Below are 56,680 nucleotides of genomic sequence, written 5' to 3' on the forward strand. Positions count from 1 at the left end.
ACATGACGAACAGCGGGGTGCCGTATTCCGCGGCGAGATCGGCCACGGAGATGCCGTCGACGCGCAGGACGCCGTCGTCGCCGCGCTCCACGTCCTCGGCCCACAGCTTCGCGTCCAGCCGGGCCTGGTCCTGCGGGACGGAGAGCCAGTGGGGCGCGAGCGGGGACGCTTCGTCCGGCACGGTCATGCCCACCATCACATCCGCTCCGGCGCGGAGACGCCGAGGAGGTCGAGGCCGTTGGCCAGGACCTGCTGCGTGGCGTTGTTCAGCCACAGGCGGGAGCGGTGCACGTCCTCGACGGGCGCGTCGCCGAGCGGGGCGACGCGGCAGGCGTCGTACCAGCGGTGGTAGGTCCCGGCGATCACCTCGAGGTGGCGGGCCACGCGGTGCGGCTCGCGGAAGGTCGCGGCCTGCGCCACGACGCCGGGGAACTGGCCGAGGGCGGCCAGCAGCTCGCCCTCCGTGGGGTGGTTCAGCGACGCGGCGTCGAACGAGCTGGTGTCCACTCCCGCCGAGACGGCGTTGCGGGCGACGGCGTGGGTCCGGGCGTGCGCGTACTGCACGTAGAACACGGGGTTCTCGTTGGTGTTCTTCTTCAGCAGCTCCGGGTCGATGGACATGGCCGAATCGGCCGGCGAGCGCCCCAGGGAGTACCGCAGCGCGTCCGTGCCCAGCCACTCGAGCAGATCACGCAGCTCGATGATGTTGCCGGCGCGCTTGGAGAGCCTGGCTCCGTTGACGGACACCATCTGACCGATCAGGACCTGGATGTTCTGTTCCATGTCGTCGCCCGCACAGGCGGCGATGGCCTTCAGGCGGCCGATATAGCCGTGGTGGTCCGCCCCGAGGAGGTAGATCTTCTCCGGGAAGCCGCGGTCCTTCTTGGAGAGGTAGTAAGCGGCGTCGGACGCGAAATAGGTGGGTTCACCGTTCGCCCTGATGAGGACACGGTCCTTGTCGTCGCCGAAGTCGGTCGTCCGGAGCCAGACAGCGCCGTCCTCGTCGAAGACGTGCCCCTGCTCCCGCAGGCGGTCGACCGCCTGCTCCACGGCACCGCCGTCGTGCAGCGCCGACTCGGAGAAGAACACGTCGAAGTGGACGCCGAAGTCCGTCAGCGTCTCCTTGATATCCGCCATCTGCGCCTCGTAGGCAAGCGCCCTGACGATCGGGAGGGAGGTGTCGTCGGCAAGGTCCGCCACCTCGGGGCGGGCGGCGAGCACCGTTCGACCGAGCTCGGCGATGTACTCGCCGGGGTAGCCGCCCTCGGGCGTCGGGCGGCCCTTGATGGTCGCGAGGACCGAGGCCGCGAAGTTGTTCATCTGCGTGCCGGCGTCGTTGATGTAGTACTCGGTCGTGACCTCCGCGCCGCTCGCCCGGAGGACGCGGGCGATGGAGTCGCCGAGGGCGGCCCAGCGGGTGTGGGCCAGGTGCAACGGACCCGTCGGATTCGCGGACACGAACTCCATGTTGACGGTGTGTCCCGCGAGCGCCTCGTTGGTGCCGTACGCAGGGCCCGCCTCGACGATCGTGCGGGCGAGCTCACCGGCCGCTCCGGCGTCGAGCGTGATGTTGAGGAAGCCCGGGCCGGCGATGTCCACGCTCTTCACGCCCTCGATGCCGGCGAGGCGTTCGCTGAGGATCTGGGCGAAGTCGCGCGGATTCATCCCCGCCTTCTTGCCGAGCTGCAGGGCGATGTTCGTGGCCCAGTCGCCGTGCTCACGGTTCTTCGGTCGCTCGACCCGCACCTCCGAGGGGAGCTCGATCGTGAAGTCACCGGCCTCGACGGCGGCCTTCAGGCATGCGGAAATAGCGGCAGAGAGTTCTTCGGGAGTCACCCGTCCAGCATAGCGGCGCGGCCCCGACCGCTCGGATTTTCGTGACGCGGGTCAAGTGTCCGCGGAACCCTGCGCGGAAACCGTCCGCAGCGGCCGCGGAAACGAATGGACCTGTAGAGCGTTGGGCTGACCACAGATGTTAGTTTCAGGTTCAATGATCTCGACGGTTCGGATGTCCGCCCCGTCTCGTCGCGGCACCCCGACAGGAGCACCCCAGTGACCGGAACAGACCCAATCCGAAGCACCGCACGCGCGGCAGCCGACACACCCGGCTTTCCCCGCCACAAGAGGGTCCTCACGGCACTCGCTGCCGTGTCGATCCTCGGTGCCGCAGGCTGTGCCGGCGCCGATGCCGAGGAACCCGCCTCGCCGCCGGCATCCGAGCAGCCGGCGGCCGGCACCTCGGCCGAGGCGCCCGCGGCCGGCGGATCCGTCGGCGAGGCCTACAAGGACGGCACCTACACCGGGACGGGCAGCTACCAGTCCCCGGCCGGGCAGGAGGAGGTGGGCGTGACGCTCACCCTCGAGGCCGACGTCGTCACCGCCGTCGAGGTGGAGCCGATGCCCGACAACCCCACCACCACCGAGTACCAGGGCCGCTTCGCGGGCGGGATCTCGGATGCGGTCGTCGGGAAGAAGCTGGACGAACTCTCCGTGGACAAGGTGGCCGGCTCGTCCCTGACGAGCGGCGGGTTCAACGACGCCCTGGGCAAGATCAAGAGCGAAGCGCAGCTCTAGGCGGGCCGGCGTGGCGGACTCCTTCAGCTTCGAGGCGATCGGCGTCGGCTGGCGCGTGGATACCGGCGCGCCGGTGGAGCCCCACCAGCGGGCACGGCTGCTGCACCTCGCCGAGGAGTACGACGCGACCTACTCGCGGTTCCGGGCCGACTCGGGGGTGACGGCGCTCGCCGCTGCCGGCGGCTCGCTGCCCCTCCCGCCCCACGGCGCGGAGCTCGGGCGCCTGCTGCGCTCGCTGTACGAGGTCACGGGCGGTGGCGTCTCACCGCTCGTCGGTGATCCGCTCGCTGCGCTGGGCTACGACGCCGGCTACTCCCTGATTCCCGCGAGGGCGCCTGCCCCGGCCCGGGCCTGGGACGACATCCTGACCTGGACGGACGACGGCGTGACGCTGCGCGAACCGGCGATCCTGGACATCGGCGCCGCCGGCAAGGGTCAGCTCGTGGACCTCATGCTGGAGTATCTGCTCACGGAGGGTCACCGGGACGTGATCGTCGATGGCAGCGGGGACATGCGCCGGGCCGCCGAGGGCACCATCACCGTCGCCCTCGAGCACCCCTACGACCCGTCCTCGGCGATCGGGGCCGTGCGCCTGGCCACCGGTGCATTGTGCGCGTCCGCCTCGAACCGCCGAGCGTGGGGCGACGGCCTGCACCACGTCCTCGACGCGCGGACCGGCCGGAGCGTGGACACCGTCGTCGCGACCTGGGCCCTCGCAGCGGACGCCATGACCGCCGACGGCCTGTGCACCGCCCTGTTCCTCACCGATCCCGCGGACCTCGCGGGGACCTTCGAGTTCGACTACGTCCTGATGTACTCGGATGGACGCGCCCGCTATTCCGCACCCCTCGCAGGAGCCCTGTTCTCATGACCGCAGCACTCGACGGCCTCCTGGGCCGCATGACCATGTACCGGCTGACGCTGACCCTGCTGCTGATCCTGACGGTCGAAGCGCTGATCCTCTCCGTGGCCGGCCTCCTCGCCTTCACCCCCGCCGAGATCGGCGGAACCCTGGTGGCCGCCGTGGGCGGCACGATCATCGGCACCCGGCTCATGGCGCTGATCCTCCGGTTGCGGCCCCACAGCGAGTCCTCCCTCATCACAGGGCTGATCCTGTTCCTGATCATGTTCCCGTCGGGCACGGGGGCCGGGCTCGGGGGCATCCTCGCGGCGGGGGTAGCCGCCGGCGCCTCGAAGTTCCTCCTGGCCGTCCGGGGACGCCATGTGTTCAATCCTGCGGCGACGGGCGCGGTGGTCGCCTCCCTGCTCGGGGTGGGGGTTGCCGGGTGGTGGGTCGCGAACGCCTACATGCTCCCCGTCGTCGTCGTCGGCGGTGCTCTCCTGCTCTACCGGACGCGGAAGCTGTCCATGGCGGCCGTGTTCCTCGTGGTCGCCGTCGGCATCCTGCTCTACGGCCTGGTGCAGAACGGGATGATGCCCGGAGCGGGCCTCCAGCTGATCCTCACCTCGTATCCCGTCCTGTTCCTGCTCGGCTTCATGATGACCGAACCGCTGACCCTGCCGCCGCTGCGGTGGCAGCAGTGGCTCGTCGCCGCCGTCGTGGGCGTGGTGGTCGCCCTCCAGCCGTCCATCGGTCCGGTCTTCCTCGGTCCGGAATTCGCCCTCGTCCTCGGCAACGCGGTCGCCTTCGCCCTGGGGCAGCGCCGGGGTGTCAGGCTCTCCTTCGCGGGGAGGCGGCAGCTGACCCCGACCAGCACGGAGCTCGTCTTCGACACGGAGCGGCCAGTCCGGTTCCGCGCGGGCCAGTACATGGAGCTGGACCTGCCGCACCGCGGGGCGGACGGCCGCGGCAGCCGCCGGGTCTTCAGCATCACCTCCCCGCCCCAGCGCCGTACCGCCGTGACCTTCGGTCTGCGCACGGCGGAGCCGGGCAGTTCCTTCAAGAACGCCCTCCTCGACCTCCCGGACAACGCACGCATCACGGGAACGCTCGTCGGGGGCGATTTCCACCTCCCCCGCGATCCGGCCGTCCCGCTGCTGCTGGTCGCCGGCGGCATCGGCGTGACGCCGTTCATCAGCCAGCTCCGCGACCTCGCAGAGCGCGGCGAGCGGCGCGACGTCGTCCTCGTCTATGCGGTCCGCAGCGAGCAGGAGATCGCCTTCCGCGACGAGCTCACGGGCCTCGCGACGCGCGTCGTGCTGTTCATGCCGACCTCCGGCGATGCCCCGGCTCTTCCCGGTGGGTGGATCCTCGCGGGGGCCGAGCCGACGGCGGATTCCCTCCTCGCCGTGGTGCCGGACCTTCCGCGGCGGAAGGTCTTCATCTCGGGGTCCCCCTCGTTCATCGGCCGCCTGCGTGCAGAGGTGCGCACGGCGGGCGTCTCGCGCGTGAGGACGGACGCCTTCCTTGGGTATTGAACCGGTGGCCCCCGACCGATCTGTCCGGGGCCTGTTCCGTGCTCGCGATGCGGCATACTCTGGGCCGACCACGAAGTGGCCGGTCGGAGAGAGGATGCGCCATGAAGATAGCCCTGACGAGCCTGTTCGTCGACGACCAGCGGGAGGCGCTCGCCTTCTACACTGACGTGCTCGGTTTCGTGAAGCGCCAGGACATCCCTCTCGGCATGCATTCCTGGCTCACGGTGGTGTCCCCCGAATCGCCCGACGGACCCGAGCTGCTCCTGGAACCGTCCAGTCATCCGGCCGTCAAGCCGTACCGGGACGCCCTCGTCCATGACGGCATCCCCCTGGCCCAGTTCGCGGTCGGGGACGTCGAGGCCGAGTACACCCGGCTGACCGGCAGGGGTGTGGTCTTCACCCAGCCGCCGCTCGACATCGGCGCAGCCGTGGTGGCGATCTTCGATGACACGTGCGGCAACCTCATCCAGCTCATGGAACCGAAGCCGGACGAGTGACCGCTCCCGGCCCCCGTGCCGGTCTTCGCCACCTCCGCGCATGAGGGGTCGCGTTGCGGGGGTGGTCCTGCGTGTCCTCGCCGCCTGCACCCTCCCAGGATGTGGATCCGGGTCCGACTCCTGCTCCGGCTGGGCGGGGCCGTCGACGCCCCCGGTGGTCGACCCCGGCGCACGCGGCCGCGGCAGCGTGCCGTTCGGGAAATCCGGAACCCCAAATTGTTGAACAATCCGATGAACTCGGGCATCCTAGAGGAACCACTCAGGAGAGACGAGGATCACAATAGTGCACATCGACCTCAACAGCGACGTCGGCGAATCGTTCGGCAACTGGACCATGGGGGACGACGCCGCGATCTTCCGCTCCGTCTCCAGCGCCAATGTCGCGTGCGGCTTCCATGCGGGAGAACCGTCCACTATCGCGCAGACCTGCCGTGCTGCAGTGGCCGCGGGTGTGACGATCGGCGCGCACGTCGGCTACCGGGACCTGGCCGGGTTCGGCCGCCGCTTCATCGACTGCTCCCCCACCGAACTGGCCGACGACGTGCTCTACCAGATCGGCGCCCTCGATGCGATCTCCCGGGCGGCCGGCGGGACGATCAAGTACGTCAAACCCCACGGTGCCCTCTACAACACCATCGTCGCCCACGAGGTCCAGGCCCAGGCCGTGGTGGATGCCGTCAAAGCGTTCGGCGGCGACCTCCCGTTGCTGCTGCTCCCCGGCTCCGTGGCCCTGAAGGCCGCGGAGAAGGCAGGCCTCCGCGGGGTGGCCGAAGCCTTCGCGGACCGGGCCTACAACCCGGACGGAACCCTGGTGTCCCGCCGCGAACCCGGCGCCGTCCTCCACGACGAGGACGAGGTCTCCGCCAATATGGTCCGCCTCGCCAACGATGGAGTCATCATCGCCCGCGACGGCACGACCATCTGGACCACGGCCGAGAGCATCTGCCTCCACGGCGACACCACCGGTGCGGTGTCCATGTCCGCCGCTGTCCGCCGCGACCTCGTGGCCGCGGGTGTCGACATCCGGAGTTTCGTGTGACCCCTCCCGAGATTCGCTGGGCCGGGCCGCGCGCCCTCCTGATCCAGCTCGAATCGCTCGAGTCGGTCCTCACCGTGCACGCGCACCTGCAGCAGCACCCGCTCAGTGGGCAGGTCGACGTGCTGGCCGCAGCCCGGACCGTCCTGGCCGTCTTCGATTCCGGCACCAACGCCCGCGCCGCCCGCGCCGCCGTCGCGGGCCTGGACACGGCGCCCGGGCAGGGCACGGCTGCGGCCGGTGATCCGGTGCGGATCGACGTGGTGTACGACGGCGACGACCTCGCCGAGGTGGGTCGCCTCACCGGCCTCGACCCCGACGGCGTCATCGCCGCGCACACCGGCCAGCTGTGGACCGCGGCATTCGGCGGTTTCGCCCCGGGGTTCGCCTACCTGGTCGGGGAGAACGAGTCGCTGACGGTCCCCCGTCGCACCACGCCGCGCACCGCAGTCCCCGCCGGGGCGGTGGCGCTGGCCGGCAACTTCTCGGCCGTCTATCCGCGCCGCTCACCCGGCGGCTGGCAGCTCATCGGGCGGACCGCGTCCCGGCTGTGGGACCTGGACCGGGATCAGCCGGCCCTCCTCAGACCCGGGACCGCTGTGCAGTATGTGGCCGTCCGGGAGTCGGTCACGGTGGGTGACCGCGCCGAAGGCCCGGACGCCGAGGCGTCGGGAAGAATCCCGCACCCCTCGGCGGGGCAGGGCCACGCCCTGGAGATCCTCGCCCCGGGACCGCAGTCGCTCATCCAAGACCTGGGTCGGCCCGGCCTCGGCGACGTGGGCGTCTCCAAAGCCGGTGCCGCCGATACCGCGAGCGCCCGGCAAGCCAACCGGCTGGTCGGGAACGCGCCCGGTGACGCAGTCATCGAGACGATCCTCGGCGGCCTCACCGTCAAAGCCCGGGGTGAACTCACCGTCGCGTTGACCGGCGCGCTCACGCCCGCCGGGATCAGCGGTGACGCCGCCGCACGTCCGGCCCCCATGTGCTCACCGTTCGCCCTGCACGACGGCGAGACCCTCCACCTCGACCTGCCCGACGCCGGGCTGCGCACCTATCTGGCGATCCGCGGCGGAATCGACGTGCCGGAGGTGCTGGGCAGCCGTTCGACCGACGTGATGTCGGGGATCGGTCCGGCCCCCCTCGCCGCGGGAACCGTGCTGCCGATCGGCGCGATCGACCAGGGCCGCACGGTCGGTGCCGCCGAGCCCTCGACGCTTCCCGACGCCGTCCGGTCGGGGCGGCAGGAACCGGTGGTCCTCCGCATCACGGGTGGTCCCCGCCACGACTGGTTCACCGACGAGTCCTGCAGGGCGCTCACAGACCAGGGCTGGACCGTGACAGCCGAATCGAACCGGATCGGGGTCCGCCTCGCTCTCGGTGACCGGGACGACGCATCACCGGAGACCACAGGAGGCACGGCGGGCACACCCACGAAGACGACCGGCAAGCCGCTGGAACGCCTCACCCCCGACGAGCTGCCCAGCGAAGGGGTCGTGGCCGGATCGTTGCAGGTGCCGCCCTCGGGACTGCCCGTGCTCTTCCTCGCCGATCATCCGGTGACCGGTGGGTATCCGGTGATCGGCGTCGTCGTCCCCGAGGACCTGAGCGTCGCCGCCCAGCTGGCGCCCGGAACCCGGTTGCAGTTCCGGACGGTGGATCCCGAAAGCCTGCAGCCGATCGCACGGCCACACCAGCACCCGCTCGCCACCCGAAGCTCCGGAAAGTAGCAGCCATGAAGAAGGTCCTGATCGCCAACCGCGGCGAAATCGCCGTCCGCATCGCCCGCGCGTGCACCGATGCGGAGCTCACCTCGGTCGCCGTGTACTCCGACCCCGACGCCGATGCCCTCCACGTCCGCCGCAGCGACGAAGCCTACGCCCTGGGCGGATCGGCCGGCGCCGACACATACCTCGACATGGACAAGCTGCTTGCCATCGCCGTCCGGGCCGGCGCCGACGCCGTCCACCCCGGCTACGGCTTCCTCTCCGAGAACGCCGACTTCGCGCAGGCCGTGCAGGACGCGGGGCTCACCTGGATCGGCCCCTCGCCCGCCGCGATCCGGAGCCTGGGCAACAAGGTCACGGCCCGCGAGATCGCGGTCAAGGTGGGCGCCCCGCTGGTCCCCGGGTCCGACGGGCCGGTCGCCGACGCCGAAGAAGTCCGGGCGTTCGCAGAACAGTACGGCGTCCCCGTCGCCATCAAGGCCGCTTACGGGGGCGGCGGTCGGGGGCTGAAGATCGCCTACCGGATGGAAGACATCGACGACGCGTTCGACTCCGCGGTCCGCGAGGCCACCGTCGCGTTCGGCCGCGGCGAATGCTTCGTCGAACGGTTCCTGGACAAGCCCCGACACGTCGAGGCGCAGGTCCTCGCGGATACGCACGGGAACGTCGTCGTCGTCGGCACCCGCGACTGCTCCCTGCAGCGCCGCAACCAGAAGCTGGTCGAGGAAGCCCCCGCGCCGTTCCTGACCGACGACCAGCGCACCCGCATCCACGAGTCGGCCCGCGCGATCTGCCGCGAGGCCGGCTACACCAGTGCCGGCACCGTCGAGTACCTGGTGGCGCCCGACGGCGTGATCTCCTTCCTGGAGGTCAACACCCGCCTGCAGGTGGAGCACCCGGTGACCGAGGCGACGTCGGGCATCGACCTGGTCCGTGAACAGTTCCGCATCGCCGCCGGTTTGAGCGTCAGCATCACCGAGGACCCCGCACCGCAGGGGCACGCCATCGAATTCAGGCTCAACGCCGAGGACGCCGGCCGCGGGTTCCTGCCCTCCCCCGGCCCGGTCGAGGTGTTCGAGGCTCCCACCGGTGCCGGTATCCGCGTCGACACCGGGGTGCGCTCCGGCTCCAGCGTCCCCGCCGAGTACGACTCCCTGATGGCAAAACTCATCGTCCACGGCGAGGACCGGCCGCAGGCGCTCCGCCGGGCCCGCGCCGCCCTCGACGAACTGCGGATCGAAGGCCTCCCCACGGTGGTCCCCTTCCACCGCGCGGTGGTCCGGGACCCCGACTTCACCGACCCCGACCGGCTCGGGGTCTACACCACGTGGATCGAATCGGCGTTCGCCGGGCGCCTGGACGCCGCCCTCTCGAGCGGGGCAGCGGGGCGACTGGCCCGGCGGGAGACCCTGACCGTGGAGATCGACGGCAAAGCCGTGCAGCTGGGGCTCCCCGCCGAGGTCTTCGCAGCGCTGATGACCGGCAGAGGCACCGGCGGCGGCGCCGCTGTCGTGCCGTCCGCCGCCACGACAGCGGACGACGACGGCACCGTCACCGCCTCGATGGGCGGCACCCTGGTGAAGTGGCTGGCCGATGATGCCGCCGCCATCCGCGCGGGACAGCCCGTCGCGGTGCTCGAGGCGATGAAGATGGAGACCGAAGTCCTGTCGAAGGTGGCCGGGACGTTCCAGCGGGGCGGGCAGGAGCCGGGTGCCGCCGTCGCACGCGGCGAGGTGCTGGGCGAAGTCCTGGGCGCGGTGGGCTAGCATCGGTTCGAGATGAGGGTTGGGGAAAGACCATGACGATACAGGCAGCGGCGGAGCTCGACAGTGCGACGGCGGGGACGGCCGAGCACGCACACACGACGGCATGGATCGCCACCGTGCTGCGGGGTCGCATCGCCGCCGGGGAGCTCACGCCCGGGTCGAAGCTGTCGGAACAGGCGCTGTCGACGGCGCTCGGCGTCTCCCGCAACACGCTGCGCGAGGCATTCTCCACACTCGCGGGCGAATCGATGGTCACCCGGATCCCCAATCGCGGCGTGTTCGTGGCCTCCCCCGGGGTCGAGGAGGTGCGCGAGATCTACCGTGTGCGCCGGATGATCGAACCCGCCGCGGCACTGTGGGGCGAGGTCACCCCCGAGGTGCTCGACACCATGGAGGCCATCGTCCAGCGTGCCCAGGCGGCGCGCGACGCCGGAGCGGTCGCCGCCATGGCCGACGCCAACCAGGCGCTGCACAGCGCCGTGGTCGGCCTGACCGGAAGCGAATCGCTGCGGACGCTGATGGACCGTGTGCTCGCCGAGATGCGCCTCGTGTTCCATGCCATGGCCTCGGCCCCGGACTTCCACAGCCACTACGTGGACCGCAATGTGCAGCTCGTCGAGCGGCTCCGGGCCGGGCACCGTGAAGAGGCGGCCTCGGGACTGCGCGCCTATCTGGACTCCGCCGAGGCCGAGCTCCTGGGCCGCCTCGCCGACGAGACCGGCTAGGACCGACCTCACCGCCCGGTACGGCTAGGGCACCAGGTAGTCGCTGTCCCGGGCATCGGTGATGAGCATGTGCCCCGGCGCGTGACCGATGGCCAGCGGTGGCCGGGACTGCATCACGGCCGCCTGCGGGGTCACCCCGCAGGCCCAGAAGACCGGCAGGTGCCCCTCGGGAATCCTCACGGCGTCACCGAAGTCCGGCGAGTCCAGGTGGATCCCCAGTTCCTCCGGATTGCCCACGTGCACCGGCGCGCCATGGACGGCCGGATAGCGGGAGGTGATGCGGACGGCGTCGGCCACCTGGGCGGCCGGGACCGGGCGCATCGACACCACCAGCGGACCGGACATGGCACCGGCGGGAGCGGCCTCCCGATTCGTCCGGTACATCGGCACGTTCACCCCCTGGTCGAGGTGTGCGATCCTGACGCCGCCGTCCTGCAGCGCGGACTCGAAGGTGAAGGAACACCCGAACAGGAACGTCACCAGGTCATCGCGCCAGTGGGCCCTGACGTCGGTGGGCTCGTCCACCAGCACGCCGTCGTGGTAGACCGTGTACTTCGGGACGTCCGTCCGGATGTCGCCGCCGGCCAGCAACGGCCCGGAGGTCTCACCCGGCTCCAGCACTCCGAGGATCGGGCACGGCTTGGGATTGCGCTGGGCGAAGAGCAACAGATCGAAGGCCTGCTCCCGCGGGATCGACAGCACGTTCACCTGCGCGTAGCCGCGGGACCAGCCCGACGTCGGCGTCACCAGTCCGGCACGGAAGGCGGCTCGCGCGTCGGCGGGCAGCACCGCCGACGGGTCGGTGGGCATTCCTCGGGACGCCGTCCTCAGCCCCATAGCTTCGCCAGCCCGGTGAGTGAGGTGTAGCCGAGGAACAGGGTCAGGAACCAGGTGATGACACCGACGATCAGCAGCCACGTGGGGTAGGCATACCCGTGCATCAGGTCGCGGCGGCGCCAGGCGACGAAGAGGAGCACGCCGAAGCCGACCGGCAGGATCAGGCCGTTGAATGCACCGGCGAAGATCAGCAGTTCCTGGGGCGCCTGCCCCAGGAAGAGGTAGGCCACGGCACATCCGGCGATGAACGCGACCGTGATGAGGTTCCGCTTGCGTTCCGGCGTCTTCGACGTGGTGATGAAGGAGACCGAGGTGAACGCGGCACCGATCACCGAGGTGATCGCGGCGGCCCAGAGGACGATGCCGAAGACCCGCATACCGATCTCGCCGGCCGCGATGCCGAAGGCCTCGGCGGCCATGTTGTCGCTGGTCAGCACCGCGCCGCCGGCGACGACGCCGAAGATCGCCAGGAACAGCAGCACCCGCATCAGTCCCGTGACCAGGATGCCGATCACCGAGCTGCGGGTGATTTCGTGGACGTTGTCCGGGCCGGTGACCCCGGAGTCGAGCATGCGGTGGGCGCCGGCGTAGGTGATGTACCCGCCGACGGTGCCGCCGACCAGGGTGGTGATGATGAGGAAGTCGATCTGTTCGGGGAGGACCGCGTTCTTGAGCGCCTCACCGACGGGCGGGGCCGCGACGATGGCCACATAGATCATCAGAAGAATCATGATCGCACCGAGGAACACCACGATGCGATCCAGCGCCATGCCGGCTTTCTTGCTGACGAAGATCATGATGGCGATGCCTGCCGAGATGGCGCCGCCGATCTTGGGCTCGATGCCGAGCATCGCGTTGGCGCCGAGCCCGGTGCCGGCGATGTTGCCGATGTTGAAGACCACACCGCCGATGAAGACGAGTCCGGCGAGGAACCAGCCGACGCCGGGAAGGACCTTGTTGCCGAGCTCGTGGGCGCGGAGTCCGGAGACTCCGATGACGCGCCAGACGTTCATCTGGACGGCGACGTCGATGAGGATCGAGGCCAGGATGGCGAACGCGAACGCGGCACCGATCTGGGCGGTGAACACGGTGGTCTGGGTGATGAAGCCCGGCCCGATGGCGCTCGTGGCCATGAGGAACATGGCCCCCAGCAGCGCGGTACGCCGAGCGGAGGAGCTCAGCTTCGGTTTGTTCTCGGTATCTGCCATGGGCCCGTCCGTTACATCAAGGTGACTGGAGTCACATCCTGTGGTGGGGACGACCCTACAGGTTGTTGAACAATCGGCGCAAGGTATTGTTCAACAACTTCTCGCCGGGCGGTGACTACCCCGCAGCGGCAACGGGTGAGTCGTCGGATGCCCTGGAGGTGCGGCCCCACGGGCCCGCCAGGACGAATCCGCGCCCGCCACTCCCCGCCTGGACGGGGGCGCCTGCCGAGGCGTCCTCGGTGATCCGAGCAAGGTCAGGGGATGACGACCACCTTGCCGAGCGCATGCCCGCTGCCGACATAGGTCAGGGCCTCAGATACCTCGTCGAGCGGGTAGGTGCGGTCGATACGGATGCGGAGATCACCGTCGATGCACCGCTGGGCGACGGGCTCGAAGTGCGCTGGGCCCTGCCTGACCGCGAGGACCCCGAGCCGCTGTCCGGAGAGCAGGCCCAGAGCGGCCCCGAGGGTGAGGATCTGCACCAGCGTTCGCACGTTTCCACCCACGCAGAGATATCGGCCGCCGCGAGTCAGCGCCCTCCGGTAGGCGAAGGCGGACCGATGAGCGACGAGATCGAGCACCAGGTCGTACGGCTCGAGTCTGGTGAAGTCCTGACGGCGGTAATCGACGACTTCGTCGGCCCCGAGGGTCCGCATGAACTCGAGCTTGCGGGCGTTGTCCACGCCGGTCACATGCGCGCCGGCGAGCCTCGCGAGCTGGATCGCGAACGACCCCGAACCGCCGCCCGCCCCGTTGATCAGCACGCGCTGCCCGCGATGTGCGCGTGCGGTTCCCTGGAGGGCGATGGCACCCGCCTGGGGTAGCGTCGAAGCCTCCACGAAGGTGAGCTCATGCGGCTTGTGTGCGAGCGCTGCTTCGGGAATCACCGCGTACTCGGCGAATCCGCCCTTGAGCCCCAGGTTGTCCCCGTACACCTCATCGCCCCGCCGGAACCGGGTGACGTCCCCGCCGACGGCCGTCACGCGCCCAGCGATGTCGGAGCCGAGCACCCGGCGGGCCGGGGTGCGCAGCCCGCCGAGCCGCGCGTACATCGGGTTACCGCGAAGCCCCTCCCAATCAGAGAGATTGACCGACGTCGCGGCAACCTCGACGAGCACCTCAGTCGCTTTCGGCGACGGCACCGGGACCTCCGCCGGTCTCAGCACGTCAGGCGGGCCATAGCGCTCGTACACGACCGCCCTCATGAGGCTCTGCCGTGCGTTGGCCCACTCGGAACGGATCATGCGCGTCAGGATACGCCGCCGATCAAGTGTCCGCGCCCGTCGTCGTCAGGGGCAACACTTGATTTCTTCCCCTCCGGGAGTCCCCAGGACTGCTCAGTTCGCCGGCACATCCGCCCTGGTCACGGGAGCAGGCTCCGGCCTGGGCGCCGAATCCGCTCGAGTCCTTGCCGCGCGCAGCGCTGACCCGGTCCTGGTCGCGCGGCGCGTGGATCGGCTGGAAGGGCTTGCCCGGGACATGGAAGCACGGCACGGCATCACGGCAGGGCTTCCCGGTGCCGAGCTGAGCGACCCGGCCTGGTGGGGTCGGGTGAGGGCGTTCACCGACGCGGAGGAAAGCCTCCGTGCGTAGCTTCACCGTGGCGTCGCCAGCCCACAGTGCTCACCGGGCAGTCATCGGTGGCGTGCCTGTGATCACCGTTTCCGGGCCCCGAGGACCAGCATGGTGAGGGCGGCACCGCCCGCCGTTGCGGCGGCGGGAGCCGACCGTCCGCGCTGGCCGATCACCACACCGGCGAACGCCCACAGGAGCGTTCCGGCGTAGACCCGCGACGAGACACTGGCCCGCTCCGGACCGGAAACCACGCCGGCGCCGAGTGCGCCGAGCGCGGCGAGGAGGGACACTCCGACGGCGGCGGCCTTCGGTCCGGCGGGGACGATGTCCCTGGCGACGAGCATGGAGGCGAGATTCACGCCGCACGCCGCCTGCCCCCAGGCGGCCAGCATGCCTGCGGCAGGAGCGGCCGCAGCCACTTCGACAGCGGTCAGCTCGTCGTTCAGCTCGGCCCGGGCGATGCGACGTCGTCCCGTTTCTGCCAGCACCGCTATCGCGGCCAGCGCCGCCTGGGCCTCCCAGAACCGGCCGGACCGCACCAGCGGCGCCCAGATACCGGTTGCGGCGAAGGCCCCGGCCAGGGGCCAGCCCGCCCCACGCCAGGTCTCCCGGGTACGGGCGGGACCGCGGGCCTGATGGATCGCGTAGACGATCGACGAGGCGAAGATGGGAAACCAGACGGTGAAGGCGTAGGGGGCCGGCTGGATCACGTTGGGCGGTGCGTCCTCCCGGCGGAACCGTGGACCGTAGAACGTGGGAAGGAGCACCTGGGCGGCAGCCGCGACACAGGTGAGTGCCTGACGGGAGTGGTCTCCCGAAGCCGCCGCCCACACCCGGTCGGTGCTGCGAGGAGGAAGGACGGTCATAGGGGGCTCCTTCGGAGTGGGGTGCACGACCGTGCACCGTACCGCTGTGCGCTGACGAGGGTCTGGCCGATGGTGCGGGCCGATGGTCGGAGGAGCAGGAACTCCGTCCTCCACCACCGACCATGGCTCGAGGGTAGAGCGGCCGAGGATCGGCGACAACCCTCGCCCCGTTGTCGCTGCCACCCGGTGACGCTCGCCGTGTTCATCGTTGGTCGGAGTGCAGAAGCGTGGCGCTCAGTACGGCTGCTCCAGCGGTGAGAAGCGCGAGTGTTCCGAGCCCCGCGGCGAGACTGCAGACGGTGGCGATGGCGCCCACGATCAGTGGTCCGCCGGCGTCACCGATCTCCCGTCCCATCTCCGCAGCGCCCATGGTGCGGCCCATCCGCTCCGGCGGTGTCGTGCCGGCCAGGTGGGCGAAGCCCAGTGGGGTGGTGAGGCCGACCCCGCAGCCGATGGCGACCGCGGCCAGGTAGAGCGTCACCGCCAGCGGGAGGACGGCCGGCAACGCCACTCCCGCGGCGATCATCGCCAGCCCCAGACCCATTCCGGCGGAGGCCGGGAGACGCCCCTGGTCCCTCAGCCGGCCGACGACCGGCTGGGTCAGGGTGGAACACAGGGCGAGGAGTGCCACCACCGCCATGCTGGCGAACACGGTCAGATGGAGGCTGCTGCCCAGCAGGGGCAGGAAGCCGACCGCCACACCCAGCGCTCCCGTCGCACCGGCGAGTGCCAGCGTGGGCACCAGGAAGGAACGCCGGGTGCTTTGACGCACCAGCTCGGCCACCGTGTAGCGCGGGCGCGGGAGGACCGGCAGCGCGGGCATGGCGATCCAGACCCAGACGGCGGCCAGGGCCGAGAGGATGGCCATCGACAGGAACAGGGCCGGGAAGCCTCCGGCCCAGATCAGCCCGGCGCCCAGGAGCGGCCCGAGGACGTAGCCCAGCGACTTCCACGAACCGTACTTGCCGAAATAGGTGCCGGCTGCCGCCGGGCCGGCCAACCGTGCCACCGCCGCCGAGGACGCCGGGGAGAAGGCCGAGGCGGCCGCCCCCTGGCCCAGGCGTGCCAGCCCCAGCACGAGGGGGGTGGCCGAGGTGGTACCCACCCATGAGGCGAGGGCGAACCCCGCCAGGCCGGCCATGATGACCGGCTTGGCGCCGATCCTGTCGCTGAGGGAACCGAAGACGGGCTTGAGGATCACCTCGGCGGCGTCGTACAGGGCAAGCAGCACTCCGAAGGTGAGCAGTTCCAGCCCAAGGCCGCCGCTGTCAGCGCCGAGGCCTGCCGCGATGCTGTGGGCCCCGAAGGCCGTGGTGAAACCCGCGGCATAGAGCGGTGCCAGAGCCCGGGCTGACGGTCCGGGAGCCGTCGTCGGAACAGCCTCCACACGCTTGGTGCGGCGCTGCGGGATCTTCACGCTGCAGGCCCGTCCTGATCCTGCAGGGCGTCCGGCACGGCTGCGTCGGTCAGGTCCCCACCCCCGCCGACCGTGCGATGGACGGCCTGGTAGACCTGCTCGGAGTAGCCGTCCAGGATCGACTGACAGGCACGAAGCCGTGCGTCGGCGGCCTTCGCCTCTGCGAGTTCCAGGACGTCGCGCTTCTTCAGGTCCCGATACCAGCGCCTCAGCCGATCCAGGCTCTGCTCCTCTTCCTCCAGCTCGGCGAAGGTGAATTTGCGCTTCTGGATCTCTTCGGCGATCTCCGCCTCGAACCTGCCGCAGTCGGCCGTGAACTCGGCCCATTCGTCCACGCGGACGGCAGCGAACGCGTCCCGGATCATCGCGGCCGACGCCTGATCCCGCGGTGAGGCGTCGATGACGACCAGCATCCCACCGCCCTGGCGGCACAGGACCCCGGCGCGGTCCAGGTCCGCCTGGAACGCAGGCCCAGCGGGCAGGGCCCACACCCCGGAGGACACCGGTACGGCGCTGGCCCTGCGCAGCTGGCGCCAGACCGCCACCCGATGCCGTGACGGTTCGGAGGGAAGCTGCGGCAGGATCAGGACCCACTCGATCTGCTGTGTCACAATTCAGAGTGTAACAGTCGTTACATGGCGGAGGAGTGATGATCGAGGCACCGCACATCACCACACTCCTGGACAGGGTGTTCAGGGTCAGCCTCGTCCTGAAAGGTCTCGACGGCCTGCTGGAACTGGCAGGCGGGGTACTCCTGCTGCTGGTTTCCCCCGCCCAGTTGGGTTCGGCGGTCCGGTTCCTGACCCAGCACGAGCTCTCCGAAGACCCGCACGACCTCGCAGCAACCGCCCTGGTCCACGTGGCCGGAACCATGACCGGATCCGCCACATTGTTCGGCGCCGTCTATCTCCTGCTGCATGGCGTGGTGAAAGTGGCACTGGTCGTGGCGGTGCTCAGGGACAGACTCTGGGCGTATCCCTGGATGGTCGCCTTCCTCCTGCTCTTCATCGCGTACCAGGCGTATCTGCTCGTGGTCGCCTTCACCTGGGGCATGGTGCTGCTGACAGCCTTCGACATCGTCATCGTCTGGCTCACACTGCACGAATACCGGGCCCACCGTGCGCGCAGAGCGGGCGACCAGGGCAACCGGCCCTCACCGGGTTCGTAGCTACCGACACCTGCAGGCCGTCGGTGGCCGGGGTGCATGGTCGCCGGCACGGGGCGACCGGCTCCCGCTGACCGGACGCGGTCCGCACCGCCTGAACGCCGCCGCTCACGAGGTCCGCCGGCGCAGCGTCAGTGATGCCAGCACCAGGATTCCCAGCACGATGACCGCCATGACGGCCGCATCCTGCCACATGGCCGACGTGGCTTCGGCATGGGCTGCGATCTCCTGGAGTGCATCCACCGAGAACGTCAGCGGCAGCACATTGGAGACGGCCTCGAGGACCCCGTTCATCTGCTCCCTGGCCACGAAGAGGCCGCACAGCAGGATCTGCGGCAGCACCACCACGGGCATGAACTGCACGGCCTGGAACTCCGTGCGGGCGAACGCGGAGCACAGCAGCCCCAGGGCCACACCGAGTACCGCGTTGAGGACTGCGATCATCACCACCAGCCAGGGGTCGCCCTCGATCTCGAGATCGAAGATCCAGTACGCCACGGCCGTTGCCACGATCGACTGCAGCGCCGCCATGACGGAGAACGCCACGGCATAGCCGAACAGGAGATCGGCTTTGTGGATGGGCGTGGTCAGCAGGCGCTCGAGCGTCCCGGACGTCCGCTCGCGGAGCATGGTGACCGAGGTGACCAGGAACATCACCACGAACGGGAAGATCGCCAGCATCATCAGACCCACCCGGTCGAACGTCCGCGGGAACCCCGGGGGAAGGTCCTCGTTCTCGAAGAGGAAATAGACGACGGCCAGCAGCAGGGCCGGCACCACCATGATCAATGCCACACTGCGGTGGTCGTGGCGCAGCTGGTCCAGTACGCGGGTCGTCGTGGCCAGCATCATCCGCGGATTCATCGTGCCGCCCGGCCTTCCTGCGCTGCGGGGCCGGGGTCCGGATCCGCGCCGTCTTCTTCGATGATCCGCAGGAACGCCCGTTCGAGGTCATGGCTGCGACCGCGCACGGCGAGCTCGGCGGGGGTGAGTTGCGCCAGGAGCAGTCCGCCGCGCAGGAGCAGTAACGACGAACAGTGCGAGGCCTCCTCCATGACGTGACTGGATACCAGCAGTGTGGTTCCCTCCTCTGCCATGATGGCGAAGCGCTGCCACAGCTCGGCGCGCAGAACCGGATCGAGGCCCACCGTCGGTTCGTCCAGGACGAGCAGCTTCGGATACGCGACGAGCGCGCAGGCAAGGGACACGCGGCTGACCTGCCCGCCGGACAGGTCAGCCGTCTTCTGCCGGGCGAATCGTTCCAGCCCGACGGCGGCGATCGCTTCCGCGGTGTCGGCGGGCGTCGCACCGTGCATGGCCCCGAAGTACCGGACGTTGGCCACCACGCTGAGGTCTGCGTAGACACTGGGCGCCTGCGTGACATAGCCGACGTCGTGCCTCAGCGAGGGTTCGCCGGCCGGGCGGCCGAGCACGCGGATGGATCCGCGGGTGATGGCCTGAACGCCCACGATGGCGCGCATCAGGGTGGTCTTGCCGCTGCCCGATGGTCCGAGCAGCCCGGTGACGCGGCCACGCCCGATGGTGAAGTCCACGCCCCTCAGGATCGTGGTGCGCCCCCTCGAGATGTGCAGCGTCGACGCTTCGACGGCGGGAGGCTCGGCGGGGTCCGGGCTCCCGTCCCGGCCCGGGGGAACTGTGCTGTCCGTTGCGGCAGGGGACATCGTGACCTCCCACGGTCTCAACCTCGTGATCGACCGACGACCCGACGCTAGGCCTGTTCGCCGTCGGCCGTCAATGGCGCCTCGCGGGCAACCCCCGTCATGGTTCCGGGAGCCGCAGCGAAAGGGAGGCGGGCGCGAACGGCCGGATCTACCATGAGGTACGGGCGTGGGTTCGCCACGTGCGGCCGAGGTGTGGAGGAACCATGAGAGCAGCACGCTATTACGGACGAGGGGACATCCGTGTCGATGAGGTTCCGGAGCCCGAGGTCGGGCCCGGCACTGTGGGTGTCGAGGTCGCTTGGTGCGGAATCTGTGGCACCGACCTGCACGAGTACCTCGAAGGCCCGATCTTCTGCCCCACCCACGACACCCCTCACCCGATCTCGGGCGAAACGCTGCCCATCACGCTGGGTCACGAGTTCTCCGGCGTCGTCTACGCGGTGGGCGATGGCGTCGACGACATCGACGTGGGCCAGCACGTCGTCGTGGAGCCCTACATCATCGACGACGACGTCGATACCGGCCCGGAGAGCACGGACTATCACCTGTCCGAGAACATGAACTTCATCGGCCTGGCCGGACGCGGCGGTGGACTGGGCGAGAAGATCGCCGTGCAGCGACGATGGGTGCATCCGATTGCCGCGTCGGTGCCGTTGGATCAGGCGGCGCTGATCGAACCCCTGTCGGTGGGATACCACGCCGTGAATCGCTCGGGGGCGAAGTCCGGGGACGTGGCCCTGGTCGGTGGGGCGGGACCCATCGGTCTGCTCACGGCGGCCGTCCTCAAGGCCCTGGGCGTCACGGTGGTGATGTCCGAACTCAGCCCGCTGCGACGCCAGAAGGCCCTGGAGTCCGGCGTCGCCGATCATGCCCTGGATCCTCGCACCGCGGATGTCGCCGCCAAGGTCCGTCTGCTGACGGGCGGGAGGGGCGCAGACGTGGCGTTCGAATGCACGAGCGTGCAGGTAGTCCTCGACACCCTCATGGACGCGCTTCGCCCTACCGGCGTGCTCGTCGTGGTCTCGATCTGGGGCAAGCGGTCGGACTTCGACATGCACAGACTGGTGATGAAGGAGATCGACCTGCGCGGGACCATCGCCTACGTCAACTCCCATCCCGCGACCATCGAACTGGTCGAGTCGGGGAAGATCGATCTGGCTCCCTTCATCACCGGCAGGATCGGGCTCGATGGACTCGTGGAGGAGGGTTTCGACACGCTGATCCATCGCAACGAGACGGCCGTCAAGATCCTCGTCTCACCCTCCGGCAAGGGCCTCTGACCGAGGAACGCCAGGGCGGTGACGCTGCCGGACGCCCGATGGGCCTAGCCGCCCCAGACGGACGTGGATCCGGAATGGCCCGTGACGATGCTCTGGTACACGATGGCCAGCCCGCCGACGACGCCGAGGACGACGGCGAGGGCGCGGACCCAGCGCGCGCTCAGAAGGTTCCGTAGCCCACCGAGCCGTCGAGGCCTGATGAGGGCCTGCGGGAACGCCACAGCGATCTGGGCCGCCACGATGACGAAGAAGACCAGCGCAAGGGTCTTGAACAGGTCACCCTGTTCCGCATGCACTTCCACGATCGCCGACTCCGGCACGTTCTGCTCGAGTTGCTCGCCAGCCTCCGCGGTCAGGAGCGACAGAGGGACGAGGACAACGGCCAGGACGCCCAGCGGCCATGCCAGCCTGGACCGCAGACGCGGCAGGCCCGCGAACAGGAGGGACAGGAGCCCGGCGATCGGCGCCAGGACGACCACTCCGTGGATGAGGAGGATATGGGCCGGTAATCCACCGATTTCGAACATGATGGGACTCCTTCTTCGGGACCGCAGAACCTGGGGATGGTGAAACTGGAACTTCTGCGCGGGTGAAGCAAGGATGCATTGCCGGACGGCGTTCGCGTCGCACCGTCATCGCGCTCATCATGGCCCGCGCCGCTGGGCGGGAGCTGGGAGCTGTGCGGTGCCCGTTCCCGCGCGAGCCCGGACGGATCTGCCAGGCCCGACGGGTCACCGTTGCCCCGGGTCAATGGCCGGACCCGGTGACCATCCTGTTCCGTTCCGATTCGTGCGCGCCGCCCTTCTTCTCCAGCGTGGAGCACGCCTCTTCGATGTCCCGGGCGAGCGTGTCGACGTGCTCGCGGCTCATCGTCTCCTTGACCAGGGCCCGCATGATCGTGACGTTCTGGGCGTTCGGCGGCAGGGTGTAGGCCGGCACCATCCAGCCGCGTTCGGCGGAGAGCTGCCAGGCGATGTCGAACTCGTCGTATCCCGTGTCCACGGCGAGCCGGAACGCGACCAGGGGAAGCTGTTCCTCGTCCGGGCCGATGATCTCGAATCGGCCCATGGCCTCCAGCTTCTCGGCGAGGACACGGGCGTTGGTCTGCATGTTCTGCATGATGTAGGTGTACCCGGCGCGGCCATACCGGACGAAGTTGTAGTACTGGGCGAGGACCATCGCCGAGCCGGTGGAGAAGTTCAGGGTGAAGGTCGAGTCGGTCTTGCCGAGGTAGTTCTCCTCGAAGACGAGATCCTTGGCGAGGTCGGCCTTCTCCCGGAAGATCAGCCAGCCGATGCCGGGATAGACCAGCCCGAACTTGTGCCCGGAGACATTGATCGAGCGGACCTGTTCGAGCCGGAAGTCCCACGCGGAGTCCGGGTAGAGGAAGGGCCAGACGAACCCCCCGCTCGCCGCGTCCACGTGCAGCGGCACATCGAGACCCCGTTCGCTCCTGAGCCGTCGCAGCAGGTCGTTGATGCCGACGACGTCGTCCTTGTGCCCGGTGAACGTCGTCCCCAGGACGGCCGCGACACCGATGGTGTTCTCGTCGATGTGGGCCTGCACGTCCTCGGGGCCGATGGTGTACTTCCCCGGCTGCAGGGGCACGATCCGCGGCTCGACGTCGAAGTAGCGGCAGAACTTCTCCCACACGACATGCACGTCGCCGCCGAACACCAGGTTGGGGCTCGACGTCGATGCGCCCGCGGCCTCGCGACGCTTGCGCCAGTTCCACTTCAGGGACAGACCGCCGAGCATGATCGCCTCGGATGAGCCCTGGGTCCGCGCTCCCGTCGTCTCGCCCGGGGCGTGGAACAGGTCGGCGAGCATCCGGATGCAGCGCTGCTCGATCTCGGCCGTGCGGGGATATTCGGCGTGGTCGATGAAGTTGCGGTGCAGGTTCGCGGCGATGATCTGCTGTGCCTCGGGCTCCATCCAGGTGGTCACGAAGGTCGCAAGGTTCCGGGCCGGATCGCCCTCCAGCGCCAGGTCCTCCCCCACGAGCCGCAGGGCATCCTGGGCTGGGATGCCCGTCTCCGGGAACTCCCGGCTCGGAACCTCCTCGGTGACGAACCGGTTGCCGAACAGCGCCGCGTCGGCATTTGTCTGCTGGTGATTCACTGACATCGCTTCTCCTTCAGGGATGGTTGATGAGGGCTTACGGATGGGTTCCCCGGGCTGCCGGGACCGAGGCGTCGGTGGATTCAGGGCTCAGCATCAGGATCGCGCCGGCCAGGAAACACAGGGCTCCCACGAGTGTGCCGAGACCGGACAGCTCGGCATTCAGGACATCGCCGCTCGACGGGACGACGAAGGCCGCGACAGCCGAGATGCCGAACGCAACAGAACCGGTCACGTTGATCACGCTGATCGTCCACGTCCGAGACCTGGGACGGACCGCGGCCACGCTGCGCCTGGCATACCGCAACGCCACGGCGCTCGAGACGAGGAATGCCACCGAGCCCAGCGCGTCGGGTCGCCACACCCGCTGCTCCGTCAGCGCCGCACTGAGATTGACCAGCAATGCGTTCGCCGTACTCCAGTTGAACCACAGGGTGCCGGCGAGTTGCAGTGCGCCGGCGAGCCAGACGGGATTCCGCGGCGCCCAGACCCAGAACGAGCGGTGCGGCGTCGTGCCCCCAGCCGGGAGGGCGTCGACCGCCGCGCGGTACTGCAGGTACGCCGCACAGGTGAAGAACAGCGATCCGACGAAGAAGGTGAGCCCGCACAGGTGCGGTCCCACGGCCTCGGCGTATGGCGGCACCACACCCAGGGCGAACAGGCTCGAGCCGATGATGAACAGCCAGGCGATTCGCCGGTCCTGTCCGGGCGATCGGTCCGCCCTCGGGATCCCGTGGGCAGGGTCGGGCCTCGGGCGACCCTGTGATGGGGCGCCGCCGACGTCGTCCGGGGTCCCGGACGACGTCGCGCCCGGGACCGGGAGCACATTGATGATCACGAAGGCCACCGCCACAGCCACGACCACCTGGGGTGTCACGGCTACCCCGTCAGCTCCCAGCAGCAGCGTGGCCAGCAGCGTCGAGGTCAGCGGCAGGCGCAGCATGGCTGCGCACATGGCCCCCATCCCCATACCGAGGCCGGCTGCGAGATTCATGCCGGGCAGCCCGCTCGCGGCGATACCGAGCGCCGCGCCGATGAACATCGACGGGAACACGGGCCCGCCACGGAAAGCGCTCAGGGAGAGCCCGTAGACCAGGGTCTTGCAGAGGATCAGCAGGACCAGCACGGGGAGTGAATAGTCAGCGGCATTCCCGACCAGCTCCGGAAGTGCATCCTGCCCCGAGAACAGCACCTGCGTGAAGCTGAGACCGGAGACCGCCTGGTATGCCATCGCGGTCAGACCGATCAGCAGGCCGAACGCCGTGGTCACCAGGACCCGGTTCCGATGGACGACGGGGCGGAGCGACAGGGCGACCCGGCGGATCGACCATCCCAGCAGGGCACCGACCGCACCCATGACCACGGCCCAGCCCAGCGTCGCCAGCGTCGGAGGCACCGCGGGCGGCACCGCGGGCAGCGCCAGCGAGAAGCTGCCCAACCCGGTCCAGCCGTCCAGGCCGACGAACACCAGCGCCCCGACACCGGACGCGAGCAGTCCGGGAAGGGCCACCAGACTCAGGGTCATTCCCCCGATCCCGGCGGCCTCCATGATCAGGAACGCACCGAGCACCGGAGACCCCAGCAGGGTACTGATCGCGGCGAAGCTGCCGGCCGACGCCATGATCGTCAGGGCCATCGGCGGAGCGTCCTTCTTCACCAGGTGCACCGCCAGCGCCCCGAGACCGCCACCGATCGCGATCAGTGGCCCCTCGGGACCGAGCACCGCACCCAGGCTGAGCGTGGTCAGCGCGGCGAGCACGATGCCCACGAGTTCCCGGCCCCTCGGCGGACCGCCGCCGGTCGTGAATCCGGACGCGGGTGAGTGGCCCCCGGTTCCCGGCAGGTACCGGATGGTCGACGCCGTCAACAGCCCGCACAGCATCAACCACGGAACAGGCCACCACGCAGGAGCAGGCCCGCCGAGGACCAGATCCGGAAGCCCGACGAAGACGAACTGCTGAATCGCCGTGACCGACGCGAGGAAGCCGTACGCGATGATCGAGATGGGGACCCCCAGGACCGCCGCCAGGACGAGCGCCGCGATGTAGGACCTGGAACGGATCACGGCGAGCGGATCGATACCGGGCGACGACGCGGCAGGCTCGCTCATTCCCGGCAGCCCGGTGCGGTCGGGACGATCCGGCGCACGCTGCCCTCCGGCGCCGGGTGAGGGATGGCTTCCCGATGCGAGCGCGCACCCGGCCATCGTCCGTACGGAAGAGGGCCTCCTGTGAACGGAGGCCCCGGGGAGCCCGGGAGGAGGGGGTCGGTGCGCCCGGAGTGGCAGCTGGGCATCCCTTCTCCTTCCAGTGGCGGTCCGTCAGGGGGCCGGAGCTCCTGATGACGTCGCAGGGCGACAGGCGCTGGTTGATCACACGGTTGCCAAGGTAGCGCTTCCGATGGAGGCGCCCATCACCAGTTGCGGGTGAATCAGGGCGGAGAACACCGGCGGACCCCGCGGACCCGGCAGCCGGGCCGCGCCCGTGCTGAACCCGGCCCGCCCATACCAGCAGGAGTGTGTGGCGGCTTTGTGACGATCGGAATTGACACGGGAAGTCCCTGGTCCCAGCGTGGGGTTGAGTGGTTCCGTGCTGATCACGCAAGCCACGGACCGGTTCGATCTCGGTGGGCTTCACCAAGGCAGAAGAAGACCTAGAGGAGACATGGGATGACCAACTGGCGGATCAGGGATTTTCACTCGGCGGACCTGGACGGGATCCTGCACCTGTGGGAGACCCTCAAAGCGAGCAACGTCGACCCGGTGTATGCCCTTTCCGAGGTGCTCGCATCCTGCGAGAAGGATCACGCCGTGGTAGCGGTGCAGGGCGAACAGGTTGTCGGCGCTGCCGTCGGACGTGCCGCGCACGACCAGGGCTGGATCGTCTTCCTGGCCACTCTTCCTGAATATCGTGGCCGTGGTATAGGCACCGCGCTGCTGACGGCAGTCGAGAACAGCATGTCACCGCACGGGCTGAACAAGCTCTCGGCGCTGATGCCCGAATCGGAGACGAGGGTCGAGGCGTTCCTGAGCCGTGGCTTCGCGTTGAAGAAGAACCTGCGTTACTTCGAGCGTACGATCCCCGTGCAGCGCCAGGAGCTCGGAGCGTTGGGTCAGCTCGGTGGCCGGATCCTCGCTCGCGACCAGTGGGAGAAGGTGGCCGGCATGCGCAAGGAGAAGGAGCTGCTGGAACGCCGCCTCGTACTTCCCCTTGCCGAAGCGGATCTGGCCGACGAATTCGGTGTCGTACCACCGCGCGCCGTGGTCCTCTTCGGTCCGCCGGGCACCGGCAAGACCACCTTCGCCAAAGCCATCGCCTCCCGACTCGAGTGGCCCTTCGTGGAGGTGTTCCCCTCCCGACTGGCGGCCAATCCACAGGGACTGGCCGGGGCTCTGCGCGAGACCTTCCTGGAGATCGCCGAGCTGGAACACGCCGTGGTCTTCATCGACGAGGTCGAGGAGATTGCTTCGCATCGTTCCGGCGAGCCGCCTTCGCCCCTGCAGGGTGTCACCAACGAACTCCTCAAGATCATCCCGGCATTCCGCGAACAGCCGGGAAGGCTCCTCGTGTGCGCCACAAATTTCATCCGCGCCCTGGACACGGCGTTCCTCCGGCACGGGCGGTTCGACTACGTCATCCCCATCGGCCTGCCCGACCAGCAGGCCCGCGAAGCGATGTGGCAGCGCTTCATCCCCGCGCCCGTGGTGGATGCGGTGGATGTGGCGCTGCTCGTGGAACGAACCCAGGGCTTCTCGCCCGCGGACATCGAGTACGCCGCTCGCAGCGCTTCACAGCGCGCTCTCGAGAAGGCCGTATACGACGACGGCGGGCCGGCCTCCGGACGCACCCGGCCCGACCACGAGGCGGTCCGGAAGGGACCGACCACGCAGGATTACCTGGACGCCATCGGGGAGACCCGGACGACCGTCAGCGACGAGGTCTACCAGGCCTTCCTGGAGGACATAGACACCCTCGGCCGCGTCTAGGGACAGGAGCGCCGCATCGACGCCATGGCGAGCGGAAGCCTGGAGGCCTTTTCACCGGGGCTGATTGCGATCCCGCCGATGTCGACCCCGTGATCACGTGCGAGTCGCCGGATGTCGATCATGAGCGCTCGTCGAAACCGATGATCGGGGGCGCGGCTGCTTGCGGGCGGCCTTGATCGTCTCCTTCGTCGACCCGTTCCAGAAGGTCTCCTGGTTGGCAGTCGAGTACCCTGCACATCGCTTCCAGTGTGCTGAAACGGACGGCCTTGGCTCGCCCGTTCTTCAGCACGGCGACGTTCGCCGGTGTGAGGCCGATTTGATCGGCGAACTCCCCGACGCTCATCTTCCGCCGGGCAAGCTCGACGTCTATGCGTACCACGATCGGCATCGGGTCACCGCTTTCATTGTGTACTCGTTGGTTCGTTCGGTGGTCGTCGTCGAGCGGGTTCAGGACTTCGCCATCGGAGATGGTCCGGGAGCCGCGCACCCGGTCGCAGGGCTGCGGTCGATGAGGACGGACCTCAGATCACGTCGTGGAGCGGGTACGAAGGGTGCGCGCTTCCACATCGCGTGCCACCGCCTGCTGCAGCAGAGCCTTCAGCACCAGGACGATCAATGCGACAGTGGTCAGCACCGCGACACCACCGATCAACAGGACAACTCCGGGCGCCACCGCCTCTCCGGGAGCGAGGGCAACGCCGAGTCCGAAGGTCGACAGGGAAGCAGCCGCGAACGCCCCGATCACGAGATGGACCAGACGGAAAGCGCCCGTCGAGAATACTGTGCCCTGCCGCACAATCGTCAGCAGTCCCCACACGCAGACCACCGCGACCTGGCCCGCCAGGATCGCCAGGACGGTCAGGACCACCATGGGTGTACGGATCATTGCGACGTCAGGATCCGTGATGCTGACGTCCGGGGTCAACAGATACAGCACCACCACCTGAATGAAGATCGCCCCTGCGAACATCGTCGCCAGGACAACGCGCAACGCCGCCACCGTCAGCCTTCCCATACCTTCTCTTCTAATAGACTATCGGTAGCAAACCATCGTCAATCAATAGACATCACAAGATCGCCGATCAAAGCGACAGATGATGCCTGCGGACCATCGCCGAGGTCGCCGACTGGACCAGGCAGACGCCCGAGGCATTCCATGCCTGGAAGGACCGCCTGGCGGCACTCCGCGCGGACGAGCGGGGCATGACCATCAACCAGGAGTCAGGGCCGCAGGAGGCACCTGCTCCCGGCTGCCGAAGGCGCGCCTCACAGTGCGCCTCGGGCGTCTCGACCGCTGAAAGTGAAAATCGTGACTGAGGACGCGGCAGCTCCCAGCGCCCGGTAGAAATCCAGAGCGTGCCGGTCCTCGTTGTCGGCCGGAACGAAGATCTCGTGGATGCCCTTCGCCGCGCCGGCGGCACGCAGCTCGGACACCAGGCGGCTCCCGACGCCCTGCCTCCGGTGGTCCTGCCGCACGGCGAGATCGTAGATGAACAGCTCCGACGACCGTGAGCGTGTCATCGGCAACGCGTGAGCCGTCAGGCCGGCAACGATGTCCGGGCCGATGAATGCCGCGAGTGCCCAGAAATCTTCCCGGTCGAGGAGATGGCCGAGGTAGTCCTCGGTGAGGGGCTCGAAGTCCTCCTCGAAGACCCGCGCCATCATCTCGAACAGGACGCCTGCCGCGGCAGCATCTCCCTGGATCAATCGCCTGACTCCAAGCTCGTTCATTGCAGCATCATTCCACTCCGGCCGCCGGCTCTGTGCGACCGGGCATCGAGATCCTGGACGCTTCAGCGGCAGTGATACCGTCCGGCAGGATGAGCAGCAGGTACTCCGACCGACAGATCGAGTGCGGTCAGGCCTGATCCCGGCCCGGATCGGCGTCTAGACTTATACCACAAGGGCCGCCGGGACTTCGACGGGCCCGCATGATCTTCCCTTCGACGGTTCGCAAGGTTCGCGGAAAGGGTGAGGAAGATGCTGGACTGGCGTTGCTTTCCACCACCCGGGGTCAGGTGATGCACACATGACCGTGAACGAGTCATCCGGGCTGGATGAATTGTGTTCGACCCTGTGCAGGTCGTTCATCGAAGCGATACCGGTGTCCGGCGCTGCACTGTCGGCATTCAGCGGTTCCGCTCAGGAGACCATGCTGGGAGCAAGCAACAGGGTCGCCGCCAAGCTCGACGAGCTTCAGTTCGATCTCGGTGAAGGCCCTCGATGGGAAGCCGCCCGCACCCGGATGCCCGTCCTCCTCCCCTATGTACGCTCAATGGCCCATGACAGGTGGCCTGTCTTCGGAAAAGCGCTGATCAATACCGAGGTGCAGGCCCTCTTCGTCTTCCCACTGGTCATCGGAGCCCTGGATGTGGGAGTCGTGGAACTCTACCGGACCACCCCTGGGGAGCTGAGCCAATCCGAGGTGGTCATGGCGCGCGCGCTGGCCGACGGGGCCGCATGGAGCCTCCTGCGCCGCATCCTGGTTCCCGACGACGAGGACAACCCCGAAGCCGGCCTGACACCGTCACGCCGCGAGATACACCAGGCAACGGGTATGGTGCTCGCCCAGACCGGCGGGACGGCGTCGGACGCATTGATGCTGTTGCGAGGGCATGCTTTTGCACACGGACAGACGGTCCGGGAAACATCCGGCGATGTCCTCGACAGGCGGCTGGACTTCACACCCGTACCGAACCCATGACGTCAATCTAAGGAGGCCCACCGTGGGCTCCAAGCAATCCACCACCCGGGCGAGCCGGGTCAGTGCCGCGTTCGTCAGGATCGCGGACACGCTGGTCGATGAATACGATGTGCTGGACCTCCTGCACACGCTCGTCGAGGAGTGCGTCGGACTGCTTGACGCGACCGCGGCCGGTCTGATGCTCGCCGGCCCCGACGGCGTCCTGCAGGTGCTGGCGTCGACCAGCGAGGAAAGCCACCTCATCGAAGTCCTGCAGCAGGAGACGGGGACCGGTCCGTGCGTCGAATGCTTCACCACGGGCGTTCCCGTCACCATCCGCGATATTGCCGGAACCGGAGACCGATGGCCGAAGTTCATGCGCGCGGCCGCAGCCCAGGGCTTCCAGTCCGTGCACGCCTTCCCCCTGCGCGTCCGCGGCAAGACCATCGGTGCGATGAATCTGTTCCGCGCCGACACCGGCGAACTGAGCGAGGAGGATGTTGCCATCGGGCAGGCTCTCGCTGATGTGTCGACGATCAGCATCCTGCAGGAACGCACCATCCGGGAATCCGCGGTGGTCAACGATCAGCTGCAGCGGGCGCTGAACAGCCGGATCCTCGTCGAGCAAGCCAAGGGCGTGATCTCCCAGATCTCGAACGTCACCACCGACGAAGCCTTCGACCGCCTGCGTGCGTACGCACGATCCCACAGGACCAGTCTGACCGACACGGCAGAAGCAGTGCTGAGCCGCACGCTCACGCTCTGATTACGACCGTCTGCTGCCGTTCAGCTCCCCCGGGCGTTCAGGGCCACCATGAGCAGTACGTGCGTTCCACGGTCGGGGGTGCTCGAGATCGAGAGGGTGCCCCCGCAGAGTTCGGCGTGGCGCCGCATCGCCGTCAAGCCGGGGCAGGACGGTAGGTCGGCGAACCCGGAGCCGTCGTCGCTGATTCTCATCTCGAGGCGATCCCGAAGGACCCGCAGCGTGATGACGATGGAGTCCGCCGCGGCATGACAGAGTGCGTTGGACAGGCCCTCGCGCAGGACTCCCCGCGCATGCTCAGCCACCCCGGGGGGGACGGCGGCGTCGAGGGGCCCGGAGAGGTGCAGCTCGGGCTGAAGGGCGTGCCCCTGGGCTGTGGTCGCGACGAGGGCCACGATGCCGGCGCTGAAGGTCGGCGCGACCTGTGGGACCAGCCGGAGGGAGTAGATCGTGTCGCGCAGCTCCTTGATCGTGGCATCCAGATCGGCGGTCACGAGACCGATGCGTTCCAGTGCTTCACGGTCCGAGAGATGTCTGCGGAGGCCCTGGATGCGCAGGCCCGCCGCGAACAGGCGCTGAATGACCTGATCGTGCTGCTGGACGAAGTACTCGGGCACGACATCACTATCGGAGTACACCGAGGCGACATGGGATGAGGAAGGCCGTGAATCGACGACGGACGACATGATGCGACTCCTTGGCGGCAAAGAAATAAGGGCGCCACCAGGGTCCGGGGTGTCTGCTACAAGCCTCCGCCATACCCCTCCTGACGTCAATGATTATGCGCCCCGGCGGTGTCTCGATTTTGTCGTGAGATCGGAGTACGTCACGTCGGAAAGACCATTAGCGGAAGGCTGGCGATGACATGGACCTCACTCCTGGTGGGGAGTCCGGCATCCGTCGTCGATCCCGTGCCCCGCGTCCGTCGGGTATTCCGTGAAGAGCGCGTCCCCAACCGTGGACTCGACCGGCGGTGGCAGGGTGGTGACGAGCGTGGGGCAGGGCAGGTGCGAAAGCAGGGTGCGCGTCACGGAGCCGAGCTTCGCCCCGGCCTTGGCGCCCTCGCCATGGCGGCCGATCACCAGCAACACGGCGTCACGGCTGTGCCGCATCAGGGCATGGACAGGGCTGCGCAGCACGTCCACGATCCAGCTCACGGACAGGTGGGGGTAGTCGGCTCGCAGCGTCGTGAGCGATGCGGAAGCACCATTCATCAGTGTCCTGGACTCCGCCGATCCTGATTTGAGCGCCATGATCACCCGCAGGGCCGCACCGAGCCGCTCGGCCTCGGCAGCCGCACAGGTCAGTGCCATGAAGGACTGCGCCGATCCGTCGACCCCGACCACCACGTGACCCTTGGCGGTCCTCTGATGGATACCGACCCCCCGCGAGCCGGGCGGCACGACCAGGACCGGGGCGAGAGACGCCGAGACGACCCCCAGGACCACCGGATCCTGAACCCCGTCAGGGGCGAGAGCAACCCGGTTCGCGCCGACCACGAGCAGCGACGCGTTCGATGACAATCCGATCAGCGCCTGGGTCAGGTTGCCGCGGTACAGCCGGAGATCCACCTGCAGCGTCGGGAATCCGGAGGACAGCCGGGACGCTTCACTTCGCAGCAGCGAGCTGCCTGCGCGGACGACATCGGCGTCGCAGGCCTCGAGAGGCAGTGAGCCGGCAGGAGCGACACTATGGACCAGCGTCACTGGAACACCCGCGGCCAGGGCCCGCCAGGCAGCCCATTGAAGGCAGGAGTACTCGGACAGCGGTGCGCGCACTGCGACCATGGCCCCCCGTTGATCGGTATGCGGCGGCAGGACCCGATCAGAGGCACGGGGATCAGTCAGCACGACGACCCGCCGAACCCGCCCTGGGAAACGGCCGGCACCCCTGCAGGTACAGGACCACCGTGACACCGACGCAAGCCCACCGGGTCCCGCCCCCTGAAGGGGCGCAGGACCCGGACCGGTTCGCGGTCGCGCAGGTATGCGACGCACGATGGTCCGGGATTGTTCGGAGCGCCATCTGGTGGCTGCTGACCGGTGGTGCCGTGGTGAGCCCTCATCCGTGATGTCCCGCTCCTTGATATGTCCACGAAAGGAACTCCCCCACATCGCTGTGCTCTTGGGTCCCTCTGCGGCTTGGACGTTCATCACTGCTTCACGAGATGCAGGTCACCCATTGATTGTTGCCGGGAAGCACCATCCCCGTCAGGGCCTTTAGTCCCGGATTGGCCACCGCCCCCGGATTGGCGCGCAGCAAGCCCGGGCCGTCATGCTGGAAGCCGTGGAGCGGCACGATGTGACCGCTGTAAGCCCAAGAGTTCGGAGCGTCGATGGTGTCGAGGGATCATCCTGCAGACGGACCCGTTGCGAAACCGCTGCCCGCGCAGTGGATCCACGGGTCCGAGTCCTCCAGGCACAACACGGACCCCGACGTGCAGGTCTTTTGGTACGACGCCGACACCGTTGTGCTGCGGCAGAACAAGGCCGTCAACTACGAAGCACCCTTTGTGTTCCTCCTCTTCGGGGACGAGCGAGTGGTCCTGCTCGACACCGGCGCGACGGTCTCCCAGCAGTACTTCCCCTTGCGGGCAGTCGTCGACGATCTCATCGGGTCGTGGCTCGGCCGGCATCCGGAGGTCGGCCGCTCGTACGGACTACTGATCCTGCACACGCACTCGCACGGGGACCACGTCGCCGGTGATGCCCAGTTCTCGAACCGAGCCCACACCACCCTCGTGCCGGCGGGCAGGGAGGCCGCCTGGCAGTACTTCGGGTTCTCCGACACCCCCGATGAACGGGGGGAGGTCGATCTTGGTGGACGGACCCTCGTCGTCCTCGCCACGCCGGGCCACGACGCGGCCGCTGTCACATTCCACGATCCCTGGACCGGGATCCTCTTCACCGGCGACACGGTGTACCGGGGGCGCCTGTATATCGAGGACTGGACGGCCTTCTCGCGAAGCATCGATCGCCTCATCCGGTTCGGCGACACGCATCCGGTGACGCACGTGGTCGGATGCCACATCGAGATGACCACCACGCCGGGCGTGGACTACCCGGTGCGCACGACCTACCAGCCCGACGAGCCTCCCCTCGAGATGACGGTCGACCATCTCCACCTGGTGCGCTCCGCCCTGGACGCTGCAGGCCCGAAGCCGGTCCGGATGGTCTGCGACGATTTCATCCTCTGGCCGACGAACGCCTGAGGTCGGCCTCTTCCGGTTCTGTCCGGGGCGCACTGCTGGTCATCGTCCTCTCTTCGGCCGTCTTCACCGTCACCGCCGCCACGTCCGGGATCCCGTACACGGAGTGGTTCGCCTCCGCTGCGAACGTCTGGCGCGCGGCCGTCCTGCCGCTGGCACGCGGTGCGATCGTCCTCATCGCCTTCCTCTGGTGGTCCCACTGGGACCATGTCTTCCACGACAAGGAACGGCTGCCGGTCCCGGCCATCCTCAGGATCGCCGCGGTCGCCTTCATCATCGGCATCAGCCTGCACCTCGTCTTCGTCGGCTGGTCCGACCTGCGCGTCGACCTCCTGATCCCGATCCTCGTCGCCGGAGTCCTGGTGGGGTTCTGCGCAGAGACGCTGTTCCGCGGCATCCTCCTCCGCGGAATGCGGGCCGACGGGCGCACCGAGGCGATAGTCGCGATCGGCACGTCGCTCGTCTTCGGACTCTTCCACCTGACGAACATCATCACCGGCTCACCCGTACCCGCGGTCCTGAACCAGGTGCTCCTCGCGACGATGACCGGGGCCATCCTCTACGTCATCATCCCCCTCCTGGGCCTCGTCGTCCTCGTCACCGTCGGCATCAGGGACCGGCACACCCCCTCCCCCGCCTGAGACCCCGCGCCCTCCCGTCCCGATCTGCACCACCTCCCCGCGTCGGCGTTTTCCCACAGATGCGCCACCTGCTAAGCTCGATGAGTCCCTAACGGGTACGGACGTCTCCGTATCTGCCTTCGTAGCTCAGGGGATAGAGCGTCTGCCTCCGGAGCAGAAGGTCGTAGGTTCGAATCCTATCGAGGGCACATCCACCGCCGTCGGCCATCAGGCCGGCGGCGGTTCTGTTTTGGTAGGCTCCACAGGACGCGGCCCGCGGGGCCCGCGCGAGCATCGACCGGCGGGGGGAACGTGGGGACGACAGCCGGTCCACAGCGTGTCCCGGCCGCCCTGACCCTGATCGTCCTCCTCCTCGTGGTGCTCGCCGCCGCCTTCGTCGGTGACTTCTCCGCCGATCCCGTGATGAATCCGCCGGACGGCTCCCCCCAGCAGACGGAGTCACCCGCCCCGACCGGGACGGCCACGGCACCACCACTGCCCGACGGCGAGCGCATCGTCATCGATGGTGGCACCCTGGTCGCGGTCTTCCTCGTCCTCCTCATGCTCGCGCTGGCCCTCCTGACGCGGCTGCTCCTGCGTTTCCGCGGCCGGCAGGGACCCGAGGGCGATCCCCCGGGGCAGGCCGATCCGCAACACTCCGGCGCCGTCGCCCTGGCGTCCGTGGCCCTGCCGGACTGGGCGAAGGAGTCGCGTGCGGCGCTGGGGCGCGGCGGAGGCACCTCGGACACGATCATCCGGTGCTGGCTCGAGCTCGAGCGCGTCTGCGCCGAGGCGGGCGTCGGCCGCGCACCCACGCAGACGACGTCGGACTTCGCCTCCACCGTCGCGGGCACCCTCGATCTTCCTCCCCGTCCCCTGACCGCCCTCAACCAGCTGTATCAGCGCGCCCGCTTCGGGCAGACCGGCCGGGACCATGCCGGCGACCCCCTCGGCCCCGCCGACCGGGACGCGGCGGCGGCGAGCCTCGACGAACTGGCACGGTCCCTCGCCACACGCGCCCGGCAGCCGGAGGTCAGCCCGTGAAGCGGTCCGCGTGGGCCGTCACGGCCGTGCTGGTCGGCCTCGCGCTCGGCGCCGTGTGGTTCTTCGGCCTCGATGCCCGCCACGCCGTCGTCCTCGCGGCGGCGGCGTGCGCCGCGGGCATCGCGAACGGTGTCCTGGAGGCCGTGGACGTCCCCCGGATCGTCCTGCCGCGCCCACCCGAGCCGGAGCGCGGCCTCGCCGATCTGCAGGCGCTCGAATTCTCCCTCGCGTCGAAGGAGCCCGGGGCCCGCGCGCTCCTCGAGGCGCATACCCTGGCCCGCTCGGTGGCGGTGGCGCGGCCCGGAGCCCCCCGGAGCGACGCGCTCGATACCTTCCTCGCAGGGGCTCGGCCACCGGCGCTGAACCACCGCGAACTCCAGGCCGTCGGCGCAGAACTGGAACGCATCCTCCTCGCCCCCCAGCCCGACCCGACACCGATCCATCGCCAGGAGGCCCCATGATCGAGCCCGACTCCCGCCCGCCGAGCGCCGCCGTGGACCCGGGCGCGGTGCCGACCGGCCCTGCAGACGGCACGGGCACGGGGTCCGTCGACGCCGCGCGCGTGGGACGCGAGGTCCTCGCCCGCGCAGGGACCGTCGTCGTCGGCGCCGAGGGGGCCCTGCGCCTGGCCCTCGCGGCCGTGCTCGCGGGAGGCCACGTCCTGTTCGAGGACCTGCCCGGCCTCGGGAAGACCCTCGCGGCCAAGACCCTCGCCCAGGCGTTGGGCCTCGACTTCCGGCGCCTGCAGTTCACTCCGGACCTCCTGCCCTCGGACGTGACCGGCTCGTCCATCTTCAATCCGGCCACGCGGGAGTTCGAGTTCAAGCCCGGCCCCATCTTCGCGGGCCTGTTCCTCGCCGACGAGATCAACCGGACGTCCCCCAAGACCCAGTCCGCGCTCCTCGAAGCCATGGCGGAGGCGCAGGTGTCCGCCGAGGGCATCACCCTGCCGCTCCGGCGGCCCTTCCATGTGTTCGCCACGTCCAACCCCATCGAGTTCGAGGGCACCTACCCGCTGCCGGAGGCGCAGCTGGACCGCTTCATGGTCCGCCTGCGCTTCGGTTACCCCGGCCCCGGCGGCGAACAGGACATCATCGCGCGGCGCATCACGCGTCGGCGGGACGAGACGCAGGTGGCGAGCGTGACCACGGCCGAGGGACTGCTGGACCTCCAGGCCGCCGTGGAGTCCGTGGGCGTGGACGACGACGTCATCGACTACGCGGTCCGGCTCACCGCCGCGACGCGGACCCATCCGGCGGTCGAGGTGGGCGCCTCCCCTCGCGGGTCACAGGCGCTGGTCCTGCTGGGCCGCGCCCTCGCGGTCCTCGACGGCCGCACCTTCGTGCTGCCCGAGGACGTGCAGGAGGGGGCCGAGGCCGTCCTCGCACACCGGCTGACGCTGACGCCGTCGTCCTGGGCGCAGGGCGTGGCGACGGAGAAGGTGGTGCGGGACGTGCTGGCCGAGGTTCCCACCCCGCCGACCGTGCCGCGTGGCTAGGGCCTCCGCGGCCGTCCGGTCGCCGGTCTGGGCGCTCGCCGTCATCGTCCTGCTCCTCTGCGTGGTGGCGGGCCTGGTCTCCGGCCGCCCGGACACCGTGGCTCTCGCCGCACCGTTCGCCTTCCTCGCGCTCGCCGGTCGCGCCGGGCCGGAGCCCGGGAAAGCGTGTGCCGCCGGCATCGCCCCGGACCGGCAGGGCGACGCCCGGGGACCGCGCCTGCGTCTGCTGCTCGCGCCGCGGGACACCGGCGGCGCCGCGGAGCCCGGGCGCCTGGTCATCACCACCCTGGCCGCCCCCGGCTGTCCCCCGGACGCCGTCGTCCTGCTGGCCGGCGAGGAGTGCCCGTTCCTGGTGGATGCGCCGCCCTCGGGGGAACGGGACGTCCTCGCCTACGGTGCCGCGGGCTTCACCGCCGACCTCGCCCGGCCGTCGGCGTTCGTCGCGGCACCGCCCGTGCGCGTGAGTATCCTGCCGCCGATCGGGGCGATGCTCGCCCGCCCGGTCTCCCGGCGGCTCGTGGGCCTCGCGGGAACGCATCGGTCAGGGCGGCCGGGCGACGGCGGTGAGCTGCGGTCCGTCGCTCCCCTGCAGCCCGGGGACCAGCTGCGGCGGATCGACTGGCGCGCAACGGCCCGCCGGTCTGCCGACCAGGACCGGCTCATGGTGCGGCGTACCTTCGCCGACGCCGAGGCCTCGATCTTCCTCGTCGTCGACCAGGCCCACGACCTGCCGGCCTCGACGGCCGACTGGTTCGCCGCGGCTCCTCCGCGGCTGGCCGCCGGATCGCTGCACCTCGCGCGGACGGCCGCCGCGACGGTAGCGGCGTCCTACCTCGCCGTCGGTGACCGTGTGGGACTCGACGACCTGTCCGGCACGCGGCGCGCACTGCGCTCGGCTGCGGGTGCACGCCATCTGGAGCAGATCCGGGTCCGGCTGGCCGGCACGGCCGTGGTGCCACGGCGACGGCGCCGCAGGGACCCCGTGCCGCCGCAGGGCGCCGTCGTCGTCGTGTTCTCCGCCTTCCTGGATGCGGAGCCGTCACGCCTGCTGCGCCTCTGGCACGCGCAGGGGCACGTGGTGGCCGGTGTCGACTGCATGCTGCCGCTGGACCGCACGGAGACGACCACGGCGCAGGCCGAGGCCGTGCGGCTCACGCTCCTGCGGCGACTCCTGCTGCTCGAGGGCCTGCAGGTCGACGGCATCCCTGTGGTCGCCGGCATCTCCGCCGACCCTCGGCGCGCCCGAACCACCGCTGCGCCCACCCCGAGCCGCACGGACGACCTCGGAGCGCCCTGCGGACCGGACCTCGACACCGGGTTCCGACTGCTGGCGCGCCGGGCCGGACGACGTGCGGGCCAGGGGTCCGGCCGGGGTGCCCCGTGAGGCCGCGGGGGCTCGCCCGGCCCGTCCGCTCCGCCGGCTCCCCGGCCGTCCCCGACCGACGCGGCCTCGTACCCCTGTGGGCGGTGCGCTGCGCGACCGCCCTGCTCGCCGTGCTCCTGGGCAGCATCGCGTGGAGCGACTCGGCGTGGATCCTCCTGCCCGTTGTGGTGGCCGCGGGCGCGGCGGTGCTCCCCTCCGTCGGCGTGGTCTCCCTGTCCCTGCTGCTGCTCGTGGTCGCCTACGCGGTGAACGTGCCGGCCGGGTCCCCGTGGCTCCTCGTGTTCGTCGCCGGGCTGCATGCCGTCTTCATCCTCTACCTCCTGCTCCTGCACCTCCCGCTGCGGGGGTGGATCAGCGCTGCGGCGCTCCGTCAGCTCGCGGTGTCCTTCCTGCGCATCCAGGCCGGGGCGCAGCCCGTCGCCGTCCTCGCCCTGCTCGTGGGCCGGGCCGGGTCGAGCCTGGTCGCCGTGCTGGTCGGCGTGGTGGCCCTGATCGCCTGGGCGGTATGGCTCATCCGGCGGCCGGGTGACCTCCGCGGGGCGTCGGGCTAGGAGGGCAGGAATCAGGACAGCTCCCGTCCGCTTTCCGCCGTACCGTTGACCCATGATCGAGACCTCGGCGCGCCTGCTGCAACTCCTCTCGCTCCTCCAACTCCGGCGTGAGTGGACCGGCCCCGCCCTCGCCCAGCGCATGGCGGTCACGGAGCGGACGGTCCGGCGGGACATCGGCAAGCTGCGCACGCTCGGCTATCCCATCAACGCCTCCCCCGGGGTCGCCGGCGGATACCAGCTCGGCGCCGGCGCCCGGCTCCCGCCCCTGCTGCTCGACGACGACGAGGCGCTCGCCGTCGCGATCGGCCTGACCGCGGTCACGGCAAGCCCGGTCTCCGGCGTGGGGGAGGCCTCCGTGCGCGCGCTCACCAAACTCGAACAGGTCCTCCCGCCCCGGCTGAGGCCCCGGTTCGCGGGGTTGCGCTTCGCGGTGACACGCATGGCTGCGGCCAGTACGCCGGTGGATCCGGAGATCCTGACCGCCCTCTCCGCGGCGATCACCGAGCGCCGCAGCGTCGCGTTCCGCTACGACCGGCACGACGGCGAATCCTCCCGGCGCGTCGTCGAACCGTACCGGCTCGTGGACACCGGCCGGCGGTGGTACCTGGTGGCCTTCGATCGCTCGCGGGAGGACTGGCGGACGTTCCGCGTGGACCGGTGCCGGAGCGTGCCGGTGGCACGGGACCGCTTCGTACCCCGACCCCTGCCCGCGCCCGACCTCGCGGCCTACGTGCAGGAGTCCATCACCCGCTCGCCCTCTTCCTACGACGCCGTGATCAGGTTCCACGCGCCGCTGCAGGAGCTGGAATCGCGCGTCCCGCCCAGCACGGGCACCCTCGAGGCCGACGGCGAGCACCACACGCTCCTGAGGGCGGGCTTCGACTCCCTCGACTTCCCGCTGGCCTACCTGGCGAGCTGGGACATCGACTTCGAGGTCCTCGAGCCGGCCGCGATGCGGGAGCGCGCCGTCGTCGTCGCCGACCGGCTCCGCCGTGCGACCGGGACCGGGACCGGGAGTGCGGAGCAGGTCGCGCCCGGCAGCGGCGGAAGGCCGGACCCCGGCCCTCGGTGAACACCCCGCCTGCGGCCCGGTGCGAGGAACTAGACTGGCAGGCAACTATGCCACTGACAATTTCCTACCCCGCGGATCTTCCCGTCTCGGAACGCCGGGCTGACATCATGGCCGCCATCGCGGCCAACCAGGTCACCATCATCGCCGGCGAGACCGGGTCCGGGAAGACGACACAGATCCCCAAGATGTGCCTCGAGCTCGGCCTGGCGGAGCATGGGCTGATCGGTCATACCCAGCCCCGGCGCCTCGCCGCCCGCACCGTCGCCGAGCGCATCGCCGAGGAACTGCAGGTCCCGCTGGGCGAGGAGGTCGGCTACCAGGTCCGCTTCACCGGATCCGTCGGCCGCCGCACCAGGATCAAGCTGATGACGGACGGCATCCTCCTCGCCGAGATCCAGCACGACCGGATGCTGCGCAAGTACAGCACGATCATCATCGACGAGGCCCACGAGCGCAGCCTGAACATCGACTTCATCCTCGGCTACCTCAAGCGGATCCTGCCCGAGCGCCCGGACCTGAAGGTCATCATCACCTCGGCGACCATCGACCCGGAGCGCTTCGCCGCGCACTTCGCCGCCGACGCCGCCGTCGTGGACACCTCTCCCGCGCCGATCATCGAGGTCTCCGGCCGCACGTACCCGGTCGAGATCCGGTACCGCCCCCTCGACCAGCCGCCGGGAGGACTCGACGACGGCGACGGCGGCGCGGACAGCGAGCTCGAGGAGGAACGGGATCCGCTCGACGCCGTCTGCGACGCGGTGGACGAACTCTCCCTCGAGGCCCCCGGCGACATCCTGGTGTTCTTCTCCGGCGAGCGCGAGATCCGCGACGCCGCCGACGCCCTCCGCGCCCGCATCCAGTCCACCACGCGCCTGCGCGGCACGGAGGTCCTCCCCCTGTTCGCGAGGCTCTCCCTCGAGGAGCAGCACCGCGTCTTCCGCCCCACCGGCAGCCACCGCCGGATCATCCTCGCGACGAACGTCGCGGAGACCTCCCTCACCGTGCCCGGCATCAAGTACGTCATCGACACCGGCACGGCCCGCATCTCCCGCTATTCGCACCGCACCAAGGTCCAGCGGCTGCCGATCGAGCGCGTGTCCCAGGCCTCCGCGAACCAGCGGTCGGGCCGCAGCGGGCGCGTGTCCGACGGCATCGCCATCCGCCTCTACTCGGAGGAGGACTACGCCTCGCGGCGGCCGTTCACCGAGCCGGAGATTCTGCGGACCAGCCTCGCCTCGGTCATCCTGCAGATGGCCGCCATGGGCGTGACCCGCAGTCCGAAGGACATCGCGGAGTTCCCGTTCGTGGAGCCACCCGAGACCAAGGCGATCAACGACGGCGTCGCCCTGCTCCGCGAGCTCGGCGCACTGAAGGACGACGGCGGCCTGTCCGCGGTGGGCCGCAAGCTCGCCCAGCTGCCCGTCGATCCACGCCTCGGGCGCATGATCGTCGAGGCCGGGGCGCGCGGCTCCGTCAAGGAGGTCATGGTCCTCGCGGCGGCCCTGACCATCCAGGATCCGAGGGAGCGCCCCTCCGCGGACCAGCCCGCCAAGCAGCAGCAGGCCGCCGAGAAGCACAAGCGCTTCGTGGACGAGAACTCGGACTTCACGGCCTACCTCAACCTGTGGCGCTACCTGCAGGAGAGGCAGGACGAACTGTCCTCGACGCAGTTCCGGAAGCTGTGCCGCACGGAGTTCATCAACTACCTGCGCGTGCGGGAGTGGCAGGACCTGTTCCAGCAGCTGCGCCAGCTCGCGAAGCCGCTCGGCATCACCCTGCACGCCGGCCCCGTGGACCCCGTCGGGCTTCACGAACAGATCCACATCGCCCTGCTCGCGGGCCTGCTCGGCAACATCGGCCTCTTCGACCAGCGCAAGCGTGAATACGCCGGTGCACGCGGGACCCGCTTCGCCGTGTTCCCCGGGTCGGCGCTGTTCAAGAAGTCGCCCGACTGGGTGATGGCCGCCGAGCTCGTGGAGACCTCCCGGCTGTGGGCGCGCGTCGTGGCGCGCATCGATCCCCTGTGGGCCGAACAGGTGGCGCCGCACCTGGTGAAGCGCAGCTACAGCGAACCGCACTGGTCCCGGAAGATGGGCTCGGTCATGGCGTACGAGAAGGTGACGCTCTACGGTGTGCCGATCGTGCCGCAGCGTCGCATCAACTACGGGCGGGTGGACCGGGAGGTGGCCCGCGAGCTGTTCATCCGGCATGCCCTCGTCGAGGGTGACTGGAAGACCCACCACACGTTCTTCAGCCGCAACCAGGCCCGCCTCGCCGAGGTGGAGGAGCTCGAGAACCGCCTGCGGCGGCGGGACCTGCGGGTGGACGACGAGACCCTGTTCGAGTTCTACGACCAGCGGATCGGCGCCGAGGTGGTCTCCGAGCGGCACTTCGACTCCTGGTGGAAGCAGGCACGCCACGAGCAGGCGGACCTGCTCGACTTCGATCCGGAGCAGCTCCTCAGCGAGGATGCGGCGGAACTCGACGAGGCGGCCTTCCCGAGTACCTGGCACCAGGCCGGATTCGAGCTGCCCCTGGCCTACGAGTTCTCGCCCCTCACCCCCGGTGCGCACGACGGCGTCACCGTGACCATCCCGGTCCTGTTCCTCAACCAGCTGGACCCGAAGCCGTTCCGCTGGCAGATCCCCGGCCAGCGGGTGGAACTCGTGACCTCACTCATCAAGTCGCTGCCGAAGCAGGTGCGGAAGAACTTCGTGCCCGCCCCCGACGTCGCCCGGAGCGCTGTCGCCGCGCTCGGGGCCGACTTCGATCCGGCCCGGGACGACCTGGAAGCGTCCCTCGAACTCGCACTGCGCCGCCTGCGGGGCCATGTCATCCCGCCCGGGTCGTGGACCTGGTCCGCGGTGCCGCCGCACCTGCTCATGATGTTCCGCATCGTCGACGCCGGGGGGCGCGTGCTCGACGAGTCCCGCGACCTGGAGGCCCTCCGGGAGGCCCTGGCGCCGGCGGTCAGCCGGGCCATCGCGGAGTCCCTCGGCGCGACGCCCGGCAGCACCCGGCCGGCGGGTGGTCCCGGACACGGGGGCCGCGGGAAGGCGACCGCCGGCCCTGCAGGTCGCGAGGGCACGAGGACCGAACCGGCCGGCCGTGGCTCCGGTCGGACGCATGCCGCGGACGCCTCCGCGGCAGGCGGGCAGGCCGCGCAGGGCGCCTCCCTTCCCGGCGGTGCGGTGGCGGTGGCGGAGGCACCCGCGGTCGCCGAGCGGACGGGCGAGAGCAGCTGGGTCTTCGGAGGCATCGAGCGCGAGGTGTCCCGCACCGTCGCCGGTCACCGGGTCACCGGGTTCCCCGCCGTCGTCGACGAGGGCACCTCGGTGGGCCTGCGGGTGTTCCCGACCGCCGGCGAGCAGTCGACGGCGATGCGGGCCGGGATCATCCGGCTCCTGTCCCTGCGTATCCCGAGCCCGGCGAAGTACGTGCTGGAGCATCTCAGCAACACCGAGAAGCTCACCTTCAGCCAGAACCCGCACGGCAGTGTCGCCGAGCTCATCCGCGACTGCTCGCTCGCGGCGATCGACAAGCTCGTGCCGGAGCAGCTGCCCTGGACCGAGGAGGCGTTCAACCGGCTCTACGAGGAGGTCCGCGCCGAGCTCATCGACACGGTGTTCGTCGTGACGGCGACGGTGGAGAAGGTGCTCGCCAGCAGCCGGCGGATCCAGAAGCAGCTCAAGGGGACCACGAGCCTGGCACTGATCACGGCCCTGAACGACGTCCGGAGCCAGCTCGAGCACCTCGTCCACCCCGGCTTCGTCGCGGCCACGGGATACGCCCAGCTGGCGCACCTCCCGCGCTATCTGCGGGGCATCGAGCTGCGGCTCGAGAAACTGCCGACCAATGTGCAGCGCGACGGCCTCGGTACCGCCGTCATCCAGCGGCTCGAGGACGAGTACGACGACGCCGTCGCGTCCCTCGCCGCGGGACGGCACCGGCCCGCGTCCCTGGCGCGCGTCCGGTGGATGATCGAGGAGCTGCGGGTGAGCCTGTTCGCACAGGACCTCGGCACCGCCTACTCGGTCTCCGAGAAGCGCGTCAGGACAGCCCTCAACGAGGCCTTCGCCGAGACGCGGTGACTTCGAGGCGCTCGGCGTCGTGCAGCGCATCGGGCGCCGTCCGGTCACCGCCGGCCCGGGCGGCGATGCCCTGGGCCCTCTCCGCGACCGAGGTCCGCGGGTCGCCGGCCAGGCGCTCGAGCTGCGGGTCCAGCCACGCGCGCAGGGCGGGATCGCCGTCGGACCAGGCGGAGAGTGTCTCCATGGTGTTGATCAGCACGATCCAGTCGTGCTGCTCCTCCAGGTTGCGCTTGAGGACCACCGTGGCGCGGTCACGCTGGTCCGGTGTCAGGTCCGGCGTCAGCCTCAGGAACAGCTTCGCGAGCGTCCACCGCGCGGAGGCCTGGTCCAGCGTGCCGACGTCGTCGATGAGCCGGTCGACGAACGGGACCAGCCAGTCGTGCCGCACGGCCTCGAGGCGTTTGAGGGCGCTGGAGGTACGCAGCCGCACCACAGGGTCCGCACTCCCGTAGCACCCGAACAGCTCCTGCAGCCTCGACCGGTCTGCCGCCACCAGTTCGACGACGTCGACCGTGCGCCCCATCGAGTTGGGATGCCCGCCCGTCAACATGCTCTCGATCGTTTCCATGCACCGGCAACCTACCAGTGGTGGACGGATCGCGGTAGCGGTCTACGGCCCGTTCAGTCGGGGACGGAGCCGGAATGTCCGGCGTCACGCAGCGCCCGGCGCAACACCTCGGCACTCCGATCCATCGCGGCCGGATCCGGCGCGTGATCCACGCGCTTGACGTCGAAATCCTCCGGGGACTGCGTCGGCCAGACGTGCACGTGCAGGTGGGGCACCTCGTAGCCCTCGAGCAGGACGCCCACGCGTTTCGCGCCGAACGCCGTCTCCTGCGCCCTGCCGATGGTCTGCGCGACGGCCATCACCCGGGTCAGGGTCTCCGGATCGGCCTCGAGCCAGTGCGGGATCTCCCGCCGCGGCACCACGAGCGTGTGTCCGGGGGTGATCGGTGCGATGGTGAGGAAAGCGACGACGTCGTCGTCCTGCCACACGAAGCGCCCGGGCACCTCGCCGTCGATGATCCTGGTGAAGAGAGTGGCCATCGGTCCTCCTGGGGTCGCTGCCGGTGGGACACCGCCGCGCGCCCGTCCGGCCGGCAGCGGGATGCCGCCACGCAGGGGCGGCGGTGCGGGGCGTCCTGGGGTCATGCCCCGACGCTACCGCGCCACCCTGCGGCGGGGCCAGCGCCGGCCCCGCCGCAGGGTGCGCCCGCGGTCCGGGGCGGTCAGGCGCCCGTCGCGACGGACAGTCCCTCCGTCGTCGACCACTGGGACCACGAGCCCGGGAACAGTGCGGCGTCGATGCCGGCGATGTCCAGGGCGGCGATGGCGTGGGCCGCGGTGATGCCGGAGCCGCAGTACACCGTGGTGCGCCCGCGCCCGGCACCCAGGGCCCGGAAGCGGCGGCGGAGTTCCTCGGCGGACCGGAAGCGGCGGTCGTCGCCGAGGTTGTCTGCCGTCGGGGCGCTGACCGCTCCGGGGATGTGGCCGGCCTTCGGATCGATCGGCTCGTGCTCGCCGCGGAAGCGTTCGCCGGCCCGGGCGTCGAGGACGACGTCGCCCTGCACCGGGTCGAGCAGGTCGGGGATCGAGACGACGGGCATCCGCCCCGAGGTGAGGTGGACGCTCCCGACGCAGTGCCGCTCCTCCCCGCCCTCGACGTCGTACCCCGCCTCGCGCCAGGCGGTGAGGCCGCCGTCGAGGAGGCTGACCGCCTCGAAGCCGGCGTCGCGCAGGAGCCACCAGAGGCGTGCAGCCGCGAGGTTCCCGGAGTCGTCGTAGGCGACCACCGTGTCGCCGTCGGAGAGTCCCCACTGGCGGGCAGCCTCCTGCAGGGCCTCGGGGTCGGGAAGCGGGTGGCGCCCGAGCCCGGGACCGCCGGGCGCACACAGCTGTGTCTCCATGTCCACGTACACGGCGCCGGGTATGTGGGCTTCACGGTAATGCCCATGGCCGTGGGGGTCGCCCAGGGACCAGCGCACATCCAGCAGGATGGTCTGCCGACCGGAGGTCATCCGGTCCCGCAGCTCCTGCACATCCATCAGAGTCTTCATCGAGATCTCCTGTCGGAACGGTCGACCGGACCGCGGAGCTCACCGCGGCCGGTCCTGATGCAGGCCAGTCCACCACACCCGGGTGCCCCCACCAAGGAACCCGTCCGGCACGCGCACGGCTCACGGACGGCCGCGTGCGCCGGCTCGACCGGAGGATGCCGGAACGGGCCGCGCAGGGCAGGGCCGGACGGACTCAGACGTCGACGCTCTCGCGGAGTGCGAGGTGCCGGAAGGACGTGCCGTACGGCGCACCCAGGCGGGTGAGATGTCCCTCGACCAGGCCGAGCCCCGTCTCGTTGAGGAGGGCGTCGTGGATCTGGAAGGCGCGGGGAGCCCGGACCGCCATCACGAAGTCGACGACCTCGGCCAGCTTCGACCACGGCGCATGCACGGGCACCAGGAGGGTCTCGACGCCGATCCCGTCCGGCACGATCAGCGAATCACCGGGGTGGTACACGGATCCCTCCACGAGGAAGCCCACATTGGCGACCACGGGGATCAGGGGGTGGATCAGCGCGTGCTGGCCGCCGAAGGTCCGCACCCTGAACCCGGCGGCCACGAACTGCTCGCCTCCCGCCACGGGATGGACGCGATCCCCGGCGGCGTGGCCCAGTCCGCGGATGACGGCGTCGGCCACCCCCCGGGGCGCCCACAGTCCCAGCGCGGGGTCCGCCGTGAGCACGGCGACCACGCGGTCGACGGCGATGTGGTCGGGGTGCTCGTGCGTGATGAGGACGGCGGAGGCCCCCTCGAGGGCCTCCTCGACCTCGGAGAAGGTACCGGGATCGACCACGAGCACGGATCCGTCCTGCTCGAGCCGCACGCACGAATGGGAGTACTTGGTCAGCAGCATCGCCTCAGACTACCGCCGCCCGCGCTGATAATCTTGACTCTGATCCTGGGCACGTGTGCCCGCAGGAAGGGTAGGACATGACGCCTGAGGCGACCCCCGAGGCAGTAACGAGGACCGGTACGGCGGCGCCGTCCGCGCGGCCCGCGCCGCCTGCACCACCCACCCGCCGGGGATCGGAGCAGCGCGTCACGCGGCAGCGGCGCGCGGTGAGCGCCGCCCTCGATGCCCTTGACGACTTCGTGAGCACGCAGGAACTCCATCGCGTGCTGCACGAGCGCGGTGAATCGGTCTCGCTCGCCACGGCCTACCGCATCCTGCAGTCGATGGCCGACGACGGCCTCGTGGACGTCCTGCGCAATGGCGACAACGAAGCGGTCTATCGGCGGTGCGCCGTCGAGCACCACCACCACCACCTGCTCTGCCGCAACTGCGGACGGGCCGTCGAGATCGAGGCGCCCGCCGTCGAGCAGTGGGCAGCCCGGATCGCGGCGGAGCACGGGTTCTCCGACGCCGCCCACACCGTCGAGATCCATGGCCTGTGCCCGGAGTGCACGGCGGCGGCGGACCGACCCTGAGGCACCGGCGGTCCAGCACGGTACTCCTTCCTGCGCCACCACGGCCAGGGCACGGATGATGTCGGTGGGGTCGATTAGGCTGTTTGGGTGACGTCCCCTGACAGCTCCGCTGCCGCTGAGCCGACGCCCGACCCCGTCCGCTCCGATGCCGAGCGCACCCGTGGCGCCGCGGCCTGCGATGCCGACTCCGTGCACGACCTCGTCGATGCCGTACGCCGGTACCGGAACGCCGAGGGTGCCATGCGAGGCCAGAGCCGGGACTCCATGCACCTCGGCAAGACCGACATGACGGCACTGCGCTCCATGCTGCGCGCGGGCCAGGCCGGGCAGCCGCTCAATGCCGCGGCCCTCTCCCGGGAACTCGGGATCTCCTCGGCCGCCACGACGGTACTGGTGGACCGCCTCGAGCAGAGCGGCCACGCCGAACGACGCCCGAGCGCCACGGACGGGCGGGTCATCGAGGTCTGGCCGACGGCGACGACCGAGAACGAGGTGCGGTCGACCATGGGGACGATGCACGAGCGGATGATGCGCATCGCCGCCGCTCTCCCGCCCGAGGACAGCAGCACCATCCACCGCTTCCTCGGTGCCCTCGGGCAGGCGATGACGGAGCTGGACTTCCCCGCGACAGGGCCGGCCGATCCTCCCGCATGATCCGCCGCATGATCCGCGGATCACGGCAATCCCTTCGTGTGACGAAGTACCTAGGGAGCCTGACTACTAGATGGTCTAGGATCAAGGCATGAATCCTTCGGACGCACGGCAGGGAGCGGGCTACTGGTATCCGCCGTCCGGCGAGGGTGCCACCCACCAGGCCGCGACCGGCGTCGACGTCCTCAACGCACTCAGGGCCTACCGGAACGTGGAGAGCGGCCTTCGTCGGCAGCTCAGCCAGCGGCTCAGCATCAACGAGACGGACCTCGGAGCCCTGCGCTACCTCCTCGGCATCTGGCAGAAGGACGAAGGTGCCAGCCCCAAGGAACTCGCGCTCGCCCTCGGGATCTCGAGTGCATCGACGACCCTCGTCATCGACCGGCTCGAGAAGGCCGGCTTCATCCGGCGACGCCGCCACCCCGTCGACCGCCGCGCGGTGATCCTGGAGCCCGGGGACAAGGCCACCGAGGAGTTCCGGTCCGCCTTCGACATCGAGAAGCGCGGCGTCCTCGCGGCCGCCGACGGCCTCACGAGCGAGGAGACCGAGACGGTCACCCGCTTCCTGCGCACCATGGAGCAGGCGATCGCCGACGCCGTCCGGCAGCCTGACCACGACCTCAGCACCTAGACCCCCGGCTCCTGCGCCTCCTGCTCGGGTGTCCTCCCGGCCGGCGCGTCCTTCCGGTCCTAGGCGGAGACGCCGGCGGCTGTCCGCGTCGCCCCGGCCCCTGCCCCCGAGTGACGTGACCTCCGCGCGGACCGGCGGGAGCCTATCAGGCGGCACACGAGGTAGATGGCGAACGAGATCGTCGTGACATAGGGGCTGATCGGGATGCGCCCGCCCAGGGCGAGCAGGATTCCGCCCACCACGGAGACGCACGCGAACACCACGCTGAGCAGGACGACGACGCCCGGGGCCGAGGAGACCTTCAGCGCTGCGGCTGCCGGTGTGATCAGCAGGGCGAGGACCAGCAGGGCCCCGACCACCTGGATGGACAGTGCCACGGAGATCGCGAGGAGCACCATGAACAGGATCGAGAGGCCCCGCACCGGCACACCGCGGGCCTCCGCGAGGTCGGGATCCGCGCTCGCGAAGGTGAGCGGACGCCAGATCGCGGCCAGGGCGAGCATGACGACGACCGCGCACCCCACCAGCAGGTTCAGCTGCACGTCGTCGACCGAGACGATCTGCCCGGTCAGGAGGCCGAACTTGTTGGCGGCACGCCCCTCGTAGAGGGCGAGGAACAGGATCCCGAGACCGAGGCCGAAAGGCATGACCACCCCGATGATCGAGTTCCGGTCGCGGGCGCGGATGCCCATGAGCCCGAGGACGAGTGCGGCGAGGACGGAGCCGACGAGGGACCCGGCCACCACATTGGCCCCGACGAGCAGCGCGAACGCGGCCCCCGCGAAGGAGAGCTCGGCGATGCCGTGCACCGCGAAGGCGAGGTCGCGCATCATGACGAAGGTCCCGATGAGCCCGCCGAGCAGTCCGAGCACGGCCCCGGCGATGAGCGAGTTCCGGACCAGCGGGAGCAGCTGGGCGTAGTTGTCGAACGTGAAGAGGGCGTCGACGATGTCCTGGAAGTCCATGGCCTAGGCGCTCTCGTGATGGTGGGTCGTGGCGTCCGGCAGACCGACGACGACGATCCTCCCGTTGCTGTGCAGCACCTCGACGGGGCTGTCGTACAGATCGGAGAGCACCTCGCTCGTCATGACCTCGGCCGGGCTGCCCACCCGGAACTTGCCGTCGGCGAGGTACAGCACACGGTCCACATAGTCGATGACGGGATTGATCTCGTGGGTCACGAAGACCACGGCGCTGTTCTTCTCATGGCACTGCCGGTTGATGAGCGAGCTCACCGCCTGCTGATGGTTCAGGTCCAGCGAGAGCAGGGGCTCGTCACACAGGAGCACGGCCGGGTCCGTGGCGAGGGCCTGTGCGGCCCGCAGTCGCTGCTGCTCGCCCCCCGACAGGAGACCGACCGGCGCCTCCGCATAGGATTCGGCGCCGACGTCGTGCAGGAGCCGGTCCACGTGCTCGCGGTACCCGCGGCCCCTGACACGCAGCCCCCAGCGGTGCCCGTCCACCCCGAGCCCCACGAGGTCGCGGGCCCTCAGCGGCGTCTCGGCGGGAAAGGATTTCTGCTGCGGGATGTACCCGAGCGCCCGGCTGCCACGCGTGACCGGGCGGCCGTCGACGGTCGCGGTGCCGGAGTCGAGCGGCTGCAGTCCCAGCAGCACCTTCAGGAAGCTCGTCTTGCCCGAGCCGTTGGGGCCGAGGACGGCGAAGAACTCGCCGGGCATGATGTCGAGGTCCAGCCCCTCCCACAGGGTGCGGCCACCGAAGGACAGTGCCGCGTCGCGCAGGCTGATCGCCGGCCGGGCGTCCGTCGCCCCGGCGGAGGAGGACGCTGGCCGGGGAACTGTCGAGGTCATGCGGAGCGGCTTCCAGTCTGTCGTGGTGCAGGGTGTGTTCCGGGGGTGGTGCAGGAGCGTGGCGCGGGGTGCTCAGGATGCGAGGGCGGCCTCGATGCTTTCGGCGTTGCCCGCCATCCAGGACACGTAGTCCTCACCGTCGGGCAGGGTCTCGGTGAACTCGACGACGGGAAGGCCCGCCTCCCCGGCATCGGATCGAACGGCTTCCGTCTGCGCCCCTTCGGTCTGGCCATTGTAGGCAAGGAAGGCGAGGCTGCCACCCGACACGAGGGACTTCATCTCCTCGAGTGCCGCCACGGGGACATCGGACTCCTCCTCGATCGCCTGGGTGAACGCCTCCGGCGTCACGTCCTCGAGACCCGCGGCCTCCAGCAGGTAGGCGGGGACGGGCTCGGTCACCGCGACCCTGACGCCGTCGTTCCCGTTCTCCGACGCCAGCGCGGCCAGCCGATCCTGGACGGGCCGGAGGTCCTCGACGAAGGCATCGGCGCGCTGGCGGTAGGCGTCGGCATTGGACGCATCGATGCGGGACAGTTCCTCCGCGATCGCGTCGGCGAGCGTCGCCATGGCGGACAAGTCGTACCAGACGTGCTCGTTGAAGGCCCCGTGACCGTGGCCCTCCTCCGCGTGGTCCTCCTCCGGGTGCTCCCCGGTGCCTGCGGGCTCCTCGAGGCCTGACAGCTCGACGGCGTTCAGCACCGTCTCGACGCCGGTCTCGTCCGCGAGGCGCCCGAGGAACGCGTCGTACCCTCCGCCGTTCTCGATGACGAGGTCGGCGCCGGACACCGCGAGCTTGTCCTGCACCGTCGGCTCGTAGGAATGCGGGTCCTGGCTCAGGCTGTCCACGATCGAGGTGACCTCGACGTCGTCGCCGCCCACGGCCGCCGCGATGCCGCCGTACACGTTGGTGGCGCTGACGACCGTGATCGCCCCATCACCGGAAGCGCCCGCCTGACCGGTCGATGCGCCGGACCCGCCGTCCCCGCAGGCGGCGAGACCGAGCGCCGAGACGGCGATCAGCGCGGGGAGCGCGGGGAGCGCGAGACGTGGAGAGACTGGCATCGGAGAACCTCGATCGGACTAATGAGAATTGTTCGGGTTAGCGCTTCGAGCATAACCCAGACGCGAACCGTTCGCATTTCCCTGTCCGGTGATCAGGTGACCGGCGCGTCGGGACCGCCGATCCCCTCCCCCGACCTGCGGGCCCCCCGGTTCTGCGTTACGTCGCGGATCTCGCCGATGAGCTGCTCGATCACATCCTCGAGGAAGAGCACTCCGCGCGTCGAGCCGTCGGGCCCGAGGACGCGCGCGAGGTGCGAACCGGTCCGCTGCATCACCGTGAGGGCGTCCTCGATCTCGTCGTGCAGCGACAGGTTGGCCAGCGTACGGACCTTGTTCTCCGTGATCGGGCGCCGGTACATGGCCTGCGGCATCGACATGATGTCCTTCAGGTGCATGTAGCCGGTGAGGTTGTCGTTCTCGTCCACCATGACGAAACGGGAGAATCCGGTCCGGCCGACCGCGCGCTCGAAGTCCTCCGGCGTCGCATCGGTGCGGACCGTGACGAGGCCGTCGAGCGGCACCATCGTGGTCTCGGCCGTCTGCCCGGAGAATTCCAGCGCACCGGTGATGAGCCCCGACTCGTCGTCCACGAGTCCGCTCTTCGTCGACTCCTCCACGATGGACTGCACCTCCTCGAGCGTGTAGGTCGAGGACACCTCGTCCTTCGGTTCCACCCTGAGGGCGCGGAGGATATGGTTCGCGGCCCAGTTCAGCGAGGAGATCACCGGGTTGACGACCCGCGCGATCATCACGAGCGGCGGGGCCAGGAGGAGCGCGGCCTTGTCGGCGACGGAGACCGAGATGTTCTTCGGCACCATCTCGCCGAAGGTCACGTGCAGGAAGGTCACCAGGAGCAGGGCGATCGCGAACGCAAGACCACCGGCGAGGCCCTCGGGGATCCCGACGGCTTCCAGCGGCACCACGAGCAGGTGGTGGATCGCGGGCTCCGCGACCTGCAGGATCAGGAGCGAGCAGACCGTGATGCCCAGCTGCGCGCACGCGAGCATGAGGGAGACGTGCTCCATGGCCCAGATCGTGGTCTTCGCGCGCTTCGACCCCGTCTCCGCCAGGGGCTCGATCTGGCTGCGACGCGCCGACATGATGGCGAACTCCGCGCCGACGAAGAAGGCGTTGCCGGCCAGGAGGACGACGAGCCAGACGATTCCCGCCCAGTCGCTCATCGGTGGTCCTTCCGGTAGGACGTGCTGCCGGCGAAGACGGGCCCGGTGGTCCCTTCGGCACCCGAGGAGCCCTGGGGCACCGACTGGTGCTCGGGCACGACAGCGCTGTCGTCGTCGTGCCCTGGCGCGACGGGCGCCGGACGGAACTCGACGCGGTCGATGCGCCGTCCGTCCATGCGTTCCACGGTCAGCATGCCCGCGGGGACCTCGACCGTGTCCCCGGGCGCTGCGACCCGGCCGAGCTCGGCCATGATGAATCCCGCCACAGTCTCGTAGCCCGCCTCGTCCGGCACCACGAGACCGGGAATCTGCAGGGTCACCTCGTCGGGGCGCATGAGGCCGGGGAAGAACCAGTCCCCCGCCGCGCTCTGCAGCACACCCAGTTTCAGCTTGTCGTGCTCGTCCGCGACCTCGCCGACGATCTCCTCGACCAGGTCCTCGAGCGTGGCGACACCGGCGGTTCCCCCGTATTCGTCGAGCACGACGGCCAGTTGGAGGTTCGCCTCGCGGAGTTCACTCAGGAGCGAATCGAGGTGCACCGTCTCGGGGACGCGCAGGACATCCGTCATGATGGTGCCCGCCGGCAGGCCTGCGCGCTTGTGGCGCGGGACCGCGACGGCCTTCTTGACGTGGACGACGCCACGGATGTCGTCCGCGGAGTCGCCGATCAGCGGGAACCGCGAATAGCCGGTCCGGCGCGCGGCCTCGACGACGTCGGCCACGGACTGGTCCGAGTCGATCACCTCCATCCGGATGCGCGGGGTCATCACATCGGCTGCTGTCCGCTCGGAGAAGCTGAAGGTGCGCGCCAGGAAGTTGGCGGTGCCCTGGTCCAGCGTGCCCATCTCGGCGGAACGACGCACGAGGGACGAGAGCTCCGACGGCGTCCGGGCGCCGGAGATCTCCTCCTTCGCCTCGAGCCCGAAGATATTGAGGACGCGGTTGGAGAACCCGTTCAGCACGATGATGGCCGGCTTGAAGACAGCGGTGAACATCAGCTGGGGGCGGGCCAGTGCCCTGCCGACCCTGAAGGGCAGCGCGATCGAGAGGTTCTTGGGAACCAGCTCGCCGATGAGCATGGACAGCAGGGTCGCGAAGGCCATCGCGATGATGAGCGAGGCGGAGGCGACCAGGGCCTCCGAGAGGCCGAGTGCGGCGAGCGGGGTCTCGAGGAGCCGGCCGACGGACGGCTCCATGACGTAGCCGGTGAGCAGCGTGGTGAGCGTGATGCCCAACTGGCAGCTGGAGAGCTGGGTCGAGAGGGACTTCAGGCAGCGGAGCAGGGGTACGGCCTTGGCGTCCCCGTCGTCCACCGCGCGCTGGACATAGGTCTGGTCGAGGGCCACCAGGGCGAACTCGACGGCCACGAAGAAGCCTGTCCCCAGCACCAGGAGCAGGCCTGCAACCAGATACACCCATTCCACCGCTACTTCCCCTCCTCGGTCTGCCCGGGACGGGACCGCAGCGGTCCGCGTTTGAGGGGGTCCGCTGCATCCGACGGGACAGGAGGCGCGCCGCCCTTGTCGGACCCGGCGTCCACGGCCTGTCCGGTATCGGCTGCGGGCAGCGGATGGGCAAGAGGAGAGGGTGCGCCGACGTCGAGCCGGCCCCTGGGAGGACTGTCCATAAGACCACCAGTTTACGGGCCGGGTGTCCGGCCGGCAGACGGAATCCGAGGCGGCGCACCCGGTTCTTCGCTCACAGCGCAACGAGGGACCCGGACGCTGCAGCGTCCGGGTCCCGGGGGGGGGGGGGGGGGGCCGCTACCAGCTCTGCGGCAGCGGGCGGCCCTCCTCGTAGCCCGCGGCGGACTGCACCCCGACCACCGCGCGGTCGCGGAACTCGCCCAGCGTCGTCGCCCCCGCGTAGGTCATCGAGCTGCGGACGCCGGCCGTGATCATGTCGAGGAGGTCCTCGACACCGGGCCGCGCCGGATCGAGGTACATCTTCGAGGTGGAGATCCCCTCCTCGAACAGTCCCTTGCGGGCGCGCGCGAACACGTCGTCACTCCGGGTCCGGTTCTGCACGGCCCGGGCGGAGGCCATGCCGAAGCTCTCCTTGTAACGGCGTCCGCTGCTGTCGGTCTGCAGGTCGCCCGGGCTCTCGTAGGTCCCGGCGAACCAGGAGCCGATCATGACCTGGCTCGCGCCGGCCGCGAGGGCGAGGGCGACGTCGCGCGGGTACCGCACACCGCCGTCGGCCCACACGTGGGCGCCGAGCTCGGCGGCCGCCTGGGCGCACTCGTGGACGGCGGAGAACTGCGGGCGGCCCACCGCCGTCATCATGCGCGTGGTGCACATGGCCCCGGGGCCCACACCCACCTTGATGATCGAGGCCCCGGCGGCCACGAGATCGCGCACGCCCTCCGCACTGACGACGTTCCCGGCGACGATCGGCACCGTCGGGTGCAGGCCGCGCACCACGGCGAGCGCGTCGAGCATCTTCCGCTGGTGGCCGTGGGCGGTGTCGACGACGAGGACGTCGACGCCGGCGTCGAGCAGGGCCGCCGCCTTCGCCTCGACATCGCCGTTGATGCCGACCGCGGCCGCCACGGTGAGCCTGCCCGCGGCGTCGAGTGCGGGCTCGTAGATGGTGGAGCGGAGCGCCCCGGTGCGGGTGATGACGCCCTGGAGGGCGCCGTCGCGCACCACGGGCGCCAGGGCGACGCGGGATCCGTCGAGGTCCTCGAAGGCCTTCTGCAGCGCGGCCGCGGGATCGGCGTCGAACATCGACGCCTCGAAGGCGGCGGGCGCCGGGCGCATCACCGACTCCAGCGAGGCGAAGCGGTCCACCTCCTCGCAGTCGTCCGCATTGACCACGCCGACGCACACCCCGGCGTCGTCCGTGACGAGGACCGCCCCGTGCGCGCGCTTGTGCATGAGGTGCAGCGCATCCACCACGGTGTTGCCGGGCTGCAGCTGCAGCGGCGTCTCGAAGACGGGGTGGCGCTCCTTGACCCACGAGGTGACCTCCGCGATGACCTCGACGGGGACGTCCTGCGGGAGGACCCCGATGCCGCCGCGCCGCGCGATGGTCTCGACCATGCGCCGGCCGGTCACCGCCGTCATGTTGGCGACGACGAGCGGGATCGTGGTTCCCGTGCCGTCGTCCGAGGACAGATCGACGTCGAAACGGGAGATCACCTCGGACGTGGAAGGCACGAGGAACACATCCGAGTAGGTGAGGTCGGTGGTGGGCGGATTGATGAAGCGCATGGTTCTCCTTGATAGACAGCCGCAAGGAGTCTAGTGGGTCCCGGCCCGGCTGATTGGATTGTTCCTTCGTCCTGTCACTACACTTGGACAGGGTCCAGACACGGCTTTGCGCCGAGCTTGCCGACCGCACCGCGCTCAGGGCAATCTACGGAAGAGGCGTATACCAAGTGCCAGAACAGACCAGCCACCGTCTACCTGAAGAATTCGGCGGGAACGAGTGGCTTGTTGACGAGCTCTACGAGCAGTTCCAGAGGGACCGCCACTCGGTGGACCGCAAGTGGTGGGAACTCTTCGACTCGTTCGATGCCGACGGCGCGCCGTCGGGGAACGGTCGGCGCACCGTGGACGCTCAGGCAGACAAGGCGACGCCGCCCGCCGTCACCAAGCCTGCCACCCCCGCACCGGCCAGCCCGCCGTCCGCAGCCCCGTCCGCGGCCAGGCCCTCCACGAGGGAGCTGCCGGTCGTGAGGACGGAGGCCGCGGCGCCGAAGGCGTCCGGCGAGTCCCCCGCGAGCACCCAGCAGAGCGGCAAGCCTCCCGTCGCCAACGAGCCGGCGAAGAAGCCGGAATCCTCCCGCGGGGACAAGCCCGCAGCGAAGCCCATCCCCGCACAGCTTCCGGCCTCGGACCGCAACGCCGAGATGGATGAGAACAAGGTCAGCGTGCTCCGCGGGCCGGCGAAGGCGATCTCCACCAACATGGAGGCCAGCCTCAGCGTCCCCACGGCGACGAGCGTCCGGGCGATCCCCGCGAAACTGCTCATCGACAACCGTGTGGTCATCAACAACAACCTGGCCCGGGCCCGCGGCGGCAAGGTGTCCTTCACCCACCTGATCGGGTACGCGATCATCCGCGCGCTCGCCCAGTTCCCCTCCCAGAACGTGTACTACGAC

The 56,680-nt window shown here is 69.8% G+C and carries 56 protein-coding genes and 1 tRNA gene (2 of these 57 running past the window's edge); 28 read left to right on the plus strand and 29 right to left on the minus strand.

Annotation, left to right across the window (positions count from 1 at the left end; all coding sequences use genetic code 11):
- Together IWX63_RS00775 and argS are read right to left on the minus strand one after the other, a co-directional pair.
- Positions 1–187: the beginning of a diaminopimelate decarboxylase family protein gene (locus IWX63_RS00775; RefSeq protein ID WP_199276253.1), read on the minus strand. 1,376 nt of this gene lie to the left of the window's left edge; only the first 187 of its 1,563 coding nucleotides appear in the window; its start codon is at positions 185–187; its stop codon lies off the left edge, out of view.
- A gap of 8 nt (positions 188–195) precedes the next feature.
- Positions 196–1,836 (minus strand): arginine--tRNA ligase, encoded by a 1,641-nt coding sequence (gene argS, locus IWX63_RS00780; RefSeq protein WP_199276254.1) that lies wholly within the window; start codon positions 1,834–1,836, stop codon positions 196–198.
- 216 nt (positions 1,837–2,052) lie between these two features.
- Here argS and IWX63_RS00785 point away from each other — a divergent pair, with 216 nt between their 5' ends.
- The 8 genes from IWX63_RS00785 to IWX63_RS00820 all read left to right on the plus strand — a co-directional run bounded on the left by IWX63_RS00785 (position 2,053) and on the right by IWX63_RS00820 (position 10,701).
- On the plus strand, positions 2,053–2,574 hold the full coding sequence (locus IWX63_RS00785; protein ID WP_334685518.1) for an FMN-binding protein: 522 nt from the start codon (positions 2,053–2,055) through the stop codon (positions 2,572–2,574).
- Between the two features lie 10 nt (positions 2,575–2,584).
- Positions 2,585–3,445 carry an FAD:protein FMN transferase gene (locus tag IWX63_RS00790; RefSeq protein ID WP_199276255.1) on the plus strand — a complete coding sequence of 287 codons (861 nt, stop codon included), beginning with the start codon at positions 2,585–2,587 and terminating at the stop codon, positions 3,443–3,445.
- Positions 3,442–4,953 (plus strand): FAD-dependent oxidoreductase, encoded by a 1,512-nt coding sequence (locus IWX63_RS00795; protein WP_199276256.1) that lies wholly within the window; start codon positions 3,442–3,444, stop codon positions 4,951–4,953. Before IWX63_RS00790 ends, IWX63_RS00795 begins: the two co-directional genes overlap by 4 nt.
- Positions 4,954–5,054: 101 nt before the next feature.
- Positions 5,055–5,450, plus strand: coding sequence for a VOC family protein (locus IWX63_RS00800; protein WP_199276257.1), 396 nt, complete (start codon positions 5,055–5,057; stop codon positions 5,448–5,450).
- A 280-nt stretch (positions 5,451–5,730) separates the two neighbouring features.
- Positions 5,731–6,489, plus strand: coding sequence for a LamB/YcsF family protein (locus IWX63_RS00805; protein ID WP_199276502.1), 759 nt, complete (start codon positions 5,731–5,733; stop codon positions 6,487–6,489).
- Positions 6,486–8,213 carry a 5-oxoprolinase/urea amidolyase family protein gene (locus IWX63_RS00810; RefSeq protein WP_199276258.1) on the plus strand — a complete coding sequence of 576 codons (1,728 nt, stop codon included), beginning with the start codon at positions 6,486–6,488 and terminating at the stop codon, positions 8,211–8,213. The genes IWX63_RS00805 and IWX63_RS00810 overlap by 4 nt, the downstream gene beginning before the upstream one ends.
- Before the next feature lie 5 nt (positions 8,214–8,218).
- The gene (locus IWX63_RS00815) at positions 8,219–9,976 is read left to right on the plus strand and encodes an acetyl/propionyl/methylcrotonyl-CoA carboxylase subunit alpha (protein WP_199276259.1); all 1,758 of its coding nucleotides are present in this window, start codon (positions 8,219–8,221) and stop codon (positions 9,974–9,976) included.
- 32 nt (positions 9,977–10,008) lie between these two features.
- The gene (locus IWX63_RS00820) at positions 10,009–10,701 is read left to right on the plus strand and encodes a GntR family transcriptional regulator (RefSeq protein WP_199276260.1); all 693 of its coding nucleotides are present in this window, start codon (positions 10,009–10,011) and stop codon (positions 10,699–10,701) included.
- Between the two features lie 24 nt (positions 10,702–10,725).
- Here IWX63_RS00820 and IWX63_RS00825 read toward each other — a convergent pair whose 3' ends face one another.
- From IWX63_RS00825 to IWX63_RS00835, 3 genes are all read right to left on the minus strand, one after another.
- Positions 10,726–11,511, minus strand: coding sequence for a putative hydro-lyase (locus IWX63_RS00825; RefSeq protein ID WP_199276261.1), 786 nt, complete (start codon positions 11,509–11,511; stop codon positions 10,726–10,728).
- Positions 11,512–11,528: 17 nt separating this feature from the next.
- Positions 11,529–12,746 carry an NRAMP family divalent metal transporter gene (locus IWX63_RS00830; protein ID WP_199276262.1) on the minus strand — a complete coding sequence of 406 codons (1,218 nt, stop codon included), beginning with the start codon at positions 12,744–12,746 and terminating at the stop codon, positions 11,529–11,531.
- Positions 12,747–13,000: 254 nt separating this feature from the next.
- Positions 13,001–13,990, minus strand: a complete 990-nt coding sequence (locus tag IWX63_RS00835; protein WP_334685519.1) for an NAD(P)-dependent alcohol dehydrogenase — start codon at positions 13,988–13,990, stop codon at positions 13,001–13,003.
- Positions 13,991–14,048: 58 nt separating this feature from the next.
- On the opposite strand from IWX63_RS00835, the gene IWX63_RS00840 reads away from it, so the two are divergent.
- On the plus strand, positions 14,049–14,339 hold the full coding sequence (locus tag IWX63_RS00840) for an SDR family NAD(P)-dependent oxidoreductase (RefSeq protein WP_199276263.1): 291 nt from the start codon (positions 14,049–14,051) through the stop codon (positions 14,337–14,339).
- A gap of 62 nt (positions 14,340–14,401) precedes the next feature.
- Here the strand turns inward: IWX63_RS00840 and IWX63_RS00845 are convergent, their stop codons facing one another.
- The 3 genes from IWX63_RS00845 to IWX63_RS00855 form a co-directional block, all read right to left on the minus strand.
- Positions 14,402–15,187, minus strand: a complete 786-nt coding sequence (locus IWX63_RS00845) for a hypothetical protein (RefSeq protein ID WP_199276264.1) — start codon at positions 15,185–15,187, stop codon at positions 14,402–14,404.
- Between the two features lie 202 nt (positions 15,188–15,389).
- A complete protein-coding gene (locus IWX63_RS00850; protein WP_442859075.1) occupies positions 15,390–16,604 on the minus strand; it encodes an MFS transporter in 1,215 nt (404 codons plus the stop codon).
- The gene (locus IWX63_RS00855) at positions 16,601–17,215 is read right to left on the minus strand and encodes a Chromate resistance protein ChrB (protein WP_199276265.1); all 615 of its coding nucleotides are present in this window, start codon (positions 17,213–17,215) and stop codon (positions 16,601–16,603) included. The genes IWX63_RS00850 and IWX63_RS00855 overlap by 4 nt, the downstream gene beginning before the upstream one ends.
- A gap of 38 nt (positions 17,216–17,253) precedes the next feature.
- On the opposite strand from IWX63_RS00855, the gene IWX63_RS00860 reads away from it, so the two are divergent.
- Positions 17,254–17,772 (plus strand): DUF2127 domain-containing protein, encoded by a 519-nt coding sequence (locus IWX63_RS00860; RefSeq protein WP_199276266.1) that lies wholly within the window; start codon positions 17,254–17,256, stop codon positions 17,770–17,772.
- A 105-nt stretch (positions 17,773–17,877) separates the two neighbouring features.
- Here the strand turns inward: IWX63_RS00860 and IWX63_RS00865 are convergent, their stop codons facing one another.
- Both IWX63_RS00865 and IWX63_RS00870 read right to left on the minus strand, forming a co-directional pair.
- A complete protein-coding gene (locus tag IWX63_RS00865) occupies positions 17,878–18,633 on the minus strand; it encodes an ABC transporter permease (RefSeq protein ID WP_442859076.1) in 756 nt (251 codons plus the stop codon).
- On the minus strand, positions 18,630–19,451 hold the full coding sequence (locus IWX63_RS00870; RefSeq protein WP_199276267.1) for an ABC transporter ATP-binding protein: 822 nt from the start codon (positions 19,449–19,451) through the stop codon (positions 18,630–18,632). The genes IWX63_RS00865 and IWX63_RS00870 overlap by 4 nt, the downstream gene beginning before the upstream one ends.
- Before the next feature lie 203 nt (positions 19,452–19,654).
- Between IWX63_RS00870 and IWX63_RS00875 the strand changes: the two genes are divergently transcribed.
- Positions 19,655–20,731, plus strand: a complete 1,077-nt coding sequence (locus tag IWX63_RS00875) for a 2,3-butanediol dehydrogenase (protein ID WP_199276268.1) — start codon at positions 19,655–19,657, stop codon at positions 20,729–20,731.
- Between the two features lie 44 nt (positions 20,732–20,775).
- On the opposite strand, the gene IWX63_RS00880 is transcribed toward IWX63_RS00875, so the two are convergent.
- The 3 genes from IWX63_RS00880 to IWX63_RS00890 all read right to left on the minus strand — a co-directional run bounded on the left by IWX63_RS00880 (position 20,776) and on the right by IWX63_RS00890 (position 24,962).
- Positions 20,776–21,258, minus strand: a complete 483-nt coding sequence (locus tag IWX63_RS00880) for a hypothetical protein (protein ID WP_199276269.1) — start codon at positions 21,256–21,258, stop codon at positions 20,776–20,778.
- 220 nt (positions 21,259–21,478) lie between these two features.
- Entirely contained in the window at positions 21,479–22,858 is a 1,380-nt protein-coding gene (locus IWX63_RS00885; protein WP_199276270.1) for a glutamate decarboxylase, read from the minus strand.
- Positions 22,859–22,889: 31 nt separating this feature from the next.
- The gene (locus IWX63_RS00890; protein ID WP_199276271.1) at positions 22,890–24,962 is read right to left on the minus strand and encodes a chloride channel protein; all 2,073 of its coding nucleotides are present in this window, start codon (positions 24,960–24,962) and stop codon (positions 22,890–22,892) included.
- Positions 24,963–25,520: 558 nt separating this feature from the next.
- On the opposite strand from IWX63_RS00890, the gene IWX63_RS00895 reads away from it, so the two are divergent.
- Positions 25,521–26,837, plus strand: coding sequence for an ATP-binding protein (locus IWX63_RS00895; protein WP_199276272.1), 1,317 nt, complete (start codon positions 25,521–25,523; stop codon positions 26,835–26,837).
- Between the two features lie 118 nt (positions 26,838–26,955).
- On the opposite strand, the gene IWX63_RS00900 is transcribed toward IWX63_RS00895, so the two are convergent.
- The 3 genes from IWX63_RS00900 to IWX63_RS00910 all read right to left on the minus strand — a co-directional run bounded on the left by IWX63_RS00900 (position 26,956) and on the right by IWX63_RS00910 (position 28,568).
- Entirely contained in the window at positions 26,956–27,225 is a 270-nt protein-coding gene (locus IWX63_RS00900) for a helix-turn-helix domain-containing protein (RefSeq protein WP_199276273.1), read from the minus strand.
- Between the two features lie 138 nt (positions 27,226–27,363).
- The gene (locus tag IWX63_RS00905; RefSeq protein ID WP_199276274.1) at positions 27,364–27,852 is read right to left on the minus strand and encodes a DUF2975 domain-containing protein; all 489 of its coding nucleotides are present in this window, start codon (positions 27,850–27,852) and stop codon (positions 27,364–27,366) included.
- Positions 27,853–28,103: 251 nt separating this feature from the next.
- Complete coding sequence (locus IWX63_RS00910; protein ID WP_199276275.1) at positions 28,104–28,568, minus strand: GNAT family N-acetyltransferase; 465 nt, start codon at positions 28,566–28,568, stop codon at positions 28,104–28,106.
- Between the two features lie 298 nt (positions 28,569–28,866).
- Here IWX63_RS00910 and IWX63_RS00915 point away from each other — a divergent pair, with 298 nt between their 5' ends.
- Both IWX63_RS00915 and IWX63_RS00920 read left to right on the plus strand, forming a co-directional pair.
- Entirely contained in the window at positions 28,867–29,541 is a 675-nt protein-coding gene (locus IWX63_RS00915) for a GAF and ANTAR domain-containing protein (RefSeq protein WP_199276276.1), read from the plus strand.
- A gap of 22 nt (positions 29,542–29,563) precedes the next feature.
- Positions 29,564–30,286, plus strand: a complete 723-nt coding sequence (locus IWX63_RS00920) for a GAF and ANTAR domain-containing protein (RefSeq protein WP_334685520.1) — start codon at positions 29,564–29,566, stop codon at positions 30,284–30,286.
- 20 nt (positions 30,287–30,306) lie between these two features.
- Here the strand turns inward: IWX63_RS00920 and IWX63_RS00925 are convergent, their stop codons facing one another.
- Together IWX63_RS00925 and IWX63_RS00930 are read right to left on the minus strand one after the other, a co-directional pair.
- Positions 30,307–30,969, minus strand: coding sequence for a sensor histidine kinase (locus tag IWX63_RS00925; protein ID WP_199276278.1), 663 nt, complete (start codon positions 30,967–30,969; stop codon positions 30,307–30,309).
- Positions 30,970–31,155: 186 nt separating this feature from the next.
- On the minus strand, positions 31,156–32,070 hold the full coding sequence (locus tag IWX63_RS00930; protein ID WP_199276279.1) for a universal stress protein: 915 nt from the start codon (positions 32,068–32,070) through the stop codon (positions 31,156–31,158).
- A gap of 650 nt (positions 32,071–32,720) precedes the next feature.
- On the opposite strand from IWX63_RS00930, the gene IWX63_RS00935 reads away from it, so the two are divergent.
- From IWX63_RS00935 to hrpA, 10 genes are all read left to right on the plus strand, one after another.
- Complete coding sequence (locus tag IWX63_RS00935) at positions 32,721–33,494, plus strand: MBL fold metallo-hydrolase (protein WP_334685521.1); 774 nt, start codon at positions 32,721–32,723, stop codon at positions 33,492–33,494.
- A 338-nt stretch (positions 33,495–33,832) separates the two neighbouring features.
- Complete coding sequence (locus IWX63_RS00945; RefSeq protein WP_334685565.1) at positions 33,833–34,132, plus strand: CPBP family intramembrane glutamic endopeptidase; 300 nt, start codon at positions 33,833–33,835, stop codon at positions 34,130–34,132.
- A gap of 115 nt (positions 34,133–34,247) precedes the next feature.
- Positions 34,248–34,320, plus strand: a tRNA-Arg gene (locus IWX63_RS00950).
- A 103-nt stretch (positions 34,321–34,423) separates the two neighbouring features.
- A complete protein-coding gene (locus tag IWX63_RS00955; protein ID WP_199276283.1) occupies positions 34,424–35,155 on the plus strand; it encodes a DUF4129 domain-containing protein in 732 nt (243 codons plus the stop codon).
- A complete protein-coding gene (locus tag IWX63_RS00960; protein ID WP_199276284.1) occupies positions 35,152–35,616 on the plus strand; it encodes a hypothetical protein in 465 nt (154 codons plus the stop codon). Before IWX63_RS00955 ends, IWX63_RS00960 begins: the two co-directional genes overlap by 4 nt.
- Positions 35,613–36,653, plus strand: a complete 1,041-nt coding sequence (locus tag IWX63_RS00965; protein ID WP_199276285.1) for an AAA family ATPase — start codon at positions 35,613–35,615, stop codon at positions 36,651–36,653. Before IWX63_RS00960 ends, IWX63_RS00965 begins: the two co-directional genes overlap by 4 nt.
- Complete coding sequence (locus IWX63_RS00970; protein ID WP_199276286.1) at positions 36,646–38,037, plus strand: DUF58 domain-containing protein; 1,392 nt, start codon at positions 36,646–36,648, stop codon at positions 38,035–38,037. The genes IWX63_RS00965 and IWX63_RS00970 overlap by 8 nt, the downstream gene beginning before the upstream one ends.
- Entirely contained in the window at positions 38,034–38,588 is a 555-nt protein-coding gene (locus tag IWX63_RS00975) for a hypothetical protein (RefSeq protein WP_199276287.1), read from the plus strand. The genes IWX63_RS00970 and IWX63_RS00975 overlap by 4 nt, the downstream gene beginning before the upstream one ends.
- Positions 38,589–38,640: 52 nt before the next feature.
- Entirely contained in the window at positions 38,641–39,660 is a 1,020-nt protein-coding gene (locus IWX63_RS00980) for a helix-turn-helix transcriptional regulator (RefSeq protein WP_199276288.1), read from the plus strand.
- Between the two features lie 47 nt (positions 39,661–39,707).
- A complete protein-coding gene (hrpA, locus tag IWX63_RS00985; protein WP_199276289.1) occupies positions 39,708–43,751 on the plus strand; it encodes an ATP-dependent RNA helicase HrpA in 4,044 nt (1,347 codons plus the stop codon).
- Here hrpA and IWX63_RS00990 read toward each other — a convergent pair.
- From IWX63_RS00990 to IWX63_RS01005, 4 genes are all read right to left on the minus strand, one after another.
- Positions 43,723–44,319: a hypothetical protein gene (locus IWX63_RS00990; protein ID WP_199276290.1), complete on the minus strand. Its 597-nt coding sequence runs from the start codon at positions 44,317–44,319 to the stop codon at positions 43,723–43,725. The two genes, hrpA and IWX63_RS00990, sit on opposite strands and share 29 nt — an antisense overlap.
- Positions 44,320–44,372: 53 nt before the next feature.
- Positions 44,373–44,798 (minus strand): HIT family protein, encoded by a 426-nt coding sequence (locus IWX63_RS00995; protein WP_199276291.1) that lies wholly within the window; start codon positions 44,796–44,798, stop codon positions 44,373–44,375.
- Positions 44,799–44,980: 182 nt separating this feature from the next.
- Positions 44,981–45,808, minus strand: coding sequence for a sulfurtransferase (locus IWX63_RS01000; RefSeq protein WP_199276292.1), 828 nt, complete (start codon positions 45,806–45,808; stop codon positions 44,981–44,983).
- Positions 45,809–46,001: 193 nt separating this feature from the next.
- Positions 46,002–46,661: an MBL fold metallo-hydrolase gene (locus tag IWX63_RS01005; RefSeq protein ID WP_199276293.1), complete on the minus strand. Its 660-nt coding sequence runs from the start codon at positions 46,659–46,661 to the stop codon at positions 46,002–46,004.
- A gap of 77 nt (positions 46,662–46,738) precedes the next feature.
- Between IWX63_RS01005 and IWX63_RS01010 the strand changes: the two genes are divergently transcribed.
- From IWX63_RS01010 to IWX63_RS01020, 3 genes are all read left to right on the plus strand, one after another.
- The gene (locus tag IWX63_RS01010) at positions 46,739–47,236 is read left to right on the plus strand and encodes a Fur family transcriptional regulator (RefSeq protein ID WP_199276294.1); all 498 of its coding nucleotides are present in this window, start codon (positions 46,739–46,741) and stop codon (positions 47,234–47,236) included.
- A gap of 87 nt (positions 47,237–47,323) precedes the next feature.
- Positions 47,324–47,890: a MarR family winged helix-turn-helix transcriptional regulator gene (locus IWX63_RS01015; protein WP_199276295.1), complete on the plus strand. Its 567-nt coding sequence runs from the start codon at positions 47,324–47,326 to the stop codon at positions 47,888–47,890.
- An 88-nt stretch (positions 47,891–47,978) separates the two neighbouring features.
- The gene (locus IWX63_RS01020; protein ID WP_199276296.1) at positions 47,979–48,518 is read left to right on the plus strand and encodes a MarR family winged helix-turn-helix transcriptional regulator; all 540 of its coding nucleotides are present in this window, start codon (positions 47,979–47,981) and stop codon (positions 48,516–48,518) included.
- 59 nt (positions 48,519–48,577) lie between these two features.
- Here IWX63_RS01020 and IWX63_RS01025 read toward each other — a convergent pair whose 3' ends face one another.
- From IWX63_RS01025 to IWX63_RS01055, 7 genes are all read right to left on the minus strand, one after another.
- Complete coding sequence (locus IWX63_RS01025) at positions 48,578–49,483, minus strand: metal ABC transporter permease (protein WP_199276297.1); 906 nt, start codon at positions 49,481–49,483, stop codon at positions 48,578–48,580.
- 3 nt (positions 49,484–49,486) lie between these two features.
- Positions 49,487–50,266 (minus strand): metal ABC transporter ATP-binding protein, encoded by a 780-nt coding sequence (locus IWX63_RS01030; protein WP_334685566.1) that lies wholly within the window; start codon positions 50,264–50,266, stop codon positions 49,487–49,489.
- Between the two features lie 135 nt (positions 50,267–50,401).
- Positions 50,402–51,391 carry a metal ABC transporter solute-binding protein, Zn/Mn family gene (locus IWX63_RS01035; RefSeq protein ID WP_199276299.1) on the minus strand — a complete coding sequence of 330 codons (990 nt, stop codon included), beginning with the start codon at positions 51,389–51,391 and terminating at the stop codon, positions 50,402–50,404.
- Between the two features lie 92 nt (positions 51,392–51,483).
- Complete coding sequence (locus tag IWX63_RS01040; RefSeq protein WP_199276300.1) at positions 51,484–52,572, minus strand: hemolysin family protein; 1,089 nt, start codon at positions 52,570–52,572, stop codon at positions 51,484–51,486.
- A complete protein-coding gene (locus tag IWX63_RS01045; protein ID WP_199276301.1) occupies positions 52,569–53,996 on the minus strand; it encodes a hemolysin family protein in 1,428 nt (475 codons plus the stop codon). Before IWX63_RS01045 ends, IWX63_RS01040 begins: the two co-directional genes overlap by 4 nt.
- A gap of 2 nt (positions 53,997–53,998) precedes the next feature.
- Entirely contained in the window at positions 53,999–54,199 is a 201-nt protein-coding gene (locus IWX63_RS01050) for a hypothetical protein (protein ID WP_199276302.1), read from the minus strand.
- Between the two features lie 136 nt (positions 54,200–54,335).
- Complete coding sequence (locus IWX63_RS01055) at positions 54,336–55,787, minus strand: GuaB1 family IMP dehydrogenase-related protein (protein WP_199276303.1); 1,452 nt, start codon at positions 55,785–55,787, stop codon at positions 54,336–54,338.
- A 167-nt stretch (positions 55,788–55,954) separates the two neighbouring features.
- On the opposite strand from IWX63_RS01055, the gene IWX63_RS01060 reads away from it, so the two are divergent.
- On the plus strand, positions 55,955–56,680 hold the beginning of the coding sequence (locus IWX63_RS01060; RefSeq protein ID WP_199276304.1) for a multifunctional oxoglutarate decarboxylase/oxoglutarate dehydrogenase thiamine pyrophosphate-binding subunit/dihydrolipoyllysine-residue succinyltransferase subunit. Its footprint extends 3,132 nt past the window's final position; only the first 726 of its 3,858 coding nucleotides appear in the window; it begins with the start codon at positions 55,955–55,957; the stop codon falls past the right edge of the window.

Source organism: Arthrobacter sp. CAN_A2 (assembly GCF_015752045.1).
In the GTDB taxonomy this organism is placed as follows: domain Bacteria; phylum Actinomycetota; class Actinomycetes; order Actinomycetales; family Micrococcaceae; genus Arthrobacter_D.

Coding starts and splice junctions, on each gene's coding strand:
- IWX63_RS00795 (WP_199276256.1), top strand. CDS start 3,442: ATGACCGCAGCACTCGACGGCCTCCTGGGCCGCATGACCATGTACCGG.
- IWX63_RS00800 (WP_199276257.1), top strand. CDS start 5,055: ATGAAGATAGCCCTGACGAGCCTGTTCGTCGACGACCAGCGGGAGGCG.
- IWX63_RS00815 (WP_199276259.1), top strand. CDS start 8,219: ATGAAGAAGGTCCTGATCGCCAACCGCGGCGAAATCGCCGTCCGCATC.
- IWX63_RS00820 (WP_199276260.1), top strand. CDS start 10,009: ATGACGATACAGGCAGCGGCGGAGCTCGACAGTGCGACGGCGGGGACG.
- IWX63_RS00825 (WP_199276261.1), bottom strand. CDS start 11,511: ATGCCCACCGACCCGTCGGCGGTGCTGCCCGCCGACGCGCGAGCCGCC.
- IWX63_RS00830 (WP_199276262.1), bottom strand. CDS start 12,746: ATGGCAGATACCGAGAACAAACCGAAGCTGAGCTCCTCCGCTCGGCGT.
- IWX63_RS00835 (WP_334685519.1), bottom strand. CDS start 13,990: ATGATCCGTTCCGAGTGGGCCAACGCACGGCAGAGCCTCATGAGGGCG.
- IWX63_RS00845 (WP_199276264.1), bottom strand. CDS start 15,187: ATGACCGTCCTTCCTCCTCGCAGCACCGACCGGGTGTGGGCGGCGGCT.
- IWX63_RS00860 (WP_199276266.1), top strand. CDS start 17,254: ATGATCGAGGCACCGCACATCACCACACTCCTGGACAGGGTGTTCAGG.
- IWX63_RS00865 (WP_442859076.1), bottom strand. CDS start 18,633: ATGAATCCGCGGATGATGCTGGCCACGACGACCCGCGTACTGGACCAG.
- IWX63_RS00870 (WP_199276267.1), bottom strand. CDS start 19,451: ATGTCCCCTGCCGCAACGGACAGCACAGTTCCCCCGGGCCGGGACGGG.
- IWX63_RS00875 (WP_199276268.1), top strand. CDS start 19,655: ATGAGAGCAGCACGCTATTACGGACGAGGGGACATCCGTGTCGATGAG.
- IWX63_RS00880 (WP_199276269.1), bottom strand. CDS start 21,258: ATGTTCGAAATCGGTGGATTACCGGCCCATATCCTCCTCATCCACGGA.
- IWX63_RS00885 (WP_199276270.1), bottom strand. CDS start 22,858: ATGTCAGTGAATCACCAGCAGACAAATGCCGACGCGGCGCTGTTCGGC.
- IWX63_RS00890 (WP_199276271.1), bottom strand. CDS start 24,962: ATGAGCGAGCCTGCCGCGTCGTCGCCCGGTATCGATCCGCTCGCCGTG.
- IWX63_RS00895 (WP_199276272.1), top strand. CDS start 25,521: ATGACCAACTGGCGGATCAGGGATTTTCACTCGGCGGACCTGGACGGG.
- IWX63_RS00900 (WP_199276273.1), bottom strand. CDS start 27,225: ATGCCGATCGTGGTACGCATAGACGTCGAGCTTGCCCGGCGGAAGATG.
- IWX63_RS00905 (WP_199276274.1), bottom strand. CDS start 27,852: ATGGGAAGGCTGACGGTGGCGGCGTTGCGCGTTGTCCTGGCGACGATG.
- IWX63_RS00910 (WP_199276275.1), bottom strand. CDS start 28,568: ATGAACGAGCTTGGAGTCAGGCGATTGATCCAGGGAGATGCTGCCGCG.
- IWX63_RS00915 (WP_199276276.1), top strand. CDS start 28,867: ATGACCGTGAACGAGTCATCCGGGCTGGATGAATTGTGTTCGACCCTG.
- IWX63_RS00925 (WP_199276278.1), bottom strand. CDS start 30,969: ATGTCGTCCGTCGTCGATTCACGGCCTTCCTCATCCCATGTCGCCTCG.
- IWX63_RS00930 (WP_199276279.1), bottom strand. CDS start 32,070: ATGGTCGCAGTGCGCGCACCGCTGTCCGAGTACTCCTGCCTTCAATGG.
- IWX63_RS00965 (WP_199276285.1), top strand. CDS start 35,613: ATGATCGAGCCCGACTCCCGCCCGCCGAGCGCCGCCGTGGACCCGGGC.
- IWX63_RS00980 (WP_199276288.1), top strand. CDS start 38,641: ATGATCGAGACCTCGGCGCGCCTGCTGCAACTCCTCTCGCTCCTCCAA.
- hrpA (WP_199276289.1), top strand. CDS start 39,708: ATGCCACTGACAATTTCCTACCCCGCGGATCTTCCCGTCTCGGAACGC.
- IWX63_RS00990 (WP_199276290.1), bottom strand. CDS start 44,319: ATGGAAACGATCGAGAGCATGTTGACGGGCGGGCATCCCAACTCGATG.
- IWX63_RS00995 (WP_199276291.1), bottom strand. CDS start 44,798: ATGGCCACTCTCTTCACCAGGATCATCGACGGCGAGGTGCCCGGGCGC.
- IWX63_RS01000 (WP_199276292.1), bottom strand. CDS start 45,808: ATGAAGACTCTGATGGATGTGCAGGAGCTGCGGGACCGGATGACCTCC.
- IWX63_RS01005 (WP_199276293.1), bottom strand. CDS start 46,661: ATGCTGCTGACCAAGTACTCCCATTCGTGCGTGCGGCTCGAGCAGGAC.
- IWX63_RS01010 (WP_199276294.1), top strand. CDS start 46,739: ATGACGCCTGAGGCGACCCCCGAGGCAGTAACGAGGACCGGTACGGCG.
- IWX63_RS01020 (WP_199276296.1), top strand. CDS start 47,979: ATGAATCCTTCGGACGCACGGCAGGGAGCGGGCTACTGGTATCCGCCG.
- IWX63_RS01025 (WP_199276297.1), bottom strand. CDS start 49,483: ATGGACTTCCAGGACATCGTCGACGCCCTCTTCACGTTCGACAACTAC.
- IWX63_RS01035 (WP_199276299.1), bottom strand. CDS start 51,391: ATGCCAGTCTCTCCACGTCTCGCGCTCCCCGCGCTCCCCGCGCTGATC.
- IWX63_RS01040 (WP_199276300.1), bottom strand. CDS start 52,572: ATGAGCGACTGGGCGGGAATCGTCTGGCTCGTCGTCCTCCTGGCCGGC.
- IWX63_RS01050 (WP_199276302.1), bottom strand. CDS start 54,199: ATGGACAGTCCTCCCAGGGGCCGGCTCGACGTCGGCGCACCCTCTCCT.
- IWX63_RS01055 (WP_199276303.1), bottom strand. CDS start 55,787: ATGCGCTTCATCAATCCGCCCACCACCGACCTCACCTACTCGGATGTG.